46 protein-coding genes, 1 tRNA gene and 1 pseudogene (1 of these 48 cut by a window edge) are annotated in these 57,671 nt (G+C 72.0%); 27 read left to right on the top strand and 21 right to left on the bottom strand.

Features of this window, described 5'->3' with window-relative positions:
- Nucleotides 1–100: 100 nt before the first annotated feature.
- Nucleotides 101–973 (bottom strand): aldo/keto reductase, encoded by an 873-nt coding sequence (locus ACLQ27_RS21275; protein WP_234589397.1) that lies wholly within the window; start codon nt 971–973, stop codon nt 101–103.
- A 213-nt stretch (nt 974–1,186) separates the two neighbouring features.
- Between ACLQ27_RS21275 and ACLQ27_RS21280 the strand changes: the two genes are divergently transcribed.
- The gene (locus tag ACLQ27_RS21280; RefSeq protein ID WP_425868275.1) at nt 1,187–5,266 is read left to right on the top strand and encodes a CHAT domain-containing protein; all 4,080 of its coding nucleotides are present in this window, start codon (nt 1,187–1,189) and stop codon (nt 5,264–5,266) included.
- On the opposite strand, the gene ACLQ27_RS21285 is transcribed toward ACLQ27_RS21280, so the two are convergent.
- The gene (locus ACLQ27_RS21285) at nt 5,204–5,764 is read right to left on the bottom strand and encodes a hypothetical protein (protein WP_357499027.1); all 561 of its coding nucleotides are present in this window, start codon (nt 5,762–5,764) and stop codon (nt 5,204–5,206) included. The two genes, ACLQ27_RS21280 and ACLQ27_RS21285, sit on opposite strands and share 63 nt — an antisense overlap.
- Complete coding sequence (locus tag ACLQ27_RS21290; RefSeq protein ID WP_234584555.1) at nt 5,761–6,075, bottom strand: hypothetical protein; 315 nt, start codon at nt 6,073–6,075, stop codon at nt 5,761–5,763. Before ACLQ27_RS21290 ends, ACLQ27_RS21285 begins: the two co-directional genes overlap by 4 nt.
- A gap of 299 nt (nt 6,076–6,374) precedes the next feature.
- Here ACLQ27_RS21290 and ACLQ27_RS21295 point away from each other — a divergent pair, with 299 nt between their 5' ends.
- The 4 genes from ACLQ27_RS21295 to ACLQ27_RS21310 all read left to right on the top strand — a co-directional run bounded on the left by ACLQ27_RS21295 (nt 6,375) and on the right by ACLQ27_RS21310 (nt 10,783).
- Nucleotides 6,375–6,740, top strand: coding sequence for a YciI family protein (locus ACLQ27_RS21295; protein ID WP_357499023.1), 366 nt, complete (start codon nt 6,375–6,377; stop codon nt 6,738–6,740).
- A gap of 131 nt (nt 6,741–6,871) precedes the next feature.
- Nucleotides 6,872–8,254, top strand: coding sequence for an FAD-binding oxidoreductase (locus ACLQ27_RS21300; protein ID WP_357499021.1), 1,383 nt, complete (start codon nt 6,872–6,874; stop codon nt 8,252–8,254).
- A 199-nt stretch (nt 8,255–8,453) separates the two neighbouring features.
- Nucleotides 8,454–9,902, top strand: a complete 1,449-nt coding sequence (gene pyk / locus ACLQ27_RS21305; RefSeq protein ID WP_234584552.1) for a pyruvate kinase — start codon at nt 8,454–8,456, stop codon at nt 9,900–9,902.
- Nucleotides 9,899–10,783 (top strand): acyl-CoA thioesterase, encoded by an 885-nt coding sequence (locus tag ACLQ27_RS21310; protein WP_234584551.1) that lies wholly within the window; start codon nt 9,899–9,901, stop codon nt 10,781–10,783. The genes pyk and ACLQ27_RS21310 overlap by 4 nt, the downstream gene beginning before the upstream one ends.
- A gap of 59 nt (nt 10,784–10,842) precedes the next feature.
- Here the strand turns inward: ACLQ27_RS21310 and ACLQ27_RS21315 are convergent, their stop codons facing one another.
- A complete protein-coding gene (locus tag ACLQ27_RS21315) occupies nt 10,843–11,505 on the bottom strand; it encodes a YceI family protein (protein ID WP_234584550.1) in 663 nt (220 codons plus the stop codon).
- A 235-nt stretch (nt 11,506–11,740) separates the two neighbouring features.
- Here ACLQ27_RS21315 and ACLQ27_RS21320 point away from each other — a divergent pair, with 235 nt between their 5' ends.
- The gene (locus tag ACLQ27_RS21320) at nt 11,741–12,205 is read left to right on the top strand and encodes an RrF2 family transcriptional regulator (RefSeq protein ID WP_053658213.1); all 465 of its coding nucleotides are present in this window, start codon (nt 11,741–11,743) and stop codon (nt 12,203–12,205) included.
- 607 nt (nt 12,206–12,812) lie between these two features.
- The gene (locus ACLQ27_RS21325) at nt 12,813–13,916 is read left to right on the top strand and encodes a sulfite exporter TauE/SafE family protein (protein WP_425868278.1); all 1,104 of its coding nucleotides are present in this window, start codon (nt 12,813–12,815) and stop codon (nt 13,914–13,916) included.
- A 461-nt stretch (nt 13,917–14,377) separates the two neighbouring features.
- On the opposite strand, the gene ACLQ27_RS21330 is transcribed toward ACLQ27_RS21325, so the two are convergent.
- A complete protein-coding gene (locus tag ACLQ27_RS21330; protein WP_425868280.1) occupies nt 14,378–15,817 on the bottom strand; it encodes a pyridoxal-dependent decarboxylase in 1,440 nt (479 codons plus the stop codon).
- Nucleotides 15,818–16,056: 239 nt separating this feature from the next.
- Between ACLQ27_RS21330 and ACLQ27_RS21335 the strand changes: the two genes are divergently transcribed.
- On the top strand, nt 16,057–18,342 hold the full coding sequence (locus tag ACLQ27_RS21335; protein WP_425868282.1) for a cellulose binding domain-containing protein: 2,286 nt from the start codon (nt 16,057–16,059) through the stop codon (nt 18,340–18,342).
- A gap of 193 nt (nt 18,343–18,535) precedes the next feature.
- On the opposite strand, the gene ACLQ27_RS21340 is transcribed toward ACLQ27_RS21335, so the two are convergent.
- Together ACLQ27_RS21340 and ACLQ27_RS21345 are read right to left on the bottom strand one after the other, a co-directional pair.
- Nucleotides 18,536–19,546: an LLM class flavin-dependent oxidoreductase gene (locus tag ACLQ27_RS21340; protein WP_308195370.1), complete on the bottom strand. Its 1,011-nt coding sequence runs from the start codon at nt 19,544–19,546 to the stop codon at nt 18,536–18,538.
- Between the two features lie 45 nt (nt 19,547–19,591).
- The gene (locus ACLQ27_RS21345; protein WP_234584546.1) at nt 19,592–20,071 is read right to left on the bottom strand and encodes an Lrp/AsnC family transcriptional regulator; all 480 of its coding nucleotides are present in this window, start codon (nt 20,069–20,071) and stop codon (nt 19,592–19,594) included.
- Nucleotides 20,072–20,154: 83 nt separating this feature from the next.
- Here ACLQ27_RS21345 and ACLQ27_RS21350 point away from each other — a divergent pair, with 83 nt between their 5' ends.
- Entirely contained in the window at nt 20,155–21,333 is a 1,179-nt protein-coding gene (locus ACLQ27_RS21350; RefSeq protein ID WP_357576156.1) for a trans-sulfuration enzyme family protein, read from the top strand.
- On the opposite strand, the gene ACLQ27_RS21355 is transcribed toward ACLQ27_RS21350, so the two are convergent.
- From ACLQ27_RS21355 to ACLQ27_RS21365, 3 genes are all read right to left on the bottom strand, one after another.
- Complete coding sequence (locus tag ACLQ27_RS21355) at nt 21,334–21,984, bottom strand: epimerase (protein ID WP_425868285.1); 651 nt, start codon at nt 21,982–21,984, stop codon at nt 21,334–21,336.
- Nucleotides 21,985–22,160: 176 nt separating this feature from the next.
- Nucleotides 22,161–22,583, bottom strand: a complete 423-nt coding sequence (locus ACLQ27_RS21360; RefSeq protein ID WP_357499001.1) for a hypothetical protein — start codon at nt 22,581–22,583, stop codon at nt 22,161–22,163.
- A 356-nt stretch (nt 22,584–22,939) separates the two neighbouring features.
- Nucleotides 22,940–23,016: transfer RNA gene (locus tag ACLQ27_RS21365), tRNA-Leu, on the bottom strand.
- Between the two features lie 105 nt (nt 23,017–23,121).
- On the opposite strand from ACLQ27_RS21365, the gene ACLQ27_RS21370 reads away from it, so the two are divergent.
- The 8 genes from ACLQ27_RS21370 to polA all read left to right on the top strand — a co-directional run bounded on the left by ACLQ27_RS21370 (nt 23,122) and on the right by polA (nt 33,178).
- Complete coding sequence (locus ACLQ27_RS21370) at nt 23,122–23,745, top strand: ANTAR domain-containing response regulator (RefSeq protein ID WP_234584542.1); 624 nt, start codon at nt 23,122–23,124, stop codon at nt 23,743–23,745.
- Between the two features lie 57 nt (nt 23,746–23,802).
- Entirely contained in the window at nt 23,803–24,987 is a 1,185-nt protein-coding gene (locus ACLQ27_RS21375; RefSeq protein WP_425868287.1) for a hypothetical protein, read from the top strand.
- Nucleotides 24,988–25,353: 366 nt separating this feature from the next.
- Nucleotides 25,354–26,505 (top strand): branched-chain amino acid ABC transporter substrate-binding protein, encoded by a 1,152-nt coding sequence (locus ACLQ27_RS21380; RefSeq protein ID WP_357576159.1) that lies wholly within the window; start codon nt 25,354–25,356, stop codon nt 26,503–26,505.
- 66 nt (nt 26,506–26,571) lie between these two features.
- Nucleotides 26,572–27,555 (top strand): branched-chain amino acid ABC transporter permease, encoded by a 984-nt coding sequence (locus ACLQ27_RS21385; RefSeq protein WP_357498995.1) that lies wholly within the window; start codon nt 26,572–26,574, stop codon nt 27,553–27,555.
- On the top strand, nt 27,552–28,709 hold the full coding sequence (locus tag ACLQ27_RS21390; protein ID WP_357498993.1) for a branched-chain amino acid ABC transporter permease: 1,158 nt from the start codon (nt 27,552–27,554) through the stop codon (nt 28,707–28,709). Before ACLQ27_RS21385 ends, ACLQ27_RS21390 begins: the two co-directional genes overlap by 4 nt.
- 16 nt (nt 28,710–28,725) lie before the next feature.
- Entirely contained in the window at nt 28,726–29,643 is a 918-nt protein-coding gene (locus ACLQ27_RS21395) for an ABC transporter ATP-binding protein (protein WP_374109281.1), read from the top strand.
- Nucleotides 29,630–30,343 carry an ABC transporter ATP-binding protein gene (locus ACLQ27_RS21400; RefSeq protein WP_234584537.1) on the top strand — a complete coding sequence of 238 codons (714 nt, stop codon included), beginning with the start codon at nt 29,630–29,632 and terminating at the stop codon, nt 30,341–30,343. Before ACLQ27_RS21395 ends, ACLQ27_RS21400 begins: the two co-directional genes overlap by 14 nt.
- A 135-nt stretch (nt 30,344–30,478) precedes the next feature.
- Entirely contained in the window at nt 30,479–33,178 is a 2,700-nt protein-coding gene (polA, locus tag ACLQ27_RS21405; RefSeq protein ID WP_425868290.1) for a DNA polymerase I, read from the top strand.
- A 353-nt stretch (nt 33,179–33,531) separates the two neighbouring features.
- Here polA and ACLQ27_RS21410 read toward each other — a convergent pair.
- The 3 genes and pseudogenes from ACLQ27_RS21410 to ACLQ27_RS21420 form a co-directional block, all read right to left on the bottom strand.
- Nucleotides 33,532–33,876: pseudogene (locus ACLQ27_RS21410) on the bottom strand (DUF3140 domain-containing protein); the annotation flags it as partial.
- A 36-nt stretch (nt 33,877–33,912) separates the two neighbouring features.
- Nucleotides 33,913–34,515 carry a Uma2 family endonuclease gene (locus ACLQ27_RS21415; protein WP_425868291.1) on the bottom strand — a complete coding sequence of 201 codons (603 nt, stop codon included), beginning with the start codon at nt 34,513–34,515 and terminating at the stop codon, nt 33,913–33,915.
- 57 nt (nt 34,516–34,572) lie between these two features.
- On the bottom strand, nt 34,573–35,379 hold the full coding sequence (locus ACLQ27_RS21420) for a class I SAM-dependent methyltransferase (protein ID WP_425868293.1): 807 nt from the start codon (nt 35,377–35,379) through the stop codon (nt 34,573–34,575).
- Nucleotides 35,380–35,794: 415 nt separating this feature from the next.
- Here ACLQ27_RS21420 and rpsA point away from each other — a divergent pair, with 415 nt between their 5' ends.
- Both rpsA and coaE read left to right on the top strand, forming a co-directional pair.
- Nucleotides 35,795–37,294 carry a 30S ribosomal protein S1 gene (rpsA, locus tag ACLQ27_RS21425; protein ID WP_109819865.1) on the top strand — a complete coding sequence of 500 codons (1,500 nt, stop codon included), beginning with the start codon at nt 35,795–35,797 and terminating at the stop codon, nt 37,292–37,294.
- Nucleotides 37,295–37,644: 350 nt separating this feature from the next.
- Nucleotides 37,645–38,829 (top strand): dephospho-CoA kinase, encoded by a 1,185-nt coding sequence (coaE, locus tag ACLQ27_RS21430; RefSeq protein WP_425868295.1) that lies wholly within the window; start codon nt 37,645–37,647, stop codon nt 38,827–38,829.
- Between the two features lie 31 nt (nt 38,830–38,860).
- On the opposite strand, the gene ACLQ27_RS21435 is transcribed toward coaE, so the two are convergent.
- Nucleotides 38,861–40,438, bottom strand: coding sequence for a hypothetical protein (locus ACLQ27_RS21435; RefSeq protein WP_425868297.1), 1,578 nt, complete (start codon nt 40,436–40,438; stop codon nt 38,861–38,863).
- 327 nt (nt 40,439–40,765) lie between these two features.
- On the opposite strand from ACLQ27_RS21435, the gene uvrB reads away from it, so the two are divergent.
- Nucleotides 40,766–42,874 (top strand): excinuclease ABC subunit UvrB, encoded by a 2,109-nt coding sequence (gene uvrB, locus ACLQ27_RS21440; RefSeq protein WP_234584531.1) that lies wholly within the window; start codon nt 40,766–40,768, stop codon nt 42,872–42,874.
- Between the two features lie 141 nt (nt 42,875–43,015).
- Nucleotides 43,016–43,873 carry a helix-turn-helix domain-containing protein gene (locus tag ACLQ27_RS21445; protein WP_357498980.1) on the top strand — a complete coding sequence of 286 codons (858 nt, stop codon included), beginning with the start codon at nt 43,016–43,018 and terminating at the stop codon, nt 43,871–43,873.
- Nucleotides 43,874–43,989: 116 nt separating this feature from the next.
- Here ACLQ27_RS21445 and ACLQ27_RS21450 read toward each other — a convergent pair whose 3' ends face one another.
- Entirely contained in the window at nt 43,990–44,283 is a 294-nt protein-coding gene (locus ACLQ27_RS21450; protein WP_357498978.1) for an antibiotic biosynthesis monooxygenase family protein, read from the bottom strand.
- Between the two features lie 411 nt (nt 44,284–44,694).
- On the opposite strand from ACLQ27_RS21450, the gene ACLQ27_RS21455 reads away from it, so the two are divergent.
- Nucleotides 44,695–45,693: a TerC family protein gene (locus ACLQ27_RS21455; protein ID WP_357498976.1), complete on the top strand. Its 999-nt coding sequence runs from the start codon at nt 44,695–44,697 to the stop codon at nt 45,691–45,693.
- A gap of 38 nt (nt 45,694–45,731) precedes the next feature.
- On the opposite strand, the gene ACLQ27_RS21460 is transcribed toward ACLQ27_RS21455, so the two are convergent.
- Entirely contained in the window at nt 45,732–46,649 is a 918-nt protein-coding gene (locus ACLQ27_RS21460; protein WP_425868299.1) for an NlpC/P60 family protein, read from the bottom strand.
- Nucleotides 46,650–46,708: 59 nt separating this feature from the next.
- Nucleotides 46,709–47,806, bottom strand: coding sequence for a mandelate racemase/muconate lactonizing enzyme family protein (locus tag ACLQ27_RS21465; RefSeq protein WP_357498973.1), 1,098 nt, complete (start codon nt 47,804–47,806; stop codon nt 46,709–46,711).
- A 43-nt stretch (nt 47,807–47,849) separates the two neighbouring features.
- Between ACLQ27_RS21465 and ACLQ27_RS21470 the strand changes: the two genes are divergently transcribed.
- Nucleotides 47,850–48,647 (top strand): tyrosine-protein phosphatase, encoded by a 798-nt coding sequence (locus tag ACLQ27_RS21470; RefSeq protein ID WP_357498971.1) that lies wholly within the window; start codon nt 47,850–47,852, stop codon nt 48,645–48,647.
- Here ACLQ27_RS21470 and ACLQ27_RS21475 read toward each other — a convergent pair.
- The 3 genes from ACLQ27_RS21475 to typA all read right to left on the bottom strand — a co-directional run bounded on the left by ACLQ27_RS21475 (nt 48,616) and on the right by typA (nt 52,314).
- Nucleotides 48,616–49,317 carry a lysoplasmalogenase gene (locus tag ACLQ27_RS21475; protein WP_357498969.1) on the bottom strand — a complete coding sequence of 234 codons (702 nt, stop codon included), beginning with the start codon at nt 49,315–49,317 and terminating at the stop codon, nt 48,616–48,618. The genes ACLQ27_RS21470 and ACLQ27_RS21475 overlap by 32 nt on opposite strands.
- A gap of 54 nt (nt 49,318–49,371) precedes the next feature.
- A complete protein-coding gene (locus ACLQ27_RS21480; protein ID WP_357498967.1) occupies nt 49,372–50,223 on the bottom strand; it encodes a serine hydrolase in 852 nt (283 codons plus the stop codon).
- Nucleotides 50,224–50,445: 222 nt separating this feature from the next.
- The gene (typA, locus tag ACLQ27_RS21485; RefSeq protein WP_234584522.1) at nt 50,446–52,314 is read right to left on the bottom strand and encodes a translational GTPase TypA; all 1,869 of its coding nucleotides are present in this window, start codon (nt 52,312–52,314) and stop codon (nt 50,446–50,448) included.
- A gap of 133 nt (nt 52,315–52,447) precedes the next feature.
- Between typA and ACLQ27_RS21490 the strand changes: the two genes are divergently transcribed.
- Nucleotides 52,448–53,863, top strand: a complete 1,416-nt coding sequence (locus ACLQ27_RS21490) for a DedA family protein (RefSeq protein WP_357576197.1) — start codon at nt 52,448–52,450, stop codon at nt 53,861–53,863.
- 33 nt (nt 53,864–53,896) lie between these two features.
- Nucleotides 53,897–54,781 carry a lytic transglycosylase domain-containing protein gene (locus tag ACLQ27_RS21495; protein WP_234584520.1) on the top strand — a complete coding sequence of 295 codons (885 nt, stop codon included), beginning with the start codon at nt 53,897–53,899 and terminating at the stop codon, nt 54,779–54,781.
- Between the two features lie 48 nt (nt 54,782–54,829).
- On the opposite strand, the gene ACLQ27_RS21500 is transcribed toward ACLQ27_RS21495, so the two are convergent.
- Entirely contained in the window at nt 54,830–56,956 is a 2,127-nt protein-coding gene (locus ACLQ27_RS21500) for an MMPL family transporter (RefSeq protein ID WP_425868303.1), read from the bottom strand.
- Nucleotides 56,957–57,093: 137 nt separating this feature from the next.
- On the opposite strand from ACLQ27_RS21500, the gene ACLQ27_RS21505 reads away from it, so the two are divergent.
- Entirely contained in the window at nt 57,094–57,609 is a 516-nt protein-coding gene (locus tag ACLQ27_RS21505; RefSeq protein ID WP_234584518.1) for a MarR family winged helix-turn-helix transcriptional regulator, read from the top strand.
- A gap of 2 nt (nt 57,610–57,611) precedes the next feature.
- Nucleotides 57,612–57,671, top strand: the 5' end (the start) of a protein-coding gene (locus ACLQ27_RS21510) for a CocE/NonD family hydrolase (protein WP_425868305.1). Its footprint extends 1,620 nt past the window's final position; the window shows 60 of its 1,680 coding nt (coding positions 1–60); its start codon is at nt 57,612–57,614; its stop codon lies beyond the right edge, outside the window.

Consider the following 57,671-nt stretch of genomic DNA (forward strand, 5'->3'; position numbering starts at 1 on the left):
CGCTTCACCCTACTCCTCCCTCCCCGTTGTTTTTTTTGCTCCGGGGGGGGGGGGGGGCGCCCCCCCCCCCCCCCCCCCCCACGGCCGTGGCTCGCCTTGCTCAGCTCGCCTTGCTCAGCGCCTCGAACTCGTCGTCGGTGAGCCGCACATCGGCCGCGGCCACGTTCTCCTCCAGGTGCGCCACCGAGGACGTGCCGGGGATCGGCAGCATCACCGGCGAGCGGCGCAGCAGCCAGGCCAGCGCGAGCTGCGCGGGCGACGCGCCGTGCTCGGTGGAGATCGCGTCCAGCGGGCCGCCCGGCCGGGCCAGCTCGCCGGTGGCGATCGGGAACCACGGGATGAACGCGAGGTCGTTGCGCTCGCAGTACTCCAGGACGTCCTCGGCGCTGCGGTTGGCGAGGTTGTAGAGGTTCTGCACCGAGGCGATCGTGGTGATCGCGCGGGCCTGCTCGATCTGCTCGACGCTCACCTCGGACAGCCCGATGTGGCGGATCTTGCCCTCCTGCTGCAACAGGGCCAGCTCACCCAACTGGTCCGCCAGCGGCACCTGCGGGTCGATCCGGTGCAGCTGGTAGAGCGGGATGCTGTCCAGACCCAGGTGCCGCAGGCTCAGCTCACACTGCTGACGCAGGTACTCCGGCCGGCCCACCGGCCGCCAGTCGCCCGGCCCGGAACGGGTCAACCCGGCCTTGGTCGCGATGACCAGGTCGTCGGCGTACGGGTGCAGAGCCTCGCGGATCAGCAGCTCGGACACGAACGGGCCGTACGAGTCGGCGGTGTCGATGAACGTCACGCCCATCTCGACAGCCCGGCGCAGCACCCGCAGCGCCTCGGCCGGGTCCTTCGGATCACCCCACACGCCCGGCCCGGTGATCTGCATCGCCCCGTAACCGAGCCGGTTGACCGTGACGTCGCCCCCGATCCGGTACGTGCCGGACGCCTTCGCGGGCTGCTTGCTGATGTCGGTGGCCATACGCGAATCCCCAATCGTCTTCGTCGCGGCGGGCGAGACGGACAACCCACCACCTCGTGATCATCCCCCCGGAGCCGGCCATCATGCCGCCGCCCGCCCGATTGTGTGCGCCGACACGGCAGCACGCGATCACTGTCGGCCTGCCACTAGCGCCCGTCCTGTCCGGTCTGCTACGCCTGATCCGAGTCGGCGCGGCCGGCCGGGGGAGGCGCGATGTGGCGACGGTTCAGACCCGACCCGGTCGGTCGCCTGCGGGAGCGGCTGGACCGCTTCGACGCCACCCGCGACCATCGCGCGGTCCTCGACTCCGGAGCGATCCGCGACGCCGAGGCCGTCGTCGACCTGGTGACGGCGACGCCGACGGACGGGCCGCTGCCCGAGCGGGTCGCCGAGGGCGTGTTCCTCCTGGCCCGCCTGCACTGGTACCGGTACCAACTGCTGCCCCCGGGCGAGGACGCCGACGACCTCGCTCAGGCCGTCGGGCTCACCCGGTTCCTGCTGCGCTTCGCCCCGCAGCGGGTGTCGCCGGCGATGCTGGCGCTGCTGCACGCACACCGACCGCCCGATGACGACGCCCCACCCGCCGACACGCCGCCGGCCCGGTCCGGCCCGCGGTCCGCCGGGCCGGGCGCCGACGCCGCCGGCGCCCGCTACGTCGAGGCCGTCATGCTGATGGCCGCCGCCGAGACCAGCCGCGACTACCGGGCGGCCGACCAGGCCGAATCGCTGCTGCGCCAGGCCCTCGACGGTACGCCGGTCGGTGCGCCGGAGCGGCTGCACTACCTGTCCGCCCTCGGCAAGGTCCACCGTGACCAGTTCCAGCACCTCGGCCGACGGCCGGCGCTCCCGGCAGCCGTGACGGCGCACCGGGAGAGCCTGGAGGCCACCGGCCTCGGCGACCCGCAACGCCCCGTGCGGCTGTTCAACCTCGGCAACGTCCTGGGCGACACGTACGAGGTCGAGCGCGACCCGGCGGCGCTGGACGAGTCGATCACCGTGCTGCGCGACGCGGCCCGGGCCGCCGCCACGGGCACACCGGTGCGCACGATGGCGCGGATGAACCTCGGCCAGCGGCTGCGCGACAGGTGGCGTCTGCACCGGCGCCCGGGTGACCTCGACGAGGCGGTCGACGCCTTCGCCGCAGCGCGGGGCAGTGCCGATCCCCGGGTCGCCGCGCTGCACGGCGCGGCGCTCGCCGAGCGGTTCCTGCGCGACCGGACGCCCGCCGACCGGGACTCCGCAATCGAGGCGTACCGGTCGGCGCTGACCGGGTTCGGTGGGCTCGACCCGGAGCTGGCCGGCACCGCCCAGGTGGGGCTCGCCACCCTGCTCGCGGACCGGCACCAGGTGACCGCCGATCCGGTCGACCTCGACGCGGCGATCGACGCGTACCGGGCCGCCGCCGGTTCCGGTGCGACACCCGGCGGGACGGATCGCGAGGAGCTGCGCCACGCCCTGGCCGGTCTCCTGGCGAAACGGTACGAGGTGCGCCAGCGGGCCGACGACGTCACCGAGGCGGTACGGGTGCTGCGCGCCGGCGTGGCCGCCGCCGAGGACTCCGGCCAACGGGCGCGTCGGCTCGCCGACCTCGGCTACGCGCTCGCGCTCGGCCACGCCGACCTCGGTGGGGTGAGCGCGCTGCGCGCCGCACGGGACGCGCTGACCGAGGCCGAACGCCTGCTTCCCCGTACCGACCCGCTGCGTCACCACGTGCTCAACAACCTCGGCAACACCCTGCGCGAACTCTCCGACCTGGCCGGCGAGCCGGCGCTGCTGGAGCCGGCAGTGGTCGCGCTGCGCTCGGCAGTGGCCGCCGCCGGACCGGACGCCGCGTCCCTGCCCCGGTACCGCTCGAACCTGGGCCTCGTGCTGCAGGCGCTGTTCGCCTCGACCCAGGACCTGGCGACCCTGACCGAGGCGATCCAGGTGCTGGCGCAGGTGATCGACACGACGCCACCCGGGCACCCGGACCGGTTGCCGGCGCTGACCAACTACGGGGCCGCCCTGAATCGCCGGGTCGAACTCTTCCTCGACGGCGCGCTGCCCGCCGGCGGCGGGCCCGCCGACCAGGTCGCGGCCGGCGTCGCCCGGGACTCCGACGCCGCGGTCGTCGCCCTGCGCGAGGCCGCCGAGCTGGCCGAACAGGAGGCCGCCCCCACGGAGTACGTCCAGACGCTCGGCACCCACGCGCTGGCCCACCTGCTGCGGCACCGGCTGCACGACGACCTGCCGGCGCTCGACACGGCGATTCGACTGCTGCGGCGACTCAGCGAGCGGCAGTCGCTCGGCGCGGACCGCTACCGGATCCTCACCAACCTCGCCAACGCCCTGCTGCTGCGCTTCCGCGCCGGTCCCGCCGACGCCGACGCCACAGCGATGCTGGCCGCGTACCGGGGAGCGGTCGACGAACTGGCCGCCGAGCACCCGGCCCGCGCGATGTGTCTGAGCAATCTCGCCACCGCGCTGGAGGCGGTGGCCGACTCCGCCCCCTCCGATCCCGGCATCGCCGCCGCGACGGCTGCCGCCGGCGTGGGCGGGTCCGACCTGCTCGCCGAGGCGGCGGTCGCGCTGCGCGCCGCCGCCGACGTCGAGGCCGCCCCGTCGCTGCTGCGGGCGGTGGCCGCCAGCAGGTACGCGGCCCACGTCGCCCGGGCCGGCGACCTTGCGGCCGCGCTCGACGGGTACGCCACCGCGATCGAGTTGATCGACCTGGTGGCCTGGCACGGCATGGACCCCGACGACCAGACCCGCCTGCTTGGGCGTTTCCCCGGGCTGGCCAGCGACGCCGCCGCGGTAGCCATCGCCCTCGACAACCCGCGGCGCGCGGTCGAGCTGCTGGAGTACGGCCGTGGGGTCCTGCTGACCCGCGCCCACGACGCGGGCGCCGACCTGGCCGCGCTGCGCGCGCAGGCCCCCCGGCTGGCCGCCCGACTCGCCGAAATCCAGGAAGCCCTCGACGACTTCCCCACGCTGACGGGGGCAGCATCGGCGGCGGGGCTGACAGCGACCGCCGGACCGAGCCCCGAGCAGCGGTACGACCTCGCCACCCGCCGTCGCCAGCTGCTGACCGAGATCCGCGACCGGCCCGGCTTCGCCGACTTCCTCCGCCCACCGCCCTTCGACGAGCTGGCCCGGGCCGCCGCCGACGGCCCGGTGGTGCTGGTCAACGTGGCAGCCCGACGTTGCGACGCGCTGGTCGTCGCCGAGGGCCGGGTCAGCGTGGTGCCGCTGGAGGAGCTGACCCTGGACGAGCTGGTCGTCCGGACGGCGACCTTCCTGGCGGCGATCGCGCTGCTCACCGAGCCGGCGCCGCCGGACGTCCCGCAGCCGCAGGTACAGCGTCGTCGGTCGGCGGCCCGCGTCGAGGTCGCCCAGACACTGGACTGGCTGTGGCGGGTCGTCGCCCGACCCGTACTCGACAGGCCTCCATCCACCCCGCCGCCGTCGGACGCCGAACCGGCTCCCGTGCCGTCGTCGCCGGACGCCGACGCGGCCCCCGTGCCGTCGTCCGGCGGCGGGGCGGTGGGGCAGTGGCCCCGGTTGTGGTGGTGTCCCACCGGGGTGCTCACGCTGCTGCCGCTGCACGCGGCCGGCCCGATCGACTGTGGCGACGGGGTGCTGGACCGGGTGGTCCCGTCGTACACGGCGTCGCTGCGGGCGCTTGCACACGCGCGCCGGGGCGTCCCGGCCCGGCCCGAACCTGTCGACTCGACGGTGTTCGTCGGCATGCCCCGGACGCCCGGCCTCGCCGACCTGCCCGGCGTCGCGCGGGAGGAGGAGATCGTGCGTCAGCACGTGCCTCGGGTTCGCGCACTGCTCGGCCCGGTGGCCACCCCGGCGACAGTGCTCGCCGCCCTGCCCGACCAGCCGGTCGCCCACCTGTCCTGTCACGGCACGCAGGACCTGCGCGCCCCGGCCTGGGGTCGGCTGGAGCTGGCCGGCGGCGCGCTGCACGTCCGGGACCTGTGGCGACCCGCCGGCAACCCGGCGGCGCTGGCGGTGCTCTCGGCCTGCGAGACGGTACGCGGTGGGGCGACCCTGCCCGACGAGGCGCTCACGCTCGGCACGGCCTTCCAACTGGTCGGCTTCCGGCAGGTCATCGGCGCGCTGTGGTCCATCTCGGACACGCTGACCGTGCGGCTCTGCAAGGACCTGTACGACGGGTTGTCCGTGCCCGGAGGGATCGCGCCGGACCGCGCGGCCGTGGCCCTGCACGCGGCGGTCCGCCACCTACGCGAGGCCCTGCCGGATCGCCCCGACACCTGGGCCGGCTACGCCCACCTCGGCCCCTGACGGTCGCCCGACGGCTGGGGAGCTGACGGCGGGGGAGGACTGGCGGGCGGGGGCGTACCAGGTCACGCCGACGGCCGCGACCAGCAGCGCGGTGCAGAGCAGCACCAGCCCCACGCCGATCCGCAGAGACCGGACCGCCGCCAGGGCCTCCAGGTGGTCGCCGAGCGGGGCCGGCGGCAGCGCCGCCACCGGGGTCACCCGCAACCGGCCGTGCGCCGCGCGGAGCAGCGCGAGCGCTCCGGCAACGCCCGCCGCCAGCGCGGCGAGCAGCAGGATCCCGACCAGCGCGCCCCAGCCCGCCGCGAGCGTGGTCACGTCGGTGCGGCCCCGGATCAGGCTGAACCCGACCAGCGCCACCAGCAGGCCGCCCAGCCCGTTGCGCCAGGCCACCGCCGCCGCACGGACGCGCTCCAGCTCGCCGCGCAGCAGGCCGGCCAGCTGCTGGGCCCGGTGCAGGTCGGCGACGGTCGCGGGCGGCCCCGGACGAAGCCGGATCACGCCTCGACCTCCAGCCACAGCGTCCAGTACGCCCCACAGCCACGCAGCCCGGCGGGACGCCCCGGGTGCTCGGCCTCGCACTCGCACAGCAGCGTCCGGTAACCGGGATCGGAGGCGGCGGCGTCCTTGCGGTACACCTCGTCGACGAGCGTCGTGGTGCTCGGGTGGCCGCACCGGGGGCACCGCCCACTGAGCACCACCGCGAACTCGAATTCCTGCGTCCGGAAGTCCGCCGCGGCCTGCGCGGCGTACGCCTCGTCGGTCACCTCGGCGTACGGCAGCGGGCTCGACACCGGCTCGTCGTCGCGCATCCCGACCTCCCACCACCGACACCCGGACCGTCCACCGTAGTCGGTGCCGGCACCCGGGCCGACCGACCTCGCCGGGGCGCCGCCGCGCCGGGATCCCGGCCCGGCGAGGCGGCGGAATGCCGGCCGTTCCCACCCCCACCGACCGTGGCCGTGCCGCCGTCGAGGCGTGGACTGACCGGGGGCAGTTGCGCGGAGCGACAGGTACCGCACTCGTCGGCGTGCGACGCTGGGCGCGTGCCGGTGACGCCGGCTCGGGCGGCCGGCCCGGTGCGTGCCGGCGCGACGGCGGAGGGAGCACCATGGCGGGAGTGCCGCAGGTCGACTTCGCGCTCGACACGTACGAGTGCATCGTGATCTATCCCGGCGCGGCCGGACGGGCCCTGCCCCCGGAGACCGTGCAGCGGTTGCAGGCCGAGCACACCGAGCACATGCAGGCGTTGCAGCGCAGCGGGATCATCCTCGTCGCCGGCTCGGTGGACGGCCCGGCCCGCGAGCCGGAGCCGCCGATCGGCTTCGGGCTGGCCCGCACGGGCAGCGTCGACGACGTACGCAGCGTGCTGGAGGCCGACCCGGCGGTGCAGGCCGGCCTCTACCGGGTGGATGTGCTGACCTTCCTCTGCCCGGCCGGCTCGTTGGAGTTTCCGCTGGTCAAGGCCGAGAGCTGACGGTCGGTCCAGCGACGGGTGTCGTGATGGTGACGGCGGTGTGGCCTGCGCCGGTGCTACGGTCGCGCGCACCGAGGCCCGCGGTCGCGGCGCACCCGGCGTCATCGGCCGGGCCCGGTCGAGGAGACGCCATGAGCTCCGCCGCCACCGCCGATGTCGCATCCGCTGCCGCGCGGCTGCGTGCCCTGCTCGGTGACCGCCTCCACGAGCCGGGCGAACCCGGGTTCGACACCGCCACCCGCCTGTGGAACGCCGCCGTCGACAGTCAGCCCGCCCTGGTCGCCCACTGCCTGGACGCCGACGAGGTGGCCGCGGCGGTCCGCGTCGCCGCCCGGTGCCACCTGCCGGTGTCGGTCCGCTCCGGTGGGCACGACTGGGCGGGCCGGGCACTGCGCGACGGGGGCCTGGTGCTCGACCTGACCGGCCTGCGGGCCGTCCGGGTCGATCCGGACCGGTGCACGGTGACGGTGGCCGGCGGTGCCAGCGCCGCCGACCTGCTCGCCGCCGCCGCCCCGTACGACCTGGTGGTGCCCACGGGTGTGGTCCGCGACGTGGGCATGGCCGGGCTGACCCTGGCCGGCGGGTACGGCCCGCTCGGCGGGCGGTTCGGCCTGGCCCTGGACAACCTGCTCGGCGCGGAGGTCGTCCTCGCCGACGGTCGTCGGGTCACCGCCGACCCGCGCCACGACGCGGAGCTGTACTGGGCGCTGCGCGGCGGCGGTGGCAACGTCGGCGTGGTCACCGAGCTGCGGTACCGGGCGCACCGGCTGCCGGCCGTGCTCGCTGGCATGATCATGTTCGCGCTGGCCGAGGCGCCGGCCGTGCTGCGCGGCTACGCGGCACTGCTCGCCGACGCCCCGGACGAGTTGACAGTCATGGCCGGCTTCCTGCCCGGCCCGGCCGGCGAACCGGTGGTCTTCGTGTGCCCCTTCTACAGCGGCCCGGACCTGGACGCCGGCCGCCCGTGGCTGGACCGGCTGCGGGCGCTGGGCACCCCGCTGGTCGACCAGGTCGACCCGCTGCCGTACGCGGACGCGTTGCGGATGTTCGACGGCGGAATGGTCGACGGTAACCACTACCTGCTGCGTACCCGCTGGCTGCCAACGCTCGCCGACGGCGCGGTGGACGCGCTGGTCGACGCCGCCCGGCAGGTCACCTCGCCGTTCTCCGCGCTGGCCCTGCACCACTTCCACGGCGCGGCCACCCGGGTCCGGCTCGGCGACACGGCGTTCGGCCTGCGCGCCGAGCACCTGCTGACCGAGATCATCGCGGCGTGGGCCCCCGGCGGGGAGGTCGCACCGCACCTCGCGTGGGCCGAGCGGACGTCGGAGGCGCTCGCCCCGCTCGCCCTGCCCGGGGGCTACCCGAACCTGCTCGCCCCGACCGAGACCGAACGGGTCCGGCTCGCGTACGGCGCGAACTGGGCACGTCTGCGCCGGGCCAAGCGGCACTACGACCCTCGTGACCTGCTCACCGCCGTGCCCACGCTGCCCCCGTCGGAGCACCCGGAGTGAGCGCGCGCCGGGAGCGCCCCGACACCGCCCGCCACGACAGGCGTACGATTCCCGGCGCGCGGTCGCCGTTGCCCGTCGCCACAACGTTCCCGGTGCGGTTCCGCCCGCCGGTCCGACGCGCACCGCGCGTTGTTGGACACCTGTTCCGCTGCCTGCAAGGGGTCGGCCCCGAGTCCGACCTGAAGGAGAGACTAGCCTGATGGGCGTGACACGCCGCGCGAAGATCGTCTGCACTCTTGGTCCCGCCACCTCGTCCCCGGAGCGCATCCGGGGCCTCGTCGAGGCCGGTATGAACGTGGCGAGGCTCAACTTCAGCCACGGCAGCCACGCCGACCACGAGGCGGTCTACCGACTGGTCCGGGAGGCATCCGAGGCGTCCGGTAAGCCGGTGGCCGTCCTCGCCGACCTGCAGGGGCCCAAGATCCGGCTCGGCCGGTTCGCCGACGGCCCGCACGAGTGGCGCACCGGCGACTCCGTCGTGATCACCGGTGACGACATCCTCGGCACCAAGGAGCGGGTCTCCTGCACCTACCGCAAGCTGCCGCAGGAGGTGAAGCCCGGTGACCGCCTGCTGATCGACGACGGTCGGGTCGCGGTGGAGGTCACCGACGTCACCGGCAACGACATCCGCTGCCTGGTCACCGAGGGCGGCCCGGTCTCCAACAACAAGGGCGTGTCGCTGCCCAACGTGGCGGTCAGCGTGCCCGCCATGTCGGACAAGGACGCCGAGGACCTGCGTTTCTCCCTGGGGCTCGGCGTCGACCTGGTCGCGCTGTCCTTCGTGCGCTCGGCGGAGGACATCAAGCTCGTCCACAACATCATGGCCGAAGAGGGCGTGTTCCGGCCGGTGCTGGCCAAGGTCGAGAAGCCGGAGGCCGTGGACCACCTGGAGGCCATCGTGCTGGCCTTCGACGGTGTCATGGTCGCCCGGGGCGACCTCGGCGTGGAGATGCCGCTGGACGAGGTCCCGCTGGTGCAGAAGCGGGCCGTGCAGCTGTGCCGGGAGAACGCCAAGCCGGTCATCGTGGCCACCCAGATGCTCGACTCCATGATCGAGAATTCCCGCCCCACCCGGGCGGAAGCCTCCGACGTGGCCAACGCGGTGCTCGACGGCGCGGACGCGGTGATGCTCTCCGGCGAGACCAGCGTCGGCAAGTACCCGGTGCTGACCGTCAGCACCATGGCCAAGATCGTGACGACCACCGAGGCCGGTTCGATCGGCGTGCCGCGCCTGCAGCACGACCCGCGTACCCACGGCGGCGCGCTCACCGTGGCCGCCTCGTCGATCGCCCGGGCCATCAACGCCAAGGCGCTCGTCGCCTTCTCGCAGACCGGCGACACCGTCCGGCGGCTCTCCCGCCTGCACTGCGACCTGCCGCTGCTGGCGTTCACCCCGGTTCCCGAGGTGCGTGACCAGCTCGCCCTGACCTGGGGCGTGGAGACCTTCCTCATGCCTTTCGTGCAGCACACCGACGACATGTTCCGCCAGGTCGACCAGGCGCTGCTCGGCCTCGACCGGGCCAACCCCGGTGACTACGTGGTGATCGTGGCGGGCAGCCCGCCCGGCACCCCCGGCTCGACCAACACGCTGCGCGTCCACCAGCTCGGCTCGCTGGTCGACGCCGCGTCGGCGCGGGCGCTGCAGTGAGCGACGGTCGGGTCGCGGTCGGCCAGGCAGCCGTCGACCAGCTGCTGGAAGTGCTGGACCTCGACCCGACCGGGGAGATGACCTTCCGGGGGATGAGCCCCCCGGTCGGTCCACAACGGGTGTACGGCGGCCAGGTTGCCGGTCAGGCACTGGTCGCCGCCGGCCGCACGGTGGACCCGGAGCGGTTCGTGCACTCGCTGCACGGCTACTTCGTCCGCCCCGGCGACCCGGTCGAGCCGATCGAGTACCAGGTGGAGAACATCCGCGACGGCAGGTCCTTCTCGGTGCGCCGGGCGGTCGCCCTCCAGCACGACAAGCCGATCTTCTTCATGTCGGCGTCGTTCCAGCGGACCGAGGAGGGGCTGGACCACCAGGCTCCCGCGCCGCTGGACGTGCCCGCCCCGCAGGACGTGCCGACGATGTCCGACCGGCTCTCCCGCTATCCCGAGCGTCTGGGCATCTGGGGGCAGATCCCCCGCCCGATCGACGTGCGTTACGTGGGGGAGCCCGGCTGGGTGCGCCCCGGCGACCGGCCCGCCGACCCGCACCAGCGGGTCTGGATGCGCATCGACGGCAAGCTGCCCGACGACCCGCTGCTGCACGCGTGCGCGCTCACGTACGCCTCGGACCTCACCCTGCTCGACTCGGTGCTCTCCGTGCACGGTGAGGTGTGGGGGCCGGGCGGTGTGGTCGGCGCGAGCCTGGACCACGCGCTGTGGTTCCACCGGCCGTTCCGCGCCGACGAGTGGTTCCTCTACGACTGCTGGAGCCCGTCGGCGTCCGGCGCGCGAGGGCTGGCCACCGGCCGGATGTTCACCACCGACGGCCGGCAGATCGCCAGCGCCGTGCAGGAGGGTCTGCTGCGCCGCGTCGGAGCCTGATCCGCCGTTGCTGTCCCGCGTGATCCGCAGTTGCTGTCCCGCCTGATCCCCCGGCGCTGTCACGCCTCCAGGATGGCCTCGCCGGCGATTTCGATCTGCACGGTCTTGCCGACCAGAACGCCGCCGCTCTCCAGCGCGACATTCCAGAGCAGGCCGTAGTCCTCCCGGTTGATCTCGGCGGTCGCGCTGAATCCGAAGATGTTCTGTCCGTACGGATCACGCCGGGCACCGCCGAAATTAACCTGAAGGTCCACCGCGCGGGTGATCCCCTTTACCGTCAACTCGCCGGTGAGCACGAATCGATTGGCCTCGGACTGCGGCGGGGGATTGTGACTTCTGCCTCGTCCGCCGAGTCGGTGGTTTCGCAGACGGGCCCAGTAGAAAATCGGGTCCTCGTTGCTCTGCCAGTTAATGCCCGTGCTTCGATATTCGAGCGTGGGATAACTCTCCACATCGAGGAAGTCGGCGCTTTTGAGATGCGTGTCCCGGTCGACGCTCCCGGTGGAGATGCTGGCCGCCGCGATGGTGGCGGTCACCCCGGAGCGCAGCGGATCCTCCGCCACGAAGATCTCCGCACTCGCCTCGGCGAACTCGCCCCGCACCGGGCTCACCATCATGTGGCGGGACAGGAAACCGATCCGCTTGTGCGCCTGATCGAGGCGATAGGTGCCGGCGATCGGGATGGTCATGCCATCCCAGGTGCGTGTGGCGACATCGGTCATCGTGTTGCCTTCCCCCCGGGTGGATCCGGGTGTTTATCAATGTCCTGCCCGAGCCGGGGTAACCGGTCCCGCAGTCATACCGCCCGCCCAGCATAAGGACGCTCCGAATCGGCATTCCGGGCCCCACCGGGTGATGGATCACGGCGTACGACGTTATTGGCTATTCGTCGATGCGTGACCGATCGGCCGAGGGTCGCCGAACCGGCAGGATGACCTGCGGGCTAACCTTGCCGGCATGCGTCTCTCCGCCCGGGTCGACTACGCCCTCCGCGCGGCCGCCGAGCTCGCCGCGACGGCCAGTGGCCCCGGGCGGGGGCGGCCGGTCACCGCCGACCAGATCGCGCGTGCGCAGGAGATCCCGCCGAAGTTCCTGGAGAGCATCCTGCTGCAACTGCGTCGGGGTGGCATCGTGCACGCCCAGCGCGGCCCGGAGGGCGGCTACTGGTTGGCCCGCCCGGCCGAGGAGATCTCCCTCGCGGAGGTGATCCGGGTGATCGACGGGCCGCTCGCGCACGTCCGGGGGCAGCGCCCCGAACAGCTCGGCTACCACGGTCCGGCCCGTGCCCTGCAGGAGGTCTGGATCGCGCTGCGCGCCAGTGAGCGGGAGATCCTCGAACTGGTAAGCGTCGCCGACGTGGCCGCCGGCACGTTGCCGCCGCGGGTCACCGAGCTGGTCGCCGACCCCCGCGCCTGGATCTGAGCCTGCGCCCGGTCTGAGCGCGCGTTTGGTCTGAGCCTGCCTCCGGTCTGAGCCTGCGCCCGGTCTGCGCCTGCGCGGGTTTGTGCCCGCGTCCGGTCTGAGCGCGCGTCCGGTCTGAGCCTGCGCGGGTTTGTGCCCGCGTCCGGTCTGAGCCCGCGTCCGGTCTGAGCCTGCGCGGGTCTGAGCCCGCGCCCGGTCTGAGCGCGCGTCCGGTCTGAGCCCGCGTCCGGTCTGAGCCTGCGCGGGTCTGAGCCCGCGCCCGGTCTAAGCCCGCGGGGGTTTGTGCCCGCGCGGTTCTGAGCCCGCGCTTCGCTCTATGCCGGCGCGGCTTCGCGAGATCTTGGACAGTTTCCGTTCGCGTCGAACGGAAACTGTCCAAGATCTTGCCGTGGTGGTGCGTGCGCGGTCGCTGCGCCCGGCGCGGGGGCGCGTCCGGGCGGTTGGTCTGCGGGGATGCGTGGCAGTGCCGGGGTACGTCGCCCGCTGGTCCGGCCGGGCTGCGCCGCGCGGTGGCGTCCCATCCCCCGGTCGGGGGCTTGACCCGTGCTGTCCAGTGGCGCATTGTCGACCAAGTCGATAGGAGATACCGAAAAGTCAGGGGGCGCTCGTGCGCAAGCTACTGGTCCTCGCTCTGGTCGGGCTCGTCGCGCAGTTGATCGATGGTTCGCTCGGTATGGCGTACGGGTTGACCTCGTCCACGTTGCTGCTGGTCGTCGGGGTCGCTCCCGCCGCCGCCTCGGCGTCGGTGCACCTGGCCGAGATCGGCACCACGCTCGCGGCCGGGGTCGCGCACTGGCGGTTCGGCAACGTCGACTGGCGGGTGGTGACCCGCATCGCCCTGCCGGGCGCGATCGGCGCGTTCGCCGGCGCCACCCTGCTCAGCTCGATCTCCACCGAGTCGGCCGCACCGTGGATGGCCGCCATCCTCTTCACCCTCGGCGCGTACCTGCTGGTGCGCTTCGCCCGACCGCTGCGAACCGGCCGGGCCGGCGGGCGGCTGCGCGGCCGCTTCCTCGGCCCCCTGGGCCTGGTCGCCGGCTTCGTCGATGCGACAGGCGGCGGCGGGTGGGGCCCGGTCGCCACCCCGGCGCTGCTGGTCTCCGGTCGCATGGAGCCCCGCAAGGTGATCGGCTCGGTCGACACCGCCGAGTTCGTCGTGGCCGGCGCCGCGAGCGTCGGGTTCCTGATCGGGCTGGGCACGGAGGGGTTCCTGCTCCCCACCGTCGTGGCCCTGCTGATCGGCGGGCTGATCGCCGCCCCGCTGGCCGCCTGGCTGGTGCGCATCGTGCCCGCCCAACTGCTGGGCGCGGCGGTCGGTGGCGTGATCGTGCTGAGCAACGCCCGCACCCTGATCCGGTCCGCCGGGCTGGACGGCCCGCTCCGCCCCACCCTGTACGCCCTGCTGGCCGTCGGTTGGCTGACCGCGCTCGTCTTCGCCGTGCGTGCCCTGCGCCGCACCCGCCGAGCCCGCGCCACCGTCGCGACCGCGACTACCACCGCCGCGACCGCCGCGACCGCGACTACCACCGTTGCGACCGCGACCGCCGCCACCCTCGCGACCGCGACTACCACCGTCGCCGGAGCGTCGGCGGTTTCTCAGCCGGCTCCGTTTCGGCCGGGTGCTGTCGTTTCGGGCGTCGCAGTAGCCGGTGCTGTCGGCGACGGCACGCCGGCCGGTCTCACCGTCGTCGGAACGCCAGCCCCGCGCTGATCCGGCTGCCGGATCGGAGCGGCCCCGCCCTGACCCGCGCCGCCACGCCGGCCGGGTTGCGGCTTTCCTGCCGGTGTCATGGCGGGAGATCGACTGCGGATCGCCGATCTGGCGGTGTCCCCGGGCCGTTATGCCGCCACATCGGCGACCTGGAGTTGACCAACGGCGCCCGCGCAGTCAGCGGCCTGCCGGACCGGCAGGGACGCTCGCGCGGTCAGCCGGCACCCGCGCGGTAAGCCGGCACGCGCGCGGTAAGCCGGGACGGGCGCGGTAAGCCGGGACGGGCGCGGTAAGCCGGGACGCGCGCGGTAAGCCGGGACGGGCGCGGTAAGCCGGGACGCGCGCGGTAAGCCGGGACGCGCGCGGTAAGCCGGGACGCGCGCGGTAAGCCGGGACGCGCGCGGTCAGCCGGGACGCGCGCGGTAAGCCGGGACGCGCGCGGTCAGCCGGCGCTAGCGTGGTCAGGGCGTCAGCAGCTTGTCCGCCGCCTCGGCGAGGAGCGTCCACGCCTCGTCGACGTGCGCCTCGACGGTCTGCGGTGCCCCGACGGCCAGCCGCAGCGTGTACCGGCCGGCCACGCGGGTGTGGGTCAGGTGGACGCGTCCGGTGCCGTTGACCTGGGCCAGCAGCTCGGCGTTGGTGTCGTCGTCGGCGCGCAGCCGGAAGCAGACCAGCGAGAACGGGTGCGCCGCGGCCAGCTCGAACCGGTCGTCGGCGCGGACCCGGTCGGCGAACCGGGCGGCCAGCGCCACGCCGGAGCGGATGTGCGCCCGTAGCCCCTCGACGCCGTACCAGCGCAGCACGAACCACAGCTTCAGGGCCCGGAAGCGGCGGCCCAGGGGCACCTGCCAGTCCCGGTAGTCGATCACCGCCCCGGACTCGGAGGCTGCGTTGCGCAGGAACTCCGGGAGCACGGTCAGCGCTTCGATCAGCTCGGCGCGGTCGGCCACCCAGAACGCGTCGCAGTCGAAGCCGGTGAGCAGCCACTTGTGCGGGTCGAAACAGTAGGAGTCCGCGTACTCCAGGCCGGCGTGTGACCAGCGCAGCTCGGGGCAGACGGCGGCGGCGCCCGCGTACGCCGCGTCGACGTGCAGCCAGATCCCGTACTCGGCGCAGATCGCCCCGATCTCGGGCAGCGGATCGACGGCGGTGGTGGAGGTGGTGCCGATGGTGGCGACGACGATGGCGGGTACGTTCCCGGCGGCCAGATCCGCCTCGATCGCGGCCCGCAGCGCGTCGGGGCGCAGCGCCTGGGTGTCCGGGTCCACGTCGATCGGCCGGATCCCGTCGCCGCCCAAGCCGGCGATCCGTACGGCCTTCTCGATCGAGGAGTGCCCGTGCACTGAGGTGTACGCGCGGTAGCGCCGGTCGATGCCGGTGACGCGCCAGCGACCCGCGCTGGCGCGGTGCAGGGCGGCGAGGGTGGCCACCAGGGTCGCCGAGGAGGCCGAGTCCTGGATGACGCCGCCGCCGGCGCCGCTCGACCGGAAGCGCTGCGGCAGGTCGAGCAGCTGGGCCAGCCAGTCCATCATGACCGTCTCCAGCTCGGTGCAGGCCGGGCTGCTGGCCCAGAGCATGCCCTGCACGCCGAGCCCGGAACTGACCAGGTCGCCGAGCAGGCTCGGGCCGGACGTGTTCGCGGGGAAGTAGCCGAAGAAACCAGGGTGCTGCCAGTGGGTCAGGCCCGGTAGGACTATCGCGTCCAGATCGGCGAGGACCGCTTCGACCGGCTCGCCGCCGGTGGTGGGCGGCGCGCTCGGCAGGGCCTCGGCGACCGTTCCGGGTGGGTCGGCCGGGGCGACCGGCCGCTGGTGCAGCGTCGTCCAGTAGTCGGCGATCCAGTCGACGACGGCGTGGCCGGCGCGGCGGAACTCGTCCGGGTCCATGTGTGGGGCGCTCACCCGGACGAGTTGATCAGGCGCGCGGGGGAGGGTCAAGAGCCGCATGGCGTGACGGTCGTCGATATTGCGGAGCGGAAAGCGCTTGCCCTACGATGCGGCTGAGCCGGATCCGCGAGTTCCAGGGCGTTTCACCCCGACCAGATCGCCGTTCGCCGTCACGTCGGCGGGCCGTTCACCGTGCTTCCCGGGCAGGGCAGGTGGACCACAGCGGTCATCACCGGATCCTCCGGAGGCAGTTCATGCACCCGTTACGACAACGGTTCATCCTGCTGGCCGCGTCGACGGCCGCCGCCGTCGTGGCCGGCACCGTCGGCACGGTCGTCGCCTCGGCCGCCGCCGTCGGCTGTCGCGTCGACTACCAGGTCAGCAACCAGTGGCAGGGCGGTTTCGGCGCCAGCGTCACCATCACCAACCTCGGCGAGGAGGTCAACGGCTGGGCCCTCACCTGGTCGTACGCCGCCGGGCAGCAGGTCACCCAGGCGTGGAGCGCCACAGTCACCCAGTCCGGCGCACAGGTGACCGCGCGCAACGTCGACTACAACGGTGCCCTCGCCACCAACGGCACCGCCTCGTTCGGGTTCAACGCCTCGTGGACGAGCAGCAACCCGGCGCCGACCAGCTTCGCGCTCAACGGTGTCACCTGCACCGGGGCGCCGGCCACCGACGGCCCGACCACCCCGCCACCGACCACCCCACCGCCCACGACGCCACCGCCCACCACGCCACCGCCCACCACGCCGCCCCCGACGACGCCGCCACCCACGACGCCTCCGGCCGGGGCGAAGCAGATGGAGAACCTGGACCGAGGGTTGATCAGCGTCCGCTCCGGTAGCGGCAACCTGGTCTCCTGGCGGCTGCTCGGCACCGATACCTTCGGCGTGGCATTCAACCTCTACCGGGGCTCGACCAGGGTCAACGCCACCCCGATCACCGGTGCCACCAACTACCTCGACAGCGGCGCGGCGGCCGGGTCGGCGTACACCGTGCGGGCCGTGGTGGGCGGCGCCGAGCAGGCGGCGTCCGCGCCCGCCCTGCAGTTCGCCAACGGCTACCTGGACGTGCCGTTGCAGGTGCCGGCCGGGGGCACCACCCCCAGCGGGGAGAGCTACACCTACAGCGCCAACGACGCCTCCGTCGGTGACCTCAACGGTGACGGCACCTACGAGATCGTGCTCAAGTGGGATCCGTCGAACGCCAAGGACAATTCGCAGTCCGGCTACACCGGCAACGTCTACGTCGACGCGTACACCCTGACCGGCACCCGGTTGTGGCGGATCGACCTGGGCCGCAACATCCGCGCCGGAGCCCACTACACCCAGTTCCAGGTGTACGACTACGACGGTGACGGTCGCGCCGAGGTGGCCATGAAGACCGCCGACGGCACCCGCTCCGGCACCGGTCAGCTCATCGGCTCGTCGTCTGCGGACTACCGCAACTCCAGCGGTTACGTGCTCTCCGGCCCGGAGTACCTGACCATGTTCAACGGCCAGACCGGCGCGATCGCATCCACAGTCAACTACGACCCGCCGCGCGGCACCGTGTCGTCCTGGGGCGACTCGTACGGCAACCGGGTGGACCGGTTCCTCGCCGGCACCGCCTACCTGGACGGGCAGCGTCCCTCGCTGATCATGGCCCGGGGTTACTACACCCGGGCGGTCATCGCGGCGTGGGACTTCCGCAACGGCACGCTGACCAAGCGCTGGACGTTCGACTCGAACTCGTCTGGCAACGGCGCGGCCGCCGGCCAGGGCAACCACCAGCTCTCGGTGGCCGACGTCGACGCCGACGGACGCCAGGAGATCGTCTACGGCGCCGCCACGATCGACGACAACGGTCGGTTGCTCTACTCGACGGGCAACGGGCACGGCGACGCCCTGCACGTCGGGGACCTCGACCCGGGCCGCGCCGGCCTGGAGGTGTTCAAGGTCGACGAGGACGGAAGCAAGCCCAGCTCCTGCTTCGCGGACGCCCGTACCGGTCAGATCCTGTGGTCCACGCCGGCCTCGGGTGACAACGGCCGGGGCGTCTCGGCGGACATCTGGGCGGGCAGCCCCGGCGCCGAGTCGTGGTCCTCGGCCGTCTCCGGGCTCTCCAACACCCGGGGTCAGAACGTGGGCCGCAAGCCGTCGTCGGCCAACTTCCTCGCCTGGTGGGACGGTGATCCGGTCCGCGAGCTGCTGGACGGTACGAAGATCGACAAGTACGGCACCAGCGGCGAGACCCGGCTGCTCACCGGTGACCAGGTGGCGTCCAACAACGGCACCAAGTCCACGCCGGCGCTCTCGGGCGACATCCTCGGCGACTGGCGCGAGGAGGTGATCTGGCGGACCACCGACAGCCGGGCGCTGCGCATCTACAGCACGCCCACGCCGACCAGCACCCGGATCCACACCCTGATGCACGACCCGCAGTACCGGGTGGCGATCGCGTGGCAGAACACCGCCTACAACCAGCCGCCACACCCGGGGTTCTTCATCGGCGACCAGATGGCCAGCCCGCCGACCCCGAACATCTACCTACGTTGATCTGGCGGTCCTGATCGGGTTCGCCTAAGGTGGCAGGCACCGGGCCGCAGCCGCGGAATCCGCACAGCTGCAGCCCGGTGCTCCACACCGCGGCATTCCCGACCCGTCCCGACCGGGATTGCCGTACCACCACCGGCACCAACATTAGGCACCGTCCGGGTCGCGGGGGTGACGCTGACGTGAAGATCGTGTTTCACGCGTCCCGGCGCAGACCCCCCGCCACCTGCTCGGCGATCAATTCGTACGACCGCACCCGGTCCGCGACGTCGTAGACCAGGGTGGTGAGCATCAGCTCGTCCGCGTCGGTGCGCTCCTGCAACTCGGTCAACTGCCGGCGCACCGTCTCCGGCGAGCCCAGCGCCTGACCGTCGCGCCGCTGCAGCACGAACTCCCGCTCGAACTCGGTGTACGGGTAGGCCGCCGCCTCGTCGGGCGTCGACAGCGGTTCCGGTCGACCGGAGCGCAGCTTCAGGAACGACAGCGCGCTCGGCCCGGCCAGCCACTCGGCCCGCTCGTCGGTCTCGGCGCAGACCGCGTTGACGGCCACCATCGCGTACGGCTTGTCCAGCCACTGCGACGGCCGGAAGTTCTGCCGGTACAGCGCCAGCGCCGGCAGGGTGTTCGCCGAGCTGAAGTGGTGCGCGAAGGAGAACGGCAGGCCCAGCAGGCCGGCGAGTTGGGCGCTGAAGCCGCTGGAGCCGAGCAGCCAGACGGCCGGCTGCTCACCCCGACCCGGGGTGGCGATGATCTGCCCCGGCTTCTCCCCGCTGAAGTAGTTCATCAGGTCCGTCAGCTCACGCGGGAAACCCTCCGCGGACAGGCCCTCCATGGTGCGCCGCAACGCCAGCGCGGTCACCTGGTCGGTGCCCGGGGCCCGGCCGATACCCAGGTCGATCCGACCGGGGTGCAGCGCCTCCAGGGTGCCGAACTGCTCGGCCACCACCAGCGGCGCGTGGTTGGGCAGCATCACCCCGCCCGAACCGAGGCGGATCGTCGACGTGTTCGCCGCCAGGTGCGCCAGCAGGACCGCCGGCGCGGAGCTGGCGATCGCCGGCATGTTGTGGTGCTCGGCCACCCAGAACCGATGGTAGCCCAGCTCCTCGGTGCGCCGGGCCAGCTCGGTGGTGGCCTGCAGGGCCGCGCCGGCGGTGGTCCCGCGAGCGACCGGGGCAAGATCAAGAACAGACAACGGTACGGTGATCACACGCAGTGCCAACTCCCTGGCCTGCCCGTTCATTCCGACCGTCGCTCAGCCCATCCCGCGGGCCTGCTCGAAGATCAGGCTGGTCTGCGTGTGCTGCACTGCCGGGTCGACCGCGAGATGGTCCAGCACGAAGTCCCGCAGCGCGTCACCCGACGCCGCCCGCACGTGCAGCACGTAATCCTCCGCGCCGGCCACGTGGAACACCGACACCACCCCGGGCAGGCGCACCGACCGGGCCCGGAACGCGTCCACCGCGGCCCGCTCGTGCGCGGTCAACCGCACCGACACCAACGCCTGCAACGGCAGACCCAGCGCGGCCGGATCCACCTCCGCGTGAAAGCCCCGGATCGCCCCGCGCTCGCGCAACGCCCGGGTGCGCGTCAGGCACGTCGACGGCGCCACCCCCACCCGTTCGGCGAGCGCGTTGTTCGGCAAGCGGCCGTCCGCCGCCAACTCGGCGAGGATCGCGCGGTCCACCTCGTCCAGGGCCGGATACGGCCGCACTTCGTTCGGCTCAGGGGGCACCCGAGCATCCTCCACCGAATCTCCCGACGAAGCCAGCCCTGCCTGCAGAATCATTCACCAAACCATTGCCCAATCGGCTCCGGATGTTCGACGCTACCGCCATGACGACGGTGGACACCCGGGCCGTACACGCCGGCCGCGACGACCTGCGCACGCTCGGCGTGCACGTGCCTCCGATCGATCTCTCCACCACCAACCCACTGCCCTCGGTCGACGACGGCGGCAACGCCTACGAACAACTCGCCACCGGCGGCACCCTCCCCGCCGACGGCAGCGCCGTCTACCAGCGGCTCTGGAACCCCACCGTCGCCCGCTTCGAAACCGCCGTCGCCGAGCTGGAGGGCACCGCCCAGGCCGTCGCCTTCGCCAGCGGCATGGCCGCCCTCACCGCCACCCTGCTCGCCGCCACCCGCGACGGCCACCGCCACATCGTCGCCGTCCGGCCCCTCTACGGCGGCACCGACCACGTCCTCGCCACCGGCCTGCTCGGCACCACCGTCACCTGGGCCCACCCCGACCAGGTCGCCGCCGCCATCCGCCCCGACACCGCGCTGGTAGTGATCGAGACGCCCGCCAATCCCACCCTCGACCTCGTCGACATCGCCGCGCTCGCCACCGCCGCCGGCGACGTACCCCTGCTCGTCGACAACACCGTCGCCACCCCGGTGCTCCAACAACCCGCCCGGCACGGCGCCGCCCTCGTCCTGCACAGCGCCACCAAGAGCATCGGCGGGCACGGCGACGTCCTCGCCGGCGTCGTCGCCTGCGACGCCGAATGGGCCGTCCGGCTGCGCCAGGTCCGCGCCGTCACCGGCGCGATCCTGCACCCCCTCGGCGGCTACCTCCTGCACCGCGGCCTGCAGACCCTGCCGCTGCGGGTCCGCGCCCAACAGGCCACCGCCGAGAAACTCGCCGGCTGGCTCGCCGACCACCAGGCCGTACACCGGGTGCACCACCCCTCGGTGTACGACCCGGCGGCGCTGGTCGGCCGGCAGATGGCCGGCCCCGGCAGCCTGCTCGCCTTCGAGGTACGCGGCGGGGCGCCCGCCGCCGCCACCGTCGCCGCCGCCTGCCGACTGATCACCCACGCCGTGTCCCTCGGCGGCGTGGACACCCTCATCCAGCACCCCGCCTCGCTCACCCACCGGCCCGTCGAGGGCGACGCGAAGCCCGACGGCGCGCTGCTGCGTCTCTCCGTCGGCCTGGAGGACCCCGACGACCTGCGCACCGACCTCGCCCAGGCGCTCGACACGATCGCCTGATCAGCGCAGTTCGCGGTTGCCCAGCACCCGGGTCGGTGAGCCCTCCCGAGCCACCCGCAGCATCGCCCGACCGATCCCGTCCGTCGTGGTGACCTGGTTGGGGAACAACCGGCGCAGCATCGGGACCAGCGGACTGGTCGCCGCGTAGAGCACCCGGTACCACCGCGTCTTCGACACCGCCCCGTACGTCGGCTGGATGAAGCCCGGCCGCGCCGCGTACCCGTTGGGCAGCAGGTCGACGATCGCGTTCTCGGTGCGACCCTTGACCCGCGCCCACATCACCCGGCCCTGCCCGGTCGAGTCGGTGCCGACGCCGGAGACGTAGATGAACGTGACCTGCGGGCTCACCTCGGCGAACAGCCGCGCCGCAGCCATCGGAAAGTCGTAGCTGATCCGGGTGTACGCCGCCTCGTCCAGACCCAGCGACGAGACGCCCAGGCAGTAGAAGCAGGCGTCAATGCCGCTCAGCTCCGCGCGGACCGTCTCCAGGTCGCCCACGTCGGGAACGGTCAGCTCCCGCAGCTTCGGATCCTGCCCGCCGGTCGGCCGGCGGCCGACGGTGAGCACCTCGCGCACGTCCTCGGCGAGCAGGCACTCCCGCAGCACACCCTGGCCCACCATCCCGGTAGCACCGAAAACCACCACCCGCATCAGAACCCGCCCTCCGTCGTCGACACCCGCCCAGGCTCCCACGCACGACACAATCGGCCCCTTCACCGGCCCCTCGGCCGGCCCCTTCACCGGCCCCCTTCTGCTGCCGGGGCCGGGGCCGGGGGCCGGGGGCCGGGGGGTGGGGGGTGAGGCGGGGCGGCCTCATGGGGCGGGAGTTAGGACTTGGGGCCGACGTGGCGGTCGAGGGTGGCGACCGCGTCTCGCCGCGCCACCGAGAGGGAGTTGCGGCGGTTCATCCGCCAGGCGACGCCGAGCAGGTCGAGGCTCCACTGGCAGAGCCCCATGATGTCGGTCGACTCGTTGGTGAACATGTAGCGCGGATAGACGTACTCCTTGCCGCGCACGGTCACCCGGTTGGCGAACCGGCAGCCGTCCGAGTGGAACAGACCGCGCACGAAGTCGCCAGGTTGGCTCTCGACGAGCGACAGTTGCCAGTCGGCCAGGACGATCGGTCGCTCGTGCTTCTTGCCGGGGCCGTGCTGCGGAAACAGACACGGCCAGTGCGTGCCGTAACTCTGCACGCTGACGCAGCCGGCCTGGTGAACGCGCTGCACCTTCGCGGCCAGCACGTGCCGCATAGCGGTGTCGCAGGCCTCGATCAGCCCCGGCCAGGTATCGCTACAAGAGATCCGGAGTACCGGAACCCGGGCGGACGTAACCAGGTGTCCATCGCCCAGGTAGAGGCCGAGCAGGTAAAGATACGCAGCGGGATCTGTCTGAATACCGACGTCCGGCCGGCAGCGAAAGCAGCGTGCCGCCGTGCCATGCTCGCTCGGCGCCGCACCTTTACACCAGCCTCGGACTGTCGGGTAGGGGAGTCTGAGGCGTCGGGCGACCTCGGCCACGGTGCTGCCGGACAGGTGCTGTTGCCTGGCTCGTAGGCGTAGCTCGGGTGGGTGCACAGCTGGATTTTGGAACAGCCGTACGACAAGTTTGGTGCCCCCGGTGGGATTCGAACCCACACTGTCGGAGGTTTGAGCTCCGCTTCTCTGCCAGTTGGAATACGGGGACGCTTGGCCGAATGCTCTGGTGGCCTTCCATAGGTTACCTACTACGCTGAGGGCGGTGACACCCGGCTGGGCGGGTGTCGAGTTCGAACTGGTGGGGGTAGGGCTGGTGGCTGAGATGCCGACGGATGCCGAGCGTAGGCGCGTGCTGATCGCCGAGGACGAGGCGCTGATCCGGCTGGACCTCGCCGAGATGCTCGTCGAAGAGGGCTACGAGGTGGTGGGGGAGGCCGGCGACGGCGAGACCGCCGTGCGCCTCGCCGAGGAGCTGAAGCCCGACCTCGTCATCCTCGACATCAAGATGCCGATCATGGATGGGCTGGCCGCCGCCGAACGGATCGCCGGCGCCCGGATCGCCCCGGTGATCATCCTGACCGCGTTCAGCCAGCGGGACCTGGTGGAGCGGGCGCGGGCGGCGGGCGCGATGGCGTACCTGGTGAAGCCCTTCCAGAAGAGTGACCTGGTCCCGGCGGTGGAGATCGCGCTGTCGCGCTACTCGGAGGTCGCGGCCCTGGAGGCCGAGGTCGCGAGCCTTACCGACCGCCTGGAGATCCGCAAGACGGTGGAGCGCGCCAAGGGCGCGCTGATGACGACGTACGGGATGACCGAGCCGCAGGCGTTCAAGTGGATCCAGCGCACGGCGATGGACCACCGGATGACCATGAAGGAGGTCGCCGAGCGGATCCTCGCGGAGACCGCCGGCGGCGAGGTGGCGCAGCAGCCGACCGTCTGAGCGCGTCTGCCCTGCTCGGGGTCACCGCGCGCGCCGGGCGGTGGTTAGCATCGACGGGTGTCCGTCCGACGGGTGATCGCGCTGTTCGGCCTCTTCGCGCTGCTGCTCGCCGGCTGTGACGGGCCGGCCGCGCCGACAGGTGAACCCTCCGCTGCCGCCGCGCCCGCGCTGCGGCCGGCGTGGCAGGCGTTGACGCTGCCGGCGCCGCCGGGTGGCGTGGGCCGGCTGTTGCTGCGCGACGTGGCGGCGTGCGCGGGCCGGTGGTTCCTGGTCGGCGGTGTCGCAGACGCTGCTGGCGGCACGCGCCCGGCGGCCTGGACCAGCGTGGACGGTACGACGTGGACGGTCCTGCCGGTGCGGGCGGATTCGTTCTACGGCAAGCAGAACGTGCTGTCGTCGGTGGCGTGTCGCGACGGCCGGGCTGCCGTGATCGGCGCGAAGGTCGGCGGGGCGCACGGCTATCCGCGGGTGAGCACGTGGCGGCAGGTGGCCGACGGCGCGCTGGTCGAGGTCCAGGCGTCGTTCGAGACGTACGGCGGGCCGAAGGCGGTGAACGTGTCCCGCCTGGCGGCGGGTCCGGCGGGCTGGTTGATCGTGGGCAACCGTTCGGCGGGTGCGGCCTCGTGGGTGTCGTCGCCGGAGGCGGCGGAGTTCGCGCTGGTGGAGGGCGCACCAGGGCTGGCGAGTGACAGCACGGGGGTGACCTGGGCGTTCGACGCCGCGGCGACGTCGTCGGGTTGGCTGGCCGTGGGTGGTCTGCTGCCGGCCGGCCGGATCGACCGGGACCCGGCGGTGTGGTCGTCGCCGGACGGGCGGTCGTGGCAGCGCACGGTGTTGCCGGGTGGCCCGGAGTACGAGGAGTTGCAGCGCGTCGTGCTGGCCGGCGGGGTGCCGGTGGCGGTCGGGCTGCGGGGGGCGACGTTCGGCGCGTGGCGTCAGGAGGCGGCGGGCTGGGTGGCGGCGGGTGCGTTCGGGCGGCGGTCCACATCGGGGGTGCCTCAGGTGGCGTCGCTGGTGGCCTCCGGTGACCGGCTGTTCGCCGCGGTGACGGACGGCGGGCGTTACTCGGTGTGGGTGTCGACGGATCGCGGTGGGTCGTGGCGGGAGGCCGCGATGCCGCTCGATGTGGCGGCGGGTGCCGACCGGGATGTCGCGCTGGTCGCGGTGGGTGACCGGTGGTGGCTGGCGGTGGACGACGGTTCGCGGTCCGGACTGTGGTGGGCGCCCGGGTCGGGCGACTGAGGGGTACGGCCCGGTGGTCCCGTGGTCCGGCGGCTCCGGTTGTCGGATTGTTTGCGCAGGTCAGTCTGTCCTTTCGTGGGGTCCGCCGAACCGGGTGGGTGTTCGGACGCTCCGACCGCCCGTGGGCTTAAGGACCGATCGACGGATTCACCTGTTACGGGCATCGACAGGATTGCCCACGTCTTCGTAACGGTTTCGCAGACCCCCCGTTCAGGCCTTCCGGGACGGTATGCGGTGTCGGTACGCTCCGCCATCACGAGCCGTTACGCAGGGGGCGTCCCTGCGGGGTGGGTGGATCTGCGGTCCGCGTGCTGTCGCCGTCACTACGGGGCAGGCGCGTCCGCATCTGGAGGAGGTCAGGAAGCCGTGAGGCGAAGCTATGTACGGGCGCTGGGCACCGTTGCGCTCGCCGCGACCCTGGTGGTCGCGGCTGGTTGCCAGGATTCCGGTGGCGGCGACGGTGGGACCGCGTCCGGTGACTGCGGTGGCAAGATCGCGATCTTCGGCGCGTTCACCGGTGACAACGCGGGTCTGGTGATCCCGTCGCTCAACGGCGCGAAGCTCGCCGTGAAGCAGTTCAACGAGGCGAACCCGAACTGCAAGGTCGAAATGCAGCCGTTCGACACCCAGGGCGACCCGGCCGTGGCGACCCCGTTCGCGAACCAGATCGCGGGTGACAACTCGTTCCTCGGTGTCATCGGTGGTCACTTCTCCGGTGAGTCGGACGCCACGATGCCGATCTACCAGGCCGCGGGCCTGGCGATGGTGGCCCCGTCGGCAACGCGCACCGACCTGACCCAGAAGGGCAACACGTCCTTCTTCCGGGTCGTCGGCAACGACGGCACGCAGGCCGGCGCGGTGGCGAGCTACCTGAAGGCGCAGAACGCCGCGAAGGTCTTCATGGTCGACGACGCCAGCGCGTACGGTGCCGGCATCACCGACGAGCTGGGCAAGCAGCTCGGCCCGCTGGTGGTCAACAAGGACAAGATCCAGGAGCGGCAGGCGCAGTTCGACGCCACCATCTCCAAGATCAAGGCCGCGCAGGCGGACTACGTCTTCTACGGTGGCTACACCCGTGAGGCCGCCCCGCTGGTGAAGCAGATGCGCGCGGCAGGCATCAAGGCCAAGTTCGTCGGCCCGGACGGTCTGTACGACCCGGCCTTCCCGAAGGGCGCCTCCGGCGGCGCCGAGGGCGCGATCATCACCTGCCCGTGCCTCCCGGCCGACAAGGCCGGCGGCACCTTCTCCGCCGACTACCAGAAGGAGTTTGGCATCGCGCCGGGCTCCTACGGTGCTGAGGGCTTCGACGCCGCCAAGATCTACCTGGACGCCTTCAAGGACGGCAAGAAGACCCGGGCCGACATCCTGGCGTACGTGAAGTCGTACGACAAGCAGGGTGTGTCGAAGTACATCAAGTTCGACTCCAAGGGCGACGTCGACCCGTCGAAGGTCGTCATCTGGGCCTACCAGATCAAGGGCGAGGCCATCGAGCCGCTGCAGGAGCTCAAGCTCAGCTGACGCCATGGCGATGGAGTGCGGCCGGGGTGTCTCACCCCGGCCGCACTCGATTCAAGGAGACCCCCGGTGCATTTCGATGAACTGATCGGTCATCTCGGCCAGCACACGGTCGATGGCCTTTCCAAGGGCGCCATCTACGCCCTGATCGCCCTTGGCTACACACTCGTCTATGGCGTCCTTCGTCTGATCAACTTCGCGCACTCCGAGGTCTTCATGGTCGGCACCTTCGCGGTGCTGATCCTCTGGAACCAGCTCGGTGTGGAAAATAACCCCCCGGTCGGCCAGGCGATCCTGTTCCTGGTGCTCGGCCTCATCGTCGCCGCGGTCGCCTCGGGCGGTACGGCTCTGGCGCTCGAACGGGTCGCGTACCGGCCGTTGCGGCGCAAGAACGCGCCGCCGCTGATCTTCCTGATCACCGCGATCGGTCTGTCGCTGGTGTTCGTGGAGCTCTTCGGGCAGGTGCTGCCCAAGCTGCTGGGTGGCGTGCTGCCGGACGTGTTCGGCCGGCCTCGGCAGATCGTCGGAATGCCGACGATCATCAAGCAGGAGACCCTGTTCAACATCGGCAACACGGCGATCACCAACATTCAGGTGATCGTGTTCATCTCGGCCGTGGTGATGATGGCGCTGCTCGACTGGTTCATCAACCGCACCCGGTACGGCCGGGGCGTGCGCGCGGTGGCCCAGAACCCGGAGACGGCCGCGCTGATGGGCGTCAACCAGGAGCGCGTCATCATGCTGATCTTCGTGCTGGGCGGCATCATGGCCGGCGCGGCCGCGCTGCTGTGGAGCATGCGGTTCGGCTTCACCCAGAACAGCATCGGCTTCGTGCTCGGCCTGAAGGCGTTCACCGCCGCGGTCCTGGGCGGCATCGGTAACCTGCGCGGCGCGCTGCTGGGTGGCCTCTTCCTCGGCATCGTCGAGGTTTACGGCGCCACGCTCTTCGCGTCTAACTGGGAGGACGTCATCGCCTTCGTGGTGCTGATCGTGGTGCTGATGTTCCGGCCGACCGGTCTGTTGGGCGAGTCGCTCGGGAGGGCCCGCGCATGATCAACAAGATCCGCTCCGCAGATCAGCGTCGGGTGACGCTGCTGACCGGCATCGGCGACCGTTGGCGGGCGCTCACCAAGTGGCAGCAGGCCCTCGGGCTGGCCGCCTTCGTGGCGATCCTCTACTACCTGCCGCTCCTTGGCATTCCGGGCCTGACCTGGCTGCGGACCGACTCGATCAAGGGCGGCAACAACTGGGCGGGCGTGCTCTTCGTCTGCGCCATCTACGTGCTGGTCGCGATCGGCCTGAACGTGGTGGTCGGCCTCGCCGGCCTGCTCGACCTGGGCTACATCGGCTTCTTCGCCATCGGCGCGTACAGCGTGGCGTTGTTCGGTTCGGTGAACTCCCCGGTGGTGAAGTGGATCCAGAAGGAGTTCGACCTCCCGCCGACGTGGGCGGTCACCTGGGCGATCTGCCTGTTCATCGCGATCGTGCTGACCATGATCTCCGGCGTGTTGCTGGGCTGGCCGACGCTGCGGCTGCGCGGTGACTACCTGGCCATCGTGACGCTGGGCTTCGGCGAGATCATCCGGATCGTGGCCCGCAACGCCACCGGTCTGACCAACGGCCCGGTGGGCATCTCGGCCATCCCGGGCCCCGAGGGTGCGCCGTCGCCGGACAACAAGGTCTTCGGCCTGATCGACGCGAAGCCCTGGTACTGGTTGGCGATCACGTTCGTACTGATCATGGTGTTCCTGGTTCGCCGGCTGGAGCACAGCCGGGTCGGCCGGGCGTGGCTGGCGGTGCGCGAGGACGAGGACGCCGCCGCGGTGATGGGCGTCTACCCGTTCAAGTTCAAGCTCTGGGCGTTCGCCATCGGCGCGGCGCTCGGCGGCCTGTCGGGCTTCCTCTTCGGCAGCCGGAACGCGTTCATCGACCCGACCCAGTTCAACGCGAACCTGTCCATCCTCTTCGTCGCGATGGTGGTGGTCGGTGGCTCCGGCAACATGATCGGTGTCTCGCTCGGCGCGGTGCTGCTGGCGTACCTGCCGGAGCGGTTCCGCGATTTCGCCGACTACCGGTGGCTGGTCTTCGGCCTGGCCATGGTGCTGGTGATGATCCTGCGTCCGCAGGGTCTGGTGCCCAGCCGGCGGCGTGCCCGCGAGCTCAAGGATCGCGCGGCGGAGGCAGAGGAGGTGCCCGCTCGTGTCTGACCAGTCCACCAGCGCCGTGACGCCGAAGATCCCGACTCAGCCGGGGCCTCGGCAGGTGCTTCTCGAAGTCGACGACGTCACGCTCCGCTTCGGCGGCGTGGTCGCCCTCGACAAGATCAATTTCCAGATCTACGAGGGCGAGATTCTCGGCCTCATCGGGCCCAACGGCGCCGGCAAGACCACCAGTTTCAACGTGATGACCGGGGTCTACAAGCCGACGTCCGGCGCGGTCCGGTTCCGGGGCCAGAAGGTGACCGGCCGCAAGCCGCACCAGATCAGCCAGTTGGGCATCTCCCGGACGTTCCAGAACATCCGTCTCTTCCCGGAGATGACGGCGCTGGAGAACGTCATGGTCGGCACGGACTCCCGACACAAGACCAGTGTGCCGGGGGCGCTGTTCCGGCTCTACCGGGTGCGACCCAAGCCGGAGGAGCTGCCGCAGGTCACCGCCGCGTCCGGGATCGTCCGGACCTGGCAGCAGGTGCGCCTGTCGGCCGCGAAGATCTTCGGCCTGTCCCGGCACATCCTGGAGGAGCGGGCGGCGGAGGCCAAGGCGCTCGAGTTGCTGCGCTTCGTCGGGATCGCCGACCGGGCCAACGACGAGGCGCGCAACCTGCCGTACGGGTACCAGCGCCGGTTGGAGATCGCCCGCGCGCTGGCCACCGAGCCGAAGCTGATCTGCCTGGACGAGCCGGCCGCCGGCTTCAACCCGGCGGAGAAGGAGGAGCTCCTCACCCTGATCCGCAAGATCCGTGACATGGGCCTGACCGTCCTGCTCATCGAGCACGACATGCGGCTGGTCATGGGTGTCACCGACCGGATCGTGGTGCTGGAGTTCGGCCGCAAGATCGCCGAGGGTGCGCCCGCGGAGGTCAGCCGCGATCCGAAGGTGATCGCCGCGTACCTGGGGGAGCCCGCCGATGACGCTGCTTGAGCTCGAGGACGTCGCCGTCGCGTACGGCCGGATCGAGGCGTTGCACGGGATCAGCCTCACCGTCAACGAGGGTGAGGTGGTGGCCCTGATCGGCGCGAACGGCGCCGGTAAGACCACCACGATGCGTGCCATCTCCGGGACCAGGTCGCTCAGCGCCGGGAAGATCACGTTCAACGGTGAGGACATCAGCAAGCTCCGGGCCGACCTGCGGGTGGTGCGGGGGTTGTGTCAGTCGCCCGAAGGGCGGCAGATCTTCCCCGGCATGACGGTCATGGAGAACCTGGACATGGGGGCGTACACCCGGCGGGACTCCGCCGGTATCGCCGCCGACCTGGAGCGGGTGCTGACCCTCTTCCCGCGGCTGGCCGAGCGGCGCAAGCAGGCCGGCGGCACCCTCTCCGGCGGCGAGCAGCAGATGCTCGCGGTCGGTCGGGCGCTGATGAGCCGGCCGAAGCTGCTGTTGCTCGACGAGCCGTCGATGGGTCTGGCCCCGCTGGTGATCCGGCAGATCTTCGACATCATCACCGAGATCAACCAGCAGGGCACCACCATCCTGCTGGTCGAGCAGAACGCCCAGCAGGCGCTCTCCCGGGCGCACCGCGGGTACGTGCTGGAGACCGGTCGGATCGTGAAGGAGGGGTCCGGCCAGGACCTGCTGCACGACCCGTCGGTCAAGGAGGCGTACCTCGGCGTGGCCTGAGCCACCGCATCCGGCGGCCGGTCGTCCCCTCGTGGGCGGCCGGCCGTCGGCGTGCGTGCCGTGGCGTGCGTTTTCGCGCCCGTGGCGCGGTGCCGCCACCCGGGGTTGTCGGTGCGACGGACTAGAGTCGCTGCCGTGACAGCTACGACACCGCGCCTGCTCCTCGTCGACGGACATTCCCTGGCATACCGGGCGTTCTTCGCCCTGCCCGTGGAAAACTTCTCCACCACGACGGGTCAGCCGACCAACGCGGTGTACGGCTTCACCTCGATGCTGATCAACGTGCTGCGCGACGAGCAGCCCACCCACATCGTCGTCGCGTTCGACGTCTCCCGCCGGTCCTTCCGCACGGAGAAGTACGCGGAGTACAAGGCCGGCCGCAGCGAGACCCCGACCGACTTCAAGGGCCAGGTCAGCCTCGTCAAGGAGGTCCTGGCGGCGCTGCAGATCCCGGTGGTCGAGATGGAGGGCTACGAGGCCGACGACGTCATCGCGACGCTCGCCTGCCAGGCCCGCGACCAGGGCATGTCGGTGCTGATCAGCAGCGGCGACCGGGACGCGTTCCAGCTGGTCGACGACCAGATCACCGTCCTCTACCCGCGCAAGGGCGTCTCCGACCTGGCCCGGATGGACCCTGCCGCGATCGAGGCCAAGTACGGCGTCGGGCCGCAGCAGTATCGGGACCTGGCCGCGTTGGTCGGCGAGACCAGTGACAACCTGCCCGGCATCCCCGGCGTCGGCCCGAAGACCGCGGCCAAGTGGATCACCACGTACGGCGGCGTGGAGGGCGTCATCGCCCGCGCCGACGAGATCAAGGGCAAGGCCGGCGACAGCCTGCGGGAGCGGCTGGCCGACGTGATCCGCAACTACGAGATCAACCGTCTCGTCTCCGACCTGGAGCTGCCGCTGCGCCCGGAGGACACCCGCTGGACCGGCTGGGACCGGGAGGCCGTGCACCAGGTCTTCGACACCCTCGAGTTCCGCATCCTGCGCGACCGCCTCTACCAGTATCTGGAGGCCGTCGAGCCGGAGGCCGAGTCGGGCTTCGACCTGACCGGTGAGGTGCTCACCGAGCCGGGCGGGCTCGCCGCCTGGCTGGGCACGCACGCCCCGACCGGCACCCCGGTCGGGCTCGCGGTCAAGCTCGACACCGGCCCCAACCGCCGGCACACCGCCTCGATCACCGGCCTGGCGTTGGCCAGCGCCGGTGGCGCGGCCGCCTGGGTGGACCCGACCGGCCTGGACGCCTCCGACGAGAGCGCCCTCGCGGGCTGGCTGGCCGACGCGCAGCGGCCCAAGGTGCTGCACGACAGCAAGCCGGCGGTGCTGGCCTGCGCCGCACACGGCTGGGACCTGGCCGGCATCGTCCGCGACACCCAGATCGCCGCGTACCTGGCCCGTCCCGACCAGCGGTCCTACGACCTGACCGACCTGGCCCTGCGCTACCTGCACCGCGAGCTGCGGGTGGACGTGCCCGAGACCGGGCAGCTCACCCTCGACGGGCTCGGCGACGAGGGCGTGGTCGAGCAGAACCTCATGCTCCAGGCCCGCGCCACCCTCGACCTGGCCGACGCGATCGACGCCGAGCTGTCCCGCGACGGCGAGCAGTCCGCGCGGCTGATGGCCGGGGTGGAGCTGCCGCTGATGCGGGTGCTCGCGGGCATGGAGCGCACCGGCATCGCCGCCGACACCGACTACCTCTCCGAGCTGGAGGCGCACTTCGCCGCCGAGGTCAAGGCCGCGGCGCAGGGCGCGTACGAGGCGGTGGGCCGCGAGTTCAACCTCGGCTCGCCCAAGCAGTTGCAGGAGATCCTCTTCACCGAGCTGGGCCTGCCGAAGACCAAGAAGATCAAGACGGGCTACACGACCGACGCCGACGCCCTGCAGTGGCTCTACGCGCAGCAGCCGCACCCGGTGCTGGCCCACCTGCTGCGCCACCGCGACGTCGCCAAGCTCAAGTCGACAGTGGACGGCCTGCTCAAGTCCGTCTCCGACGACGGCCGGATCCACACCACCTTCAACCAGACGGTGGCGGCCACCGGGCGCCTCTCCTCGACCGAGCCCAACCTGCAGAACATCCCGATCCGCACCGAGGAGGGCCGGCGCATCCGCCGGGCCTTCGTGGTGGGTGAGGGGTACGAGTGCCTGCTCACCGCCGACTACAGCCAGATCGAAATGCGGATCATGGCGCACCTCTCCTCGGACGACGCGCTGATCGAGGCGTTCAACTCCGGGGCCGACTTCCACGCCGCCACCGCCTCGTCCGTCTTCGGCGTGCCGGTCGACGAGGTCACCCCCGACCAGCGACGCAAGATCAAGGCGATGAACTACGGCCTGGCGTACGGGCTCAGCGCGTTCGGCCTGTCCCAGCAGCTCAACATCAACACCGAAGAGGCCCGTGGCCTGATGGAGAACTACTTCGCCGGCTTCGGCGGAGTGCGCGACTACCTGCACCAGGTCGTCGCCAAGGCCCGCCAGGACGGCTACACCTCGACCATCCTGGGCCGCCGCCGCTACCTGCCCGACCTGGTGAGCGACAACCGGCAGCGCCGCGACATCGCCGAGCGGATGGCTCTCAACGCCCCCATCCAGGGGTCGGCCGCCGACATCATCAAGGTGGCGATGCTGCACGTCGACACCGCGCTCGCCGATGCCGGCCTGCGCTCCCGGATGCTGTTGCAGGTGCACGACGAGCTGGTCTTCGAGGTCGCCCCGGGCGAGCGGGAGGCGTTGGAGGCGCTGGTGCGGCGCGAGATGGGTGGGGCGTACCCGCTGTCGGTGCCGCTGGAGGTGTCGGTCGGCGAAGGCCGGGACTGGAACAGCGCTGATCACTGACCCTCGGTCGCGGTGTGGGGGTTCCCTGGGAAGCGCGCACACCCTTGGATGGTTGCGGTGTGGGGTTCCGGGGCAGCCCGACCCACTCCGGGCGGTCAGGCTTGATCCCTGCGTGGGTCGGGCTGCCCCGGAACCCCTGACTCGGTCGCCCTTGGTCGCGGCCGTTGGCGTGGTGGGCGGCGTCCTGGCCAGGCGGGCAACCTCCGCGCTGTCCGTGCCCCGCGCCGCTGCCCGCGCCGTTCATGATCTGCGCAACGTCGGGGTAATTGCTGGGTCGTCGTGTCCTGAGGCACCAACTTCGCCGAAGTTGTGTGGATCTTGTGGTGGGAGCCTCGGCGGGTGGTCGGTTCCTACTTCATGGGGTCGTGGCCCCAGTTCATGAGGGACCAGCGCCACTTGGTGTCGCGGACGTTGCCGGACGGGCGCTGCGCCATGTGCCGGCGGACGTAGCCGACCACCTTGCGCATGTGCTTGTAGTCGCCCTCGGACAGGTCACCGCGTTTACGGCGGAGCAGGTCGATGATCTTCCGGCCGGACTCGTGGCCGACGGACTCGCCGCCACCGGCGCGACCGCCCTTGTGCCAGCCGACCTGCTTCGACTCGTCGGTCTCCAGCCACGTGGACAGCTCGCCGGGCTTCATGTTCACCGCCTCGGTGAACTCCCGGTAGGTGTCCCGGCCATCATCACGTTCGGCCATGGCTCTCGGCTACCCGACCTGGCCGAGGAGAAACGACTACGGGGTGATCTCGGCGACCGGCAGCTTGATGTCGAACGGCTCGGTCAGCTCGATCACGTCAGCACCGTCGGCGACCAGCTCGTACTGCCGCTCACCGCCCGGCCCCACCCGGTCGCCGATCCGGTACGCGTACACGTGCACCGGGTCCTGCTCGATCCGCCAGTAGAACGGGATGCCGGCGGCGGCGTACTCACCCGGTTTCGCGAACCTGTCGGTCCGTCGCGTGCCCGGCGAAACGATCTCCACGGCGAGTACGACGTCCGCCGGCCGCAGTGTGGACCGGTTGGACGGGATCTCGGCACGGCAGAGCAGCACGTCCGGCTGCCGGCTCGTGTTGCGGCTGAGCGCGACTCCGACTGCTTGGGCAGCACGAAGGTCCGCCGGGGCGTGCGAGCGCAGCCACAGACGTAGGAGGAACGAGATGTCCTGATGGCCCAGGGTGGGGGAGGGTGTCACCTGGATAACTCCGTCGACGAGTTCGACGCGGGGGGCGTCGTCCGGCAGGGTGAGCAGGTCCTCCAGCGTGTAGTCGGCACGCTGCTGCCGCATCGGATCCGGACACCAGGGGCCAGGTGGTGTCGGGATGGGCTCGGCGCTCATGGGGTCGAGCCTACCGGCGATCGATGGATCGCACGTCGGACTGCGGGTGCGACGCGCTCACCCGGCCGGCTTCTCGGTGACGAAGATGGCGGTGCCGGGGAAGAGCCGCCCGCGCAGCGGGCTCCACTGCCCCCAGATCCCCTCGTGTCCCTGCGGCCACTCCGGCTCCACCAGGTCCAGCAGCCGGAATCCGGCGCCGACCAGTTCGCGGATCCGGTCGCCGAGGGTCCGGTGCTGCTCGACGTAGGTGGCGACGCCGGCGTCGTCCTGCTCGACGTAGGGGGAGCGGTCGAAGTACGAGTGCACGGCCGTCAGCCCGCCCTCGCCGGGATCGTCGAGGAAGATCCAGCGCATCGGGTGGGTCACGGAGAACACCCATCGGCCGCCCGGGCGCAGCACCCGGTGCACCTCGGCGAGCAGGGCCGCCGAGTCGTCCACGAAGGGGATCGCGCCGAACGCCGTGCAGGCCAGGTCGAACGAACGGTCGGCGAAGGGCAGGGCGAGCGCGTCGGCCTGTACCAGCGGTACACGTACCCCGGTGCGGTCGGCGGCCTGCGCGGCGTGCCGCAACATGCCGGCGGACAGGTCGAAGGCGATCGGACGCGCGCCCTGCGTGGCGAGCCAGCGGGCGGCGGCGGCCGCGCCGCAACCCACCTCCAGCACCCGCCGCCCCGACAGGTCACCGAGCAGGCGGGCGTCGGCCTCGCGCAGCCCCTCCGGGCACCAGACGAAGTCCACGTCGCCGAGGAAACCCCCGTGCTCGGCCTGGTAGTCGTCGGCGTCGGTGTCCCACCAGCCGCGGTTGGCCCGCCGGGTCTCGGCGTCACCCACCCGGCGCCGGGTCACCCGGCTGTCGTCATCCACGCGCTCACGCTAGGCCCCGGCCAACCCGATGGCGGCGGCGGCGCGGCCTGATCGACTCGGTTTCCTCGAAGTCGTGGCGCGGGATCGCCCCGCCACCCCCACCGGGAGGGCGCGGTGGGGCCCCTGTGACGTACGAGACAGGTGGGGTCGTTTCCGGGCGATTGTTCGGCTTTCGCAGGTCATCACGCGTCGACGAGTCGGGAGGGCTTGCACGCTGTGGTAATGCGCACGGTAGGCTAGACGATGCGCTCGCGGATCGTGTGTCTCGGCAGGGAGCAGGTGCGCGGTCGACGGAGCACATCATGATCCCAGTAGGTGATCGTTCGGTGTGCCCGGCGACGGATCCGCTGGCGCGAACAGGTCACCGCGACACCAGCCTGCTGTGACAACCCATCCGACCGGAGCAACCGCCCACATGACGAGCAGCATCGAGGCCCCCTCGAGCGCCACCCGGGTCACCCACGACGATCTCGGTTCCGAGGAGGCATTCCTCGCCGCGATCGACGAGACCATCAAGTACTTCAACGACGGCGACATTGTCGAAGGCACCGTCGTCAAGGTCGATCGGGACGAGGTCCTGCTCGACATCGGCTACAAGACCGAGGGTGTCATCCCCTCTCGGGAGTTGTCGATCAAGCACGACGTGGACCCCGCCGAGGTTGTGACGGTTGGTGACCACATCGAGGCCCTGGTCCTCCAGAAGGAGGACAAGGAGGGTCGTCTGATCCTCTCCAAGAAGCGGGCGCAGTACGAGCGGGCCTGGGGCACGATCGAGAAGATCAAGGACGAGGACGGTGTCGTCCGCGGCTCGGTCATCGAGGTGGTCAAGGGTGGTCTCATCCTCGACATCGGGCTGCGCGGCTTCCTGCCCGCGTCCCTGGTCGAGATGCGGCGCGTGCGCGACCTGCAGCCGTACGTCGGGCGTGAGCTCGAGGCCAAGATCATTGAGCTGGACAAGAACCGCAACAACGTGGTCCTGTCCCGCCGGGCCTGGCTGGAGCAGACGCAGTCCGAGGTGCGCACCGAGTTCCTCAACAAGCTGCAGAAGGGCCAGGTCCGCAAGGGCGTCGTGTCCTCGATCGTCAACTTCGGCGCCTTCGTGGACCTCGGCGGCGTCGACGGTCTGGTGCACGTCTCCGAGCTGTCCTGGAAGCACATCGACCACCCGTCCGAGGTCGTCGAGGTCGGCCAGGAGGTCGAGGTCGAGGTTCTGGACGTCGACCTGGACCGCGAGCGCGTCTCGCTGTCGCTGAAGGCGACCCAGGAGGACCCGTGGCGGCAGTTCGCCCGCACCCACGCGATCCAGCAGATCGTGCCGGGTAAGGTCACCAAGCTCGTCCCGTTCGGTGCGTTCGTCCGGGTGGACGACGGCATCGAGGGCCTGGTCCACATCTCCGAGCTGGCCGAGCGCCACGTGGAGATCCCGGAGCAGGTCGTCCAGGTCGGCTCCGAGGTCATGGTCAAGGTCATCGACATCGACCTGGAGCGCCGCCGGATCTCGCTGTCGCTCAAGCAGGCCAACGAGGGCTTCGTCGAGGGCGAGGAGCACTTCGACCCGACCCTCTACGGCATGGCCGCGACGTACGACGCCGAGGGCAACTACATCTACCCGGAGGGCTTCGACCCGGAGACGGGCGAGTGGCTCGAGGGGTACGACAAGCAGCGCGAGACCTGGGAGAACCAGTACGCCGAGGCCCGTCAGCGTTGGGAGGCCCACACCAAGCAGGTGCAGACCTCTCGCGCCGCCGACGCCGAGGCCGCTGCCAACCCGACCCCGGCCGTTCCGGCCGCCGGTGGCGGCACCACCTCCTCGTCCAGCCCGGCCCCGAGCCGGCAGGCCGAGGAGCCGGCCGGCACGCTGGCCACCGACGAGGCGCTCGCCGCTCTGCGGGAGAAGCTCGCTGGCGGTAAGTGACCCGCTGAACGACGACGGGCCCCGTCCCCGCGATCTTTCCGATCGCCGGGGGCGGGGCCCTCGCCATACCCGCCGCCGGAGGCAGCATCGCCGAGGCGAGGGTGGCGTGTCGCCGTGATTCGCCCTGATCACCTGACGCTGGCGGGTCGGGAGCGCCCCACCCACCTCGCGTCCTTTGCTCTGCTTCAGCCCAGGAAACACCCGGTGTCCGATTATCGGACGGCAGCTGTTTCCTCGGTTGAAGCAGAGCAAAGGACGCGGGCGAGGGGCAGCGCACCGGACGGCCTGCGGCGCTCCCCGTGGGGCGGGTGTGGTTTGGCGCGCGAGCCGTGATCGGGTTGACTGGTGCGGTGCTGAGGGTGGGTTTGACCGGCGGGATCGGGTCGGGCAAGAGCGCGGTGGCCGCGCGGCTGGTGGAGTTGGGCGCGGTGCTCGTCGACGCGGACCAGATCGCCCGGGAGGTCGTCGCGCCGGGCACGGAGGGTCTCGCGGAGATCGTCGCCACCTTCTCGGAGAAGGTGCTGGGCGCCGACGGCGCGCTGGATCGCGCCGCGTTGGGGGCCGTGGTGTTCTCCGACGAGACCGCCCGCCGCCGGTTGGAGGCGATCACCCATCCCCGGGTGCGGGCGCGTACGGCCGAACTGGTCGCGGCGGCGGCACCCGACGCGATAGTCGTCAACGACGTACCGCTGCTGGTGGAGGTGGGGCTCGCGCCGACGTACCACCTGGTCATCGTGGTGCAGACGGCCGTGCCGACCCGGCTGGAGCGGCTGATGCGCGACCGGGGGATGGACCGCGCGGAGGCCGAGCGGCGGATCGCCGCGCAGGCCGACGACGCCCGTCGGCGTGCCGTGGCGGACGTGGTGCTGACCAATGACGGCACTCTGGCGGCGCTGTACGCCGCGGTGGATTCGCTGTGGCGGCAGCGGCTGCGTCCCTACGAGCACAACCTGCGGCAGCGGCAGGTCGTGGCGGTGCCGGACCGCGGCGCCGGGGTGGGTGCCGATCCGAGCTGGCCCGAGCAGTACGCCCGGCTGGCCGCCCGGATCCGTCACGCGCTGGCCCCGGCGGATCTGCGGATCGACCACATCGGTGCGACGGCGGTGCCCGGGCTCGCCGCCGACGACGTCATCGACGTGCAGGTGGCCGTGCCCAGCCTCGCCGACGCCGACGGGCCGCTGGCCGACCGGCTGGCGAACGCGGGGTTTCCCCGCGTGCCGGGGCACTGGTGGGACGATCCGCGCCCGGCGGGCCGGGGTCGGTGGGAGAAGCGGCTGCACGGCAGCGCCGACCCGGATCGCCCGGTGCGCCTGCACGTGCGGGAGGCCGAGTCGCCGGGCTGGCGGTACGCGCTGCTCATGCGTGACCACCTCCGCGCCGATCCGGATCAGCGGGCCACGTACCTGCTGTTCAAACGGGATCTGGTCGACGCCGCGCCGCTGGTCGCCGACTCCGGAACGGCCCGCGACCCCTGGTTCGACGAGGAGTACCTGCGGGCCGAGCAGTGGGCCGCACGGACCGGCTGGCGGCCCTGAGAGCCCTGCCACCAGGCTGACGGGCGTGTGGTCAGCGGGCTCCGGGTCGGGGCGGGCCGCTCGCGGTGCGCGGCGGCGGGTTGAGGCGGGGCACCACGGCGGGGCTGAGGTCCACCTGTGCCCACGCGCCGGGGCCGGTGTGCAGTTCCACCCGGCGCAGCGACCCATCGCGGTCGATCCAGTAGCGCACGCGTGCGTCGGCCGTGCGGAGCTCCACGACGTCGACGGTCCGGCCGGCGGCGAGGTCCTCGCGTACCCGCACGGCCGCGCCGCGCAGCGCCACCGGCCCGGCGGCGGCCACTGCGGCGTCGACCAGCAGATCGAGGTCGTCGCGGGGGGACCGGGTGGGCCGCCACGACCCGGCCGGGACCGGAAACGGCGGCCGGCCCGGGACCTCGGCCGTGCCACCGCCACCGGCGGAGGCCGGCACGTCCGTCCGGGACAGGCCGGCCGCGTCGCGGTGCAGCAGGGTCCGGCGGTCCGGTACGCCCAGGTCGGCGACCGCCACGTACGCCGTGCGGGCGGCCCAGCTCAACCAGCCGGCGCCCCGCAGGTTGGTGTCCGTGCCCACCGGCGCGGTAAGCGTCAGCGTGGCCCCGCCCTGGCCGCGCAGCCGGGCGGGCAGCCGGTCCAGCCGGCGCTGCTCCGCATCCGTGAGCGCGCGGGGCAGCCCGGGTCGGCCGCCGAGAGCGTCGACCGGGGACAGCGTGGGACGGTCGATCCGGTTGAGGAGCACCGTGACCGGTCCGGCGCCGGGCAACCGGGTCACCAGTTTGTGCAGTCGGCCATCCCGGTCGAGCCAGTAGCGGGTCGACCCGTCCGGACCGGTCGCCGCCGTGCCGCCCGTCGCCGCGCTGGCGGGGCTGGATGGGATCGCGGTGGGCAGTGGCGCCTGCACGACGTCGACCGGCCCGGCCGCGACCACGTCCCGGGCGACCCAGCGCGCGTCGACGCCGTCCATCGCCGGGGACGGGTCCGGTCGGTCGGCGGCGAGGCCGAGGAGCAGATCGAGGACCGGTGCCAGGCCCGCGCCGGGCGTCAGGTGGTGCAGCCGCCAGCCGTCCGCCGGTGGCACCAGAGGCGGCGCGGCCGGGGTGGGCACGGCCGCCGGGTCGGGACGGGTGACCAGCACCGACCCGGCGCTCTGCAACAGGCCACGCTCGGCGCCCGCCCCCGGCCCGCCCACATCCAGGTAGAGCAGGGGCCGCGACCAGTCCACCCAGCCCACCAGTTCGGTACGCGCGGCGCCTGCGCCGACCGTGACGTGGAGGCCGGCGCGCAGGTCCCGAAGGTTGGTGACCCGCATGGCGGCCAGCCGTTCGGCCTCGGCGACGGTCAGCGGTCGGGTCGGCTCGGGTGGGTCGGGAGCCCAGCTCAGCAGCCCGGCCACCAGCGCCGTCGCGGACGTCACCGCGGTCAGGGCGAGCAGCAGCAGCACCGTACGCCGACGCCGGCTCGCCCGGGAGGGACCGACGCTGTCGGTGTCGGGGGCGTCCGTGTCGCGCGGCTCCCCGCCGGGGTTGGCGGACGGGCCGCCGGTGCGGACGGCGTCGCCAGCGCGTGTGGTGTCGGGGGAGGGGCCGCGCGCCGGGGCCGAAGAGGTGTCCACGGATGTGAAACGGGCGGGACAGCACGGGGTGACGAGCTGAGGGCGACGAGTTGGGGGCGAAGCGGCAGGGGCGCTCGCGGCGGCCGGTCTGCGCCTCGAGCGCGACCACACGGGTGCGCACGCCGGACGAGCCGGGTGCTGCGACCGCTGTGCCGGGGGCGGCCGGCCGTGATGACGGCCCGGCCTCCTGCCCGGTCGGCCGCCGCGAGCGGCCTACATGAAGAGGGTAGTCCCGGTGACATGGGCCACACAATGGGAATATCGAAGCCGATCACGCACTCTGCGCGACGGCCGAACGTGTCGGACCTGCGGCGTACCGTTGAGGTCATGGCGCTCGACATTCCCCGGCTCGACGGCCGCTTCCAGGTCGTCAGTGAATTCCAGCCGGCCGGCGACCAGCCGGCCGCCATCGACGACCTTGAGCGCCGGGTGCGGCGCGGCGACCGCAACACGGTGCTCCTCGGCGCGACCGGCACCGGCAAGAGTGCCACCACCGCGTGGCTGATCGAGCGGCTGCAGCGCCCCACCCTGGTGCTCGCCCCGAACAAGACGCTCTGCGCGCAGCTGGCCAAGGAGTTCAGCGAGTTGCTGCCGCACAACGCCGTCGAATACTTCGTCTCGTACTACGACTACTACCAGCCCGAGGCGTACATTCCGCAGACCGACACCTACATCGAGAAGGACTCCTCGATCAACGAGGAGGTCGAGCGGCTGCGGCACTCGGCGACGATGTCGCTGCTCACCCGCCGCGACGTGATCGTGGTGGCGACCGTCTCGGCGATCTACGGCCTGGGCACCCCGGAGGAATACCTCAACCGGGCGGTGAAGGTGCAGGTCGGCCAGGATCTCGACCGCGACCAGTTGCTGCGGCGGCTGGTCGACATCCAGTACACCCGCAACGACATGGCCTTCCAGCGGGGCACCTTCCGGGTCCGCGGCGACACGCTGGAGATCATCCCGGCGTACGAGGAGCTGGCGGTCCGCATCGAGCTGTTCGGCGACGAGGTGGAGAAGCTCTACTACCTCAACCCGTTGACCGGTGACGTGGTCCGGGAGGTCGACCAGTTGGTGATCTTCCCGGCGACGCACTACGCGGCCGGCCCGGAGCGGATGGAGCGGGCCATCCGCGACATCGAGGTGGAGCTGGCCGAGCGCCTCGCCGAGCTGGAGCGCCAGGGCAAGCTGCTGGAGGCGCAGCGGCTGCGGATGCGCACCACCTACGACATCGAGATGATGCGGCAGGTGGGTTTCTGCTCCGGCATCGAGAACTACTCGATGCACATGGACGGGCGGCTGCCCGGCAGTCCGCCGCACGCCCTGCTCGACTACTTCCCGGACGACTTCCTCACCGTGGTCGACGAGTCGCACGTGACGATCCCGCAGATCGGCAGCATGTACGAGGGTGACGCCTCCCGCAAGCGGATGCTCATCGACCACGGGTTCCGGCTGCCCAGCGCCGCCGACAACCGGCCGCTGCGTTTCGACGAGTTCCTGGAGCGGGTCGGCCAGATGGTCTGCCTGTCGGCGACCCCGGGCACGTGGGAGCTGGAACAGGCCCAGGGTGAGTTCGTCGAGCAGGTCATCCGCCCCACCGGGCTGGTCGACCCGCAGGTCGTGATCAAGCCGACCAAGGGTCAGATCGACGATCTGATGCACGAGATCAAGCTGCGGACCGACCGCGACGAGCGGGTGCTGGTCACGACGCTCACCAAGAAGATGGCCGAAGACCTGTCGGACTACCTCCTGGAGAACGGCGTCCGGGTGCGCTACCTGCACTCCGAGGTCGACACCCTGCGCCGGGTGGAGCTGCTGCGCGAGCTGCGCAAGGGCGAGTACGACGTGCTGGTCGGCATCAACCTGCTCCGCGAGGGTCTGGACCTGCCCGAGGTGTCGCTCGTGGCGATCCTCGACGCCGACAAGGAGGGCTTCCTGCGCAGCGGTCGGTCGCTGATCCAGACCATCGGGCGGGCCGCCCGGAACGTCTCGGGCCAGGTGCACATGTACGCCGACAAGATCACCCCGTCGATGGCGGCGGCGATCGACGAAACCGACCGACGTCGCGCCAAGCAGATCGCGCACAACGAGGCACACGGGATCAGTCCGGAGCCGCTGCGCAAAAAGATCCACGACATCCTGGACGACATCTACCGCGAGGCGGAGGACACCGAGAACTCCCGGGTCGGCGGCGCGGCGCGTCAGCTCTCCCGGGGCAAGGCGCCGGTCAAGGAGACCCGCAGTCGCAGTCGGTCCACCGCCGCCACCCCGTCCCGGGAGGGGATGGCCCGCGCCGACCTCGCCCAGCTCATCCAGGAGCTCAACGACCAGATGCTGGCCGCCGCCCGCGAGTTGCAGTTCGAGTTGGCGGCGCGGATCCGCGACGAGGTCGCCGACCTGAAGAAGGAGCTACGCGGCATGGACGCCGCCGGGGTGAAGTGAGGGCGGCCCGGCCGGCGTGGGCCGGGCTACCCGAACGGCGTCCCCGCCCGGCCCGCCGGCCGACCACTCGATTGCGGTGAGCAAGCAAGCTATTGCACTGGGTGATCGTCCTGCGTACGCTCCCTCGATGGGGAGGCGGGGATGCCGTTGCCAACAAGTCCTGTCATTCGACGCGCGCGGCTCGGCGCCGAGCTGCGTCAGTTACGTCGGCGCGAGGCGCTGACCCTGGAGCAGGTCTGCGACCGGCTGGGCTGGGCGTCGACGTCGAAACTGTCCCGCATCGAGCTGGGGCAGAGCCGTCCGGATCTCGCCGACGTGCTGGACCTGCTCGACATCTACCAGGTGCCGGCGTCGGCCCGGGACGCGTTGATCGTGATCGCGCGGGATGCGGCCACCAGCCGCGGCTGGTGGAAGACGCTCGGCGAGATGAGCGAGCGGCAGCGCATCTACGCCGAGTTGGAGGCGGGCGCGGCCGACATCGTCGAGTACCAGCCGGCGGTCGTGCCGGGGCTGCTCCAGACGCCGGCGTACGCCCGGTCGCGGGTCGCCGCCGGCGTCCTGCTCGCGCCGGAGGTCGACGTGGAGGCGGAGGTGCGCGCCCGGGCGATGCGGCAGGAGGTGCTGCGCCGGGCCGAGCCGCCGCGCTACACGGCGGTGCTCGCCGAGGCGGTGTGCGATCCGGGTGACCTGCCGGTCGACGTCTGGCGAGAGCAGTTGCGGCACCTGGTGACGGTGACCGGGCTGGCCCACGTGACGGTGCGACTGCTGCCGCGCGGGGTGGCCGGCAGCGGCCTGCACCCGCTCACCCCGTACTCCTGGTATGCCTTTCCCGACCCGGCGGATCCGCGGACGGTGATGCTGGAGGCGTTGACCACCGACGTCCGCTTGGCGACCGTGCTCGACGTCGACAGGTACGAGCGGATGACCGAGGCGTTGCTGGCGGCAGCCCTGTCACCGGAGGAGACGGTCACCGCGCTGGCCCGCCGCGTCGGCGAGTGAGCAGCGGTGCGGCGGGTGCCGCCCGCGCGGCCCCCGGACCCGGCGCCCCCGAGCCCGTCGGGGCCGGCGACCGGCGCGTGCGGGAGGCACGATAACCGCGGGGTGCGACAGATTCCTCAGGCCGGAACGTCGAGGAAGTGCTCGACCACCGGTGGCCCGGCGAAGTGCGGCCCGATCAGCGCCCGCCACTGGGCGAACCGTTCGGTGTCCCGGAAGTTCTTCTCGTGCGCCTCGACCGAGTCCCACTCGACCAGCAGCACGAACCGGGTCGGGGACTCGATGCCCCGGGTCATCCGCACCGATCGGCAGCCGGGCGTCCCGGCGAGCACCGGGTGACCCTGGGCGTACGCGGCGGCGAACGCGTCCTCGTGTCCGGGCAGTACGTCGATCAGCGCGACTTCAAGCACCATGCCGCAAAGCCTCCCACGGCGTAGGCGCGCAGGGGCGTGCGGGTGTCGCGGGGCCGGTTGCCGCACCTGACACACACTAGCCTCCTAGGACGGCTTAGCCGGTGTGGCGTATTCCCGATGACGCGGGCGCATCGGGTGCGCGGTGACACCCGACGCCCGGGGTGTGATCACGGCGAGTGGTGGGCAACAATGGTCACCGAGGAGGGGAGTATTCCCCCGTGACGAAGTCGTCAGCACGGACGATCGCCGGCACCTCGGCGTTCGACCCGGCTTCGTCGGTCGCCGACCCGTTCGCGGGTCGGGGGCGGAAGAGACCTCCGACAGTCACCAGAGTGAGCGACAGCGGCACGCCAGCCCCCACGGGGGCGTTACGGTGTGCCCGACGCCGCGTGTCTGCCGGAGGAATGAACGTTGGACGTGTCCGGATTGGTGTGGGCGGGGACCCTCGTCGCACTGACTGCGGTGCTGCTCGTCGATTTGTTGATCATTGGCCGGCGTCCGCACGAGCCGAGCGTGCGCGAATCGAGCCTCTGGGTCGCCTTCTACGTGGGTCTCGCCCTGCTCTTCGGCGTCGGCGTCTGGTTGACCGCCGGGGCCAGTTCGGCGGGGCAGTTCTACACCGGCTGGCTCACCGAGTACAGCCTCTCGGTCGACAACCTCTTCGTCTTCGTCATCATCATGGCCCGCTTCGGGGTGCCCCGGCAGTACCAGCAGAAGGTGCTGCTCATCGGCATCGTGCTGGCGCTGGTGATGCGCGGTGGCTTCATCGCCGCCGGCGCGGCGCTGATCTCGCAGTTCTCCTGGGTCTTCTACATCTTCGGCGCGTTCCTGATCTACACGGCGGTCAACCTGGCCCGCCAGGGTGAGCCGGACGAGGACGAGTTCTCGGAGAACCTGCTGATCCGGTGGAGCCGCCGGGCGCTGCCGATCTCCAAGGGCTACAACGACGCGAAGCTGATGACCCACGAGAACGGGCGTCGGCTGTTCACCCCGATGCTCATCGTGATGATCGCGATCGGCACCACTGACCTGATCTTCGCTCTGGACTCGATCCCGGCGATCTTCGGCATCACCCAGGAGCCGTACCTGGTCTTCACCGCGAACGTCTTCGCGCTGATGGGCCTGCGCCAGCTCTACTTCCTGCTCGGCGGCCTGCTCGACCGGCTGATCTACCTGAGCTACGGGCTGGCCGTCGTGCTGGGCTTCATCGGCGTCAAGCTGGTGCTGGAGGCGCTCGCCGACAACAACCTGCCGTTCATCAACGGCGGGGAGCACGTCGGCTGGGCCCCGCACATCCCGATCTGGCTGTCCCTGCTGGTCATCATCGGCACGTTGGGCATCGCCACCATCGCGAGCCTGGCCAAGTCCGCCCGGGACCGCCGCCGCGAGCTGGCCGGGGTCCGGCGCTGAGCCACCACCGGTCGGGCCCGCACCACGGGCCCGACCGGTCAGACCCGGTGGACGCCGACGAGAGTGGCCGTCCGGTCGGCCGGCAGCTGTTCCTCCAGCACCCGTCGTCGCCGGTAGCAGGCGTGCAGCATCCGTCGGGTCGTCGGGTCGTCGGCGACGGCGGTGACGATGCCGATGTGGTGGATCTTGCGGCCAGGGCGGGCGAAGAAGTAGAGGTCGCCAGGACGCTCCGCGCCCAGGGGCAGCGGGGTCGTGGCGACGGCCTGGTCGTCGGCGTCGCGGGGCAGCAGTACGCCGAACCGGCGCCACGCCAGGTGGACGAGGCCCGAGCAGTCGATGCCGTACGCGGAGAGCCCGCCCCAGATGTAGGCGACGTCCAGCAGTCGCTGGGCCACCGCGAGCGCGTCGGCGGCGCTGGGCGGCTCGGTAGGCACCGGGACGAGCTGCCCGTCGGGCAGCCAGAGCGGCGCGGCCTGGGCGGGGACGTAGACCGGTCGCCAGCCGTCGCGGGCCGGGCCGGCCGGGACGAGGCGCGTGCCGACGACGACGCCGGGCAGCGCCACCGGCCCGCCCGGAGCGGTGTGCAGCCCGGTGACGGTGGCGTCCACGATCAGCGGGTCGCCGCTGACTGTGGGATCCACGGGGGTCAGCTGGTCGGCGGGGAGCCAACCCGGGTAGCCGCGGGGATCGAGCTTGGCGGCCGGCTGCTCGACGGCGACGACCCGTGCCCAGCCGTCGGGGCGCAGCTCGTCGATCAGCACCCGCTCGCCGAGCAGGAGTTGGCTCAGCACGCAGTCGCCGACCTGCTGGTCGGTGTCCATGCCGCGAACCCACGTCGGGATGTCGACGCCGGCCGTGAGCGCGGGACCGTCGACCGGCCGGACCGCCTCGGGGGAGGACCACAGCGTCGCGACGGCGACCCGGACGATGGCCTCGCGGCCCTGTTGCAGTTCCACGTCAACCCCCAGCTCGTGTCGGCTGTTCAGGGGAACCCTATGAAAGAAACCAACGGTCATCAACCGCGGGTCTGCACCTTTACTTCAGTCAGGCCGGAGATGCCCAGGCCAGGCGCATCCGGCAGCACCACTGTCGGCCCCTCGTAGCGGATGCCCCCCTGCACCGGCGACCAGGCCAGCCACCAGGCGGCGTCCAGGTCGGCGACGGCAGTGGTGCCGTACGCGGCGACCAGGCTCGCCGCCGCGCCGATACCGACCTGACTCTCCATCATCGACCCGACCACAGTGCCGAGCCCGTGCGCGGCGGCCAGCTCCAGCAGGGTGCGCGCCGGCTGCAGCCCGCCGCACTTGGCCAGCTTGACGTTGACCAGGTCGGCGGCCCGGCGACGGATCACCTCGACCAGGTCGCGGACCCCGAAGACCGCCTCGTCGGCCAGGATCGGCACGGACACCCGGTCGCTGACCCACGCCAGCCCGTCCAGGTCCCAGCGGGCCACCGGCTGCTCGACCAGCTCCACGTCCAGCCCGGCGTCCTCGATGCCACGGATCACCCGGACCGCCTCGCGCGGCGTCCAGCCCTGATTGGCGTCGAGTCGGATCCGGACCCCGGCGCCGACCGCCGCGCGGACCGCCCGTACCCGGTCCAGGTCGCCGGCCGCGTCCGTGCCGACCTTCAGCTTCAGCACGCCGAAGCCGTCGGCCTGCCGCTGCCGCGCGGCCGTCGCCAGGTCCACCGCGTCGCCCGCCGCGAGGGTGACGTCCGTCGGAACCCGCAGGGCCGTGCCGCCGAGCAACCGCACCAGGGGTACGCCCAATCGCTGCGCGGCCAGGTCGTGCAGGGCCACGTCCATCGCGGCCTTCGCCGCCTCGTTGCCGACCACGGCGCGCTGCACCTCGGCGCAGCGGGCCACCAGGTCGTCCGGGTCCCGCCCGGTGAGCAGCGGGCCGAGCAGTTCGCGTACGCACGCCTGCGCGCCGCCGACCGACGCGCCGGTCACCTGCCACACCTGCGGCGCCTCGCCGAAGCCGGACCGACCGTCGGCGTCGATCAGCTCGACGACCAGGGTTTCCACTGTGGTGGTACGGCGCAGCGCGGTGACGAACGGGGTGTGTAAGGGGGCAGAAACGCGGTGGGTGCGTACCGCCGAGATCGTCATTGGGGCACCCTATACGCAGACACGCGACGGGAGGAGAGACCGGATGGTCGAACGGGACTGGGAGCTGGTGGGCGCACCGAACGCCCGTGACCTGGGCGGGCTGCTTGGCGCCGACGGCCGCAGGGTGCGGGCCGGACGGCTGCTCCGCACCCCGGCGCTGGGTCGGCTCACCGACGAGGATCTGCCGGTGCTGGCGAAGCTGGGGCCGGCCTGCGTGCTCGACCTGCGCGCCTCGGCGGAGATCGATGTCGCCCCGCCCGACCGGCTGGCCGGCGAGCCGCGGGTCGTGCACCTGCCGGTGCACGATCCGGAGCACCCGGTCTTCACGTACGTCTCGGCGGTGCTGCTCGGCCACGACCTCGACGCGTACGCGGAGCTGGCCCGGCAGGGCACGGCGGGGGCGATGGCCGAGATCTACCGATGGTTCGTCACCGGCGAGTCGGCCCGGGTCAACTTCGGCGCGGCGGTGCGGCTGGCCGCCCGGCCGGAGAACCTTCCGCTGCTCTACCACTGCTCCGCGGGCAAGGACCGCACCGGGTGGCTCACCGTCGTCCTGCTGACCGCGCTCGGTGTGGACGAGGCCGCGATCCGCGCCGAGTACCTGCGCAACAACGAGCTGACCGACAGCCTCCGGGCGGTGATCATCGAGGCGATGCGACGCCGGCAGCCCGGCCTGGACGTCGACGCGGTGCTGCCGGTGCTGGAGGTCCGCGCCGAGTACCTCGACGCCGGCTACCAGGAGGTGCGCCGGGTGCACGGCTCGTTCGACGGCTACCTGCGCGACGGGCTGGGGCTGACCGACGAGGTCCTCACGGCGCTGCGGGCGCAACTGCTGGAGTGACCGCCACGGCGGTCGGCACGTCGGCGCGTGCGACCCGCCCGATGACGATCAGCGCCTGGCCGGCCGCGTACGTCGCCATCACGAGCACCGACGCGCCGGGCGGCTGGGCCACGTCGGCCACCCCGGAGGCGATCAGCAGATCGGAGCCGAGGAACAGCGCGGCGCCGACACCGACCCGCCAGCCCTGGGTCACGGCGGTGGTGGCCATCGCCGCCAGCGCGACGGCGTAGCCGGCCACCGGCACAGCCAGCCCGGCCTCGGTCAGCCCCGCCCACATCCAGGCCAGCGCGGCGACGGTCAGCGCCGCGTACAGCAGAGGCACCGCGACCAGCGGCGGACGGCGCAGCCGCGTCGCGGCGCCGTGCCGGGTGAAGGCCACGAGGTAGCAGACGTGGGCGGCGAGGAAGCAGACCATGCCGGCCATGAACCAGCCGGTGCCGGAGGCCAGCAGCGCCACGTCTCCGGCCGTGGAGCAGGCCAATGCGGCGAGCACCAGATAGTCCGGCCGGGCGCCGCGTTCGGTGGCCGCCCGCCAGAGGTACGCGGCCAGCAGCGGCATCAGCAGCGGCTTGGTGAGCAGCTCGGCCACTGCACTGTCGACGGCGTTGGCCAGCAGGTTCGCCGCCGTCACGACGGAAAAGACGACGAGCAGGGTACGGCTGCGAGGCATCAGCGGCTCCGGGGTGGGGTGGCAGCAGCCTAGCCGGATCGGCGGGTGCCGGCCTCAGAGCCGGTGGCGGGCCGCCCAGGCCTGCGCCGAGACGTGCGCGATCAGGCGGCAGGCGTCGTCCTCGACGCCCTCGTCGCTGTCGGCCAGGTCGGTGGTGGTGCACACCGCGATGACGTACGGCGGTGCGTCGTCGGGCAGCACCACGCCGACGCTGTGGCGCACGCCGCGTACCCAGCCGTTCTTGAGCGCGACGCGGGTGCCCTCGGGCAGGCCGGCGGCCAGGTCCTCGCGGTGCTCCTGGGCGAGCAGCACGTCGAGCATGGTCGCGCAGCCGGCCGGCGAGGCGAGGCGGCCGGGAGTCGTGGCGCCGCTGGCCAGCGCGCCCAGCAGGGCGGCCAGGTCGGCGGCGGTGACGGTGTTGGTGATGCCTGCCTCGCGGGCGGCGAAGTCCTCGATGCCCCGGCCGGTGACGCTGTTGCGGGCACCGGCCAGCGACCACACCTCGGCCACCGCGGGCAACCCGACGTGCCCGATGACCAGGTTGGTCGCCAGGTTGCTGGACCGTACGATCATCCGTTCGGCGAGCCAGCGCAGGGGCGCGGTGCCGCCGAGCCGGTCCCACACGGCGTCGTCGTTGTCGTAGTGCGGGGCGCAGGAGAAGCGGGGAGCGCCGGGCTGGGCCGAGTCGAACTCGTTGACCACCGGGACGTCGGCGTCCAACTCCAGGGTGCCGGCCTCGGCGGCGCGGTGCAGCGCGGCCAGCACCCCCACCTTCATGGTGCTGGCGGCGTAGTGGCCGGCGTCGGCGTGGCGGGTCCATGTCGGGGGCGCGTCGAGTCGACAGACGTATGCCGAGACGGTGCCCGGCACCCGGTCCAGATGGGCGTCGAGATCATCCCAGGTCATGCCGGTGACCGTAGCCGATCACGGGGCGGGCGGGCCCGCGTACCCCCGCCGGAAAGCGGACGGGCGCGGGGGGCCCCCACCCCCCCCCCCCCCCCGGGGGGGGGGGGGGGGGAAGTTACCCCGGGCGCGGTCGGGGGGCGGGCGGCCCCCCCGCCCGTTTTCGCGTGGGGCCGTGGGGCCCCCCCGCCCCCCCCGCGCCCGGTGCCGGTGCTGGTGTGAAGGTCAGCCGGCGTGCTTGCGGCGGGCGGCGGCCCGACCGCGCTGCTGCTGGTCGAGCACCACCTTGCGGATGCGCACCGCGGTCGGGGTGACCTCGACGCACTCGTCCTCGCGGCAGAACTCCAGCGCCTGCTCCAGCGAGAGCTTGCGCGGCGGGATCAGCTTCTCGGTCTCGTCGGACGTCGAGGCCCGCATGTTGGTGAGCTTCTTCTCCTTGGTGATGTTGACGTCCATGTCGTCGGAGCGCGAGTTCTCCCCGACGATCATGCCCTCGTACACCTCGGTGGTGGGGTCGACGAACAGCTGGCCGCGCTCCTGCAGGTTGATCATCGCGAAGGCGGTGACCGCGCCGGCCCGGTCGGCGACCAGCGAGCCGTTGTTGCGGGTCCGCAGCTCACCGAACCACGGCTCGTACGACTCGAAGACGTGGTGCAGGATGCCGGTGCCCCGGGTGTCGGTGAGGAACTCGGTGCGGAAGCCGATCAGGCCGCGCGCCGGGACCAGCCACTCCATCCGGATCCAGCCGGTGCCGTGGTTGACCAGCTGCTCCATCCGGCCCTTGCGGGTCGCGAGGAGCTGGGTGATCGCGCCCAGGTACTCCTCCGGGGCGTCGATGGTCAACCGCTCGACCGGCTCGCAGGTCTTGCCGTCGATCTCCTTGGTGACGACCTGCGGCTTGCCGACGGTCAGCTCGTAGCTCTCCCGGCGCATCTGCTCGACCAGGATGGCCAGCGCCAGCTCACCACGGCCCTGCACCTCCCAGGCGTCCGGCCGCTCGGTGGGCAGCACCCGCAGCGACACGTTGCCGATCAGCTCCTTGTCGAGCCGGTCCTTGACCATGCGCGCGGTGACCTTGGAGCCCTTGACCCGGCCCACCAGCGGGGACGTGTTGGTGCCGATCGTCATCGAGATGGCCGGCTCGTCGACGGTGATCAGCGGCAGAGCTACCGGGTTCTCCGCGTCGGCGAGGGTCTCACCGATCATGATGTCGGAGATGCCGGCGACCGCGATGATGTCGCCCGGACCGGCCGTCTCGGCCGGCTTGCGCTCCAGGCCCTCGGTCATCAGCATCTCGGAGATGCGAACCCGCTGGGTGCTGCCGTCGGTGCGGCACCAGGCCACCGTCTGGCCCTTGCTGATCGTGCCCTGACGCACCCGGCACAGGGCCAGCCGGCCGAGGAACGGCGAGGCGTCGAGGTTGGTGACGTGCGCCTGAAGCGGAGCGCCATCCTCGTACGCGGGGGCCGGGATGGTGTCCAGCAGGGTGCGGAACAGCGGCTCCAGGGAGGTGCTGTCGTCGGGGACCGAGCCGTCGGCGGGCTGGGTCAGCGAGGCGATGCCGTCCCGGGCGCAGGCGTACACGATCGGGAAGTCGATCTGCTCCTCGTCGGCGTCCAGGTCGAGGAAGAGCTCGTAGGTGTCGTCCACGACCTCCTTGATCCGAGCGTCGGGACGGTCCACCTTGTTGATCACGAGGATGATCGGCATCCGGGCGCGCAGCGCCTTGCGCAGCACGAAGCGGGTCTGCGGAAGCGGGCCCTCGCTGGCGTCGACCAGCAGGACGACACCGTCGACCATGGTCAGGCCGCGCTCGACCTCGCCGCCGAAGTCGGCGTGGCCGGGGGTGTCGATGATGTTGATGGTGACCGGGTCGGAGCCGTCCGCCGGCAGGTAGCGCACGCCGGTGTTCTTGGCCAGGATCGTGATGCCCTTCTCCCGCTCCAGGTCACCCGAGTCCATCACCCGTTCGGTGTTCTCGCCACGGGCACCGTAGGCGCCGGCCTGCCGCAACATGGCGTCGACCAGGGTGGTCTTGCCGTGGTCGACGTGAGCGATGATGGCGACGTTGCGGAGGTCGGTGCGAAGCTGCATACCCTCTATCCTTCCGCCTGCGCTCGCGCAGGCTGCGTCGGGGTCACCCCCAGGTGCCCCTGATCTATGGTGAAACTGCTGTGCCGGTCGTTGCACCGGCTGGCATGCTGGCTCCCGTGTCCCGGGGGCCTGAGTGCACGACCTGCTGACCTGGGTGCAGGGTCTGCCCACCCTGTGGATCTACCTGGTCGCCGCGCTGATCGTGGCGGGCGAGACCGCGGTGATCTTCGGCCTGCTGGTGCCGGGTGAGGCTACCCTGCTGCTCGTCGGCTTCCTCACCTACAACGGTACCTTGCGGCTCGGACCGGCGCTGCTCGCGATGATCGTCTCGGCGTTCGTGGGTGACGCGCTGGCGTTCCGCGCCGGGCGGCGCTTCGGCCCGAAGCTGCGTGCCGGGCTGGGCCACCGGGTCGGGCCCGAGCGGTGGCGCCGGGCCGACGCGATGCTCGCCCGCCTGGGCGGCAGGGGCGTGTTCGCGGCGCGCTGGGTGGCCTTCGCCCGCACCCTGGTGCCCCGGCTGGCCGGATCCGCCGGAATGTCGTACCGGCGGTTCGCGCCGTGGAACCTGGCCGGCATCGTCACCTGGGTCGGCGGTTCGGTGCTGCTCGGCCACCTCGCCGGTGAGTCGTACGACACGGTCTCGCGACTGCTCGGCCGTGCCACCGGCGCGGCACTGGCGTTGCTGGCGGGGCTGCTGGGGGTGGTGCTCGCCGGGCGGTGGCTCGGCCGCAACCCCGACCCGGTACGCGCGCTGCTGTCCCGGGCCGCCGCGCTGCCGCCGGTGCGCTGGCTCAGCGCCCGCTACGGCGTGCTGTTCTTCCTGGTGGCCATGCGGATCGGGCCGGCCTGGACGCTGCTGCTCAACCTGGCCGCCGGGCTGCTGCTGCTCTTCGCCGCAGGACTGGCCATCGCCGGTCTGCTCGCTGTCGTGGTGCGCAACAGCGGGCTGGCGGCGCTCGACGGGGCCATCGGGGCCTGGTTCACCGCCCGCCGCACCCCGGACGCCGCCGACGCCACACTTGTCGTGGTGTCGCTGGTACGCGGGTGGGTGCTGATCGTGCTGGTGGCAGTGGTGGCGGCGGTGCTGGCGTGGCGGAACCGGCCGTGGCGCACGGATCTGCTCAGTGTGGTCGGCACCGTGGGCGCGTTCGTGCCACTGGTGGTGCTGGCCGTGGTGGCCGAGTTGACCTCGACGCCCGGTGGCGGTCCGGGTGGGCACGAGGCCGTTCCGTTCTCGACCCAGAACGCCGTTGTCGCGGCGAGCCTGTGCACCCTGGCGTGGCTGGTGTCGCGCAGCGCGCGGTGGCCGGTGGCGGTGGCCGCGTGGACGGCCGCCGCCGCGGGCGTGCTGGGGGTGGCGGCGGCACGGCTCTACCTCGGTCTGGAGACGGCGAGCGGTACGGCGGCGGCGGTGCTGCTGGGTGTGCTGTGGACTGTGGTGTTCCTGGTCGCCTGGGCCACCAGGGACCGGGCGGTGGGAAACCGGGAGCGGCCGGTAGGTCACGCCCGACCGTCGAAGGGGCACCGCCGGCCCGTCGAACCTTGCTAATCTGCGGCGACTGTCTGACGGGGGAGGACCACCATGCGTCAACGAACCGGTCGGCTGGGCGCGCTCGTGCTCGCCGGTCTGCTGCTCGCGGGCGGGGCGGTCGGTTGCGCGGGCAAGGGGCAACGTCCCCAGGACCAGGCCGCGGCTCCGGTCTCGGTCACCGAGGCGCCGACCGACGAGCCGGTCGACGAGCCGGTCGAGGAACCGAGCCCCTCGCCGAGCGCCGTGGCGGCCATGGGCGCCGCCCCGAGCCGCAGCGCCTCGGCCTCCCCGACGCCCGCGAAGAAGCCGACCCGCACGACGGCGGCCCCGAAGCCGCGCGCGGTTGCCAAGCCGCCCACCGAGACGCAGGTTCCGCCGGCGCCACCGAAACCCGCCCCCTCGTCCTGCAAGCCCAGCTACAAGGGCACCCAGGCGAGCCGCGCCGACGTGAAGGCGGCGCTCACCGACGCCGCCAACCGCACCTACTGGCCCAGCTCGGCGCCGGAGCTCAAGATCCCGCTCAACCTGGTCAAGGCGACCGCCTGGCAGGAGAGCGGCTGGCAGTCCAACATCTACGCCTGCGACGGCGGCGTCGGGCTGATGCAGGTGATGCCGGCCACCGCCACCTGGATGAACCAGCGGTTCGAGCAGAGCTACGCCATCGCCGACTACCGGGACAACGCGTACCTGGGGGCCAACTACCTGGCCTGGCTGACCAAGTACATCGGCGACATGTACTTCGAGTCCGACTTCCGCCTCGACGCGGACCTGTGCACCGCCGAGCTCGACTCCTGCCTGCTCAACGCCGTCATCTCCGCGTACAACTTCGGGCACGGAGCGGTGGCGCAGGAGGGCAAGCCCCTCGCCATCCCCAACCCGTCGTACGTGCGTAACGTGCGGGCGTTGATGACCGAGTGCGTCTGCCTGGGCTACTGAGCACCACGAAAAGGGGCGGGGGTGGCCCCCGCCCCTTTTCCGTCCGCGTCAGTCGCCGGCGGCCACCGGCTCCCGCGTCGCCGGGGCGTCGACGCCCGGGTCGGCCTCGACGCGGCCCGGCCACCAGAAGCGGTCCCCGAGCAGGAACGCCAGCGCCGGCACCAGCACCGTACGGACCAGCAGGGTGTCCAGCAGGACGCCGATGCAGACGATGATGCCGATCTGCGTGAGCGTGATCAGCGGCAGCACGCCGAGCACGGCGAACACCGCGGCGAGCAGCACACCGGCGCTGGTGATCACACCTCCGGTGACCCGCAACGCGGACAGCATCCCGTCGCGGGTGCCCGCGCTGCGGGCGTCCTCCCGGGCGCGGGTGACCAGGAAGATGTTGTAGTCCACGCCGAGGGCGACCAGGAACACGAAGGCCAGCAGCAGCACGCCGCTGTCGAGCGCCGGGAAGCCGAGCACGTGGTCGAAGAGCAGCCACGCCGCGCCGAGGCTGGCGAAGAACGACGCGATCACGGTGAGCACCAGCAGCACCGGTGCCAGCAGACCCCGCAGCAGCAGCACGAGCACCGCGCCGACGAGCAGCAGGATGATCGGCAGGATCAGCCGCAGGTCACGGTCGTTGGCCTGCTCGGAGTCGTACGTGGCGGCCACCGAACCGCCGACGATCGCCCCGTCGGGCGCGTCGGCACCCGCGGCGGCCGGGGGAGCGGAGTCGGGAACGGCGGCTACCGCGTCGCGCAGCGCCTCGATCGTGCGGTCCGAGGCGGTCGTGCCGGGCTCGGCCTCCAGCACCACGTCGACCTGGGCGACGGCCTCGCCGGCGTCGCCGGGACGCGCCGAGGCGACGCCGGGGACGGCGGTGGCGGCGTCGGTGACCGACCGCACGGCTGCCGGGGTGGTGAGCACGGCCACCGGTTGGGTGCTGCCGGCGGGGAACGCCCGCGCCAGGGTCTGCGCGCCGGTCACCGCCTCGGGCTCGGCCCGGAACTGCTCGGTCTCGGACAGGCCGGTGCGGATCCCCAGCCCACCGAGGGCCAGACCGCCGAGCAGCATGGTGGCCAACACCGCGACCACCACCGGACGACGTTGCACGGCGCCGCCGAGCCGACCCCAGAGCCGGCCCTCGCGCACCGGGCCGCCGACCCGGGGTACGAACGGCCAGAACAGGCCGCGACCGAAGAGCACCAGCACGGCGGGGAGCACGAACAGGGCCGAGAGCATGGCGAAGACCACACCTGTGGCGCAGGCCACGGCCAGCGCCCGGTTCGTCTCCTGCTCGCTGAGCAGCAGGGTGAGCACACCGAGCACCACGGTGCCGCCGCTGGCCAGGATGGGCTCGGCGGTACGCCGCAGCGCGGCGCGCATCGCCGCGAAGCGGTTCTCCTCGCGCCGCAGCTCCTCCCGGTAGCGGGCGATGAGCAGCAGCGCGTAGTCGGTGGCGGCGCCGAAGACCAGCACGCTGGCGATGCCGGTGACCTGGCCCTGCTGGAGGTTGATGCCGACGGCCGGCACGACCGTGTCCACCGCGCGCAGGGTGAGCTGTTCGGTGGCCGCGACGACGACCAGCGGCACGATCCACAGGAACGGACTGCGGTACGTGATCAGCAGCAGCAACGCGACAACTGCGGCGGTCACCGCGAGCAGGGTGACGTCGGCGCCCTCGAAGACCGACGACAGGTCGGCGGTGAAGGCGGGGGAGCCGGTGACCTCGACGGCCAGCCCGTCGGGCAGGTCCCCGAGCGTGTCGCGCAGCTGGGTGACGCTTTCGGTGACTTTCTCCTGACCCCCGGCGGTGTCCAACGGCACGGCGACGAGCGCGACGGTGCCGTCCGGGGAGACCTGCGCGGGGCTGACCTGACCGCCGACCGCGAAGCGACCCAGGTCGCCGGAGCGGGCGGCGAGGGTGGCCCGGTCGGCCTCGCTCAGCGCCCCGCCGTCGCTGCGGCTGACGACCACGATGGCCGGCTGGACGTCGCTGGAGGGCAGCTGGTCCTGCAGGCGCTGCACCTGGGTCGACTCCCACTGCACCGACAGGCCGGTGGACGAGACGGGTGCCGGGTTGTCCGGTCGGGGTATCCCGAAGACGACCGCGCCGACGACGAGCGCGGCGGCCACGGTGAGCCAGGCGGCCAGCCGCCCGCGCGCGACCCTGGTGAAGAAAGACATCGGGAACCCCTAAAATCCTTCGAGAGTCGAGTATCTTGATAAACGAGATTATCGGCGGTTGTTCTATGCTGCAACCCGGGGACCGGCAACCCGGGACCGACGACGGGGGGAAACGGCGCGAGGTGGCGACTCACGGCATGTACCGGCGGCGCGACACGCGCCGCGACCAGCTGGTCGCGGAGATCACCAACAACCTCCGGCGGTACTCGGTGGACGCCCAGCAGGTCGGCCACGCCTTCGCCAACCTGCACGGGCTCAACCCGACCGACCTGAACGCGCTGATCGCGGTCATGGACGCCGAGATGTTCGGTGACCCGATCACCCCCGGCCGCCTCGGCGAGCAGCTCAACCTGTCGTCCGGCTCGGTCACCGCCCTGATCGACCGGCTGGAACGGGCCGGGCACATCCGCCGGGACCGGGACACCGTCGACCGGCGCAAGGTGCTGCTGCACTACGCCGACCAGGGCGCCGCGCTGGCCATGGAGTTCTTCCGGCCGCTGGGCGCCCGCACCGACACGGTCATGGACCGCTTCAGCGAGGACGAGCTGGAGGTGGTGCACCGGTTCCTGGCGGAGATGGGCGAGGCGCTGCGGGGGCACCGCGACGCCGTCCGCGCCACCCGGCCCGAACCGTCCCGCCGGACGACGGCCTGAGCGTGCCGGGCCGGCTCGTCGCCCGTCTCGCCGCCGCCGCGCTGCGGCTGCCCGCCGTGCGT

This window comes from Micromonospora sp. DT63 (assembly GCF_049841615.1).
GTDB lineage: Bacteria > Actinomycetota > Actinomycetes > Mycobacteriales > Micromonosporaceae > Micromonospora.

What these genes read in the sequence shown, in the direction of transcription:
- ACLQ27_RS21275 (WP_234589397.1), bottom strand. Translation starts at nt 973, where the DNA reads ATGGCCACCGACATCAGCAAGCAGCCCGCGAAGGCGTCCGGCACGTAC.
- ACLQ27_RS21280 (WP_425868275.1), top strand. Translation starts at nt 1,187, where the DNA reads ATGTGGCGACGGTTCAGACCCGACCCGGTCGGTCGCCTGCGGGAGCGG.
- ACLQ27_RS21290 (WP_234584555.1), bottom strand. Translation starts at nt 6,075, where the DNA reads ATGCGCGACGACGAGCCGGTGTCGAGCCCGCTGCCGTACGCCGAGGTG.
- ACLQ27_RS21295 (WP_357499023.1), top strand. Translation starts at nt 6,375, where the DNA reads ATGGCGGGAGTGCCGCAGGTCGACTTCGCGCTCGACACGTACGAGTGC.
- ACLQ27_RS21300 (WP_357499021.1), top strand. Translation starts at nt 6,872, where the DNA reads ATGAGCTCCGCCGCCACCGCCGATGTCGCATCCGCTGCCGCGCGGCTG.
- pyk (WP_234584552.1), top strand. Translation starts at nt 8,454, where the DNA reads ATGGGCGTGACACGCCGCGCGAAGATCGTCTGCACTCTTGGTCCCGCC.
- ACLQ27_RS21315 (WP_234584550.1), bottom strand. Translation starts at nt 11,505, where the DNA reads ATGACCGATGTCGCCACACGCACCTGGGATGGCATGACCATCCCGATC.
- ACLQ27_RS21320 (WP_053658213.1), top strand. Translation starts at nt 11,741, where the DNA reads ATGCGTCTCTCCGCCCGGGTCGACTACGCCCTCCGCGCGGCCGCCGAG.
- ACLQ27_RS21335 (WP_425868282.1), top strand. Translation starts at nt 16,057, where the DNA reads ATGCACCCGTTACGACAACGGTTCATCCTGCTGGCCGCGTCGACGGCC.
- ACLQ27_RS21350 (WP_357576156.1), top strand. Translation starts at nt 20,155, where the DNA reads ATGTTCGACGCTACCGCCATGACGACGGTGGACACCCGGGCCGTACAC.
- ACLQ27_RS21355 (WP_425868285.1), bottom strand. Translation starts at nt 21,984, where the DNA reads ATGCGGGTGGTGGTTTTCGGTGCTACCGGGATGGTGGGCCAGGGTGTG.
- ACLQ27_RS21360 (WP_357499001.1), bottom strand. Translation starts at nt 22,583, where the DNA reads ATGCGGCACGTGCTGGCCGCGAAGGTGCAGCGCGTTCACCAGGCCGGC.
- ACLQ27_RS21390 (WP_357498993.1), top strand. Translation starts at nt 27,552, where the DNA reads ATGATCAACAAGATCCGCTCCGCAGATCAGCGTCGGGTGACGCTGCTG.
- ACLQ27_RS21400 (WP_234584537.1), top strand. Translation starts at nt 29,630, where the DNA reads ATGACGCTGCTTGAGCTCGAGGACGTCGCCGTCGCGTACGGCCGGATC.
- ACLQ27_RS21415 (WP_425868291.1), bottom strand. Translation starts at nt 34,515, where the DNA reads ATGAGCGCCGAGCCCATCCCGACACCACCTGGCCCCTGGTGTCCGGAT.
- rpsA (WP_109819865.1), top strand. Translation starts at nt 35,795, where the DNA reads ATGACGAGCAGCATCGAGGCCCCCTCGAGCGCCACCCGGGTCACCCAC.
- uvrB (WP_234584531.1), top strand. Translation starts at nt 40,766, where the DNA reads ATGGCGCTCGACATTCCCCGGCTCGACGGCCGCTTCCAGGTCGTCAGT.
- ACLQ27_RS21445 (WP_357498980.1), top strand. Translation starts at nt 43,016, where the DNA reads ATGCCGTTGCCAACAAGTCCTGTCATTCGACGCGCGCGGCTCGGCGCC.
- ACLQ27_RS21450 (WP_357498978.1), bottom strand. Translation starts at nt 44,283, where the DNA reads ATGGTGCTTGAAGTCGCGCTGATCGACGTACTGCCCGGACACGAGGAC.
- ACLQ27_RS21465 (WP_357498973.1), bottom strand. Translation starts at nt 47,806, where the DNA reads ATGACGATCTCGGCGGTACGCACCCACCGCGTTTCTGCCCCCTTACAC.
- ACLQ27_RS21470 (WP_357498971.1), top strand. Translation starts at nt 47,850, where the DNA reads ATGGTCGAACGGGACTGGGAGCTGGTGGGCGCACCGAACGCCCGTGAC.
- ACLQ27_RS21475 (WP_357498969.1), bottom strand. Translation starts at nt 49,317, where the DNA reads ATGCCTCGCAGCCGTACCCTGCTCGTCGTCTTTTCCGTCGTGACGGCG.
- ACLQ27_RS21480 (WP_357498967.1), bottom strand. Translation starts at nt 50,223, where the DNA reads ATGACCTGGGATGATCTCGACGCCCATCTGGACCGGGTGCCGGGCACC.
- typA (WP_234584522.1), bottom strand. Translation starts at nt 52,314, where the DNA reads ATGCAGCTTCGCACCGACCTCCGCAACGTCGCCATCATCGCTCACGTC.
- ACLQ27_RS21495 (WP_234584520.1), top strand. Translation starts at nt 53,897, where the DNA reads ATGCGTCAACGAACCGGTCGGCTGGGCGCGCTCGTGCTCGCCGGTCTG.
- ACLQ27_RS21500 (WP_425868303.1), bottom strand. Translation starts at nt 56,956, where the DNA reads ATGTCTTTCTTCACCAGGGTCGCGCGCGGGCGGCTGGCCGCCTGGCTC.
- ACLQ27_RS21505 (WP_234584518.1), top strand. Translation starts at nt 57,094, where the DNA reads ATGTACCGGCGGCGCGACACGCGCCGCGACCAGCTGGTCGCGGAGATC.